General features: G+C 61.8%; 49 protein-coding genes, 2 tRNA genes and 1 pseudogene. 30 read left to right on the forward strand and 22 right to left on the reverse strand.

The annotated features are described in order from the left end of the window. The 5 genes from C9427_RS06050 to ccoS all read left to right on the forward strand — a co-directional run. Nucleotides 1-441: c-type cytochrome (locus C9427_RS06050; protein WP_146172509.1), on the forward strand; the 441-nt coding region annotated here is incomplete at its 5' end. A 203-nt stretch (nucleotides 442-644) separates the two neighbouring features. Continuing rightward, nucleotides 645-2,210: a cytochrome c oxidase accessory protein CcoG gene (gene ccoG / locus C9427_RS06055; RefSeq protein ID WP_107648238.1), complete on the forward strand. Its 1,566-nt coding sequence runs from the start codon at nucleotides 645-647 to the stop codon at nucleotides 2,208-2,210. Further along, the gene (locus C9427_RS06060; RefSeq protein ID WP_107648239.1) at nucleotides 2,207-2,704 is read left to right on the forward strand and encodes a FixH family protein; all 498 of its coding nucleotides are present in this window, start codon (nucleotides 2,207-2,209) and stop codon (nucleotides 2,702-2,704) included. The genes ccoG and C9427_RS06060 overlap by 4 nt, the downstream gene beginning before the upstream one ends. Then, nucleotides 2,701-4,980 (forward strand): cation-translocating P-type ATPase, encoded by a 2,280-nt coding sequence (locus C9427_RS06065; protein WP_107648240.1) that lies wholly within the window; start codon nucleotides 2,701-2,703, stop codon nucleotides 4,978-4,980. Before C9427_RS06060 ends, C9427_RS06065 begins: the two co-directional genes overlap by 4 nt. Before the next feature lie 2 nt (nucleotides 4,981-4,982). After that, nucleotides 4,983-5,132: a cbb3-type cytochrome oxidase assembly protein CcoS gene (gene ccoS / locus C9427_RS06070; RefSeq protein ID WP_107648241.1), complete on the forward strand. Its 150-nt coding sequence runs from the start codon at nucleotides 4,983-4,985 to the stop codon at nucleotides 5,130-5,132. A 225-nt stretch (nucleotides 5,133-5,357) separates the two neighbouring features. Here ccoS and C9427_RS06075 read toward each other — a convergent pair. Further along, nucleotides 5,358-5,888: pseudogene (locus C9427_RS06075) on the reverse strand (tyrosine-type recombinase/integrase); the annotation flags it as partial. A 10-nt stretch (nucleotides 5,889-5,898) separates the two neighbouring features. Beyond that, entirely contained in the window at nucleotides 5,899-7,086 is a 1,188-nt protein-coding gene (locus C9427_RS34700; RefSeq protein WP_107648242.1) for a Fic family protein, read from the reverse strand. A 588-nt stretch (nucleotides 7,087-7,674) separates the two neighbouring features. On the opposite strand from C9427_RS34700, the gene C9427_RS06085 reads away from it, so the two are divergent. Then, nucleotides 7,675-7,932 carry a hypothetical protein gene (locus C9427_RS06085; protein WP_107648243.1) on the forward strand — a complete coding sequence of 86 codons (258 nt, stop codon included), beginning with the start codon at nucleotides 7,675-7,677 and terminating at the stop codon, nucleotides 7,930-7,932. 176 nt (nucleotides 7,933-8,108) lie between these two features. Here the strand turns inward: C9427_RS06085 and C9427_RS06090 are convergent, their stop codons facing one another. Continuing rightward, a complete protein-coding gene (locus C9427_RS06090; RefSeq protein WP_107648244.1) occupies nucleotides 8,109-8,816 on the reverse strand; it encodes a hypothetical protein in 708 nt (235 codons plus the stop codon). A 610-nt stretch (nucleotides 8,817-9,426) separates the two neighbouring features. Between C9427_RS06090 and C9427_RS06095 the strand changes: the two genes are divergently transcribed. Both C9427_RS06095 and C9427_RS06100 read left to right on the forward strand, forming a co-directional pair. Then, entirely contained in the window at nucleotides 9,427-10,473 is a 1,047-nt protein-coding gene (locus C9427_RS06095; RefSeq protein ID WP_107648245.1) for a nucleoid-associated protein, read from the forward strand. Beyond that, nucleotides 10,470-11,456, forward strand: a complete 987-nt coding sequence (locus C9427_RS06100; protein WP_107648246.1) for a GTP pyrophosphokinase — start codon at nucleotides 10,470-10,472, stop codon at nucleotides 11,454-11,456. Before C9427_RS06095 ends, C9427_RS06100 begins: the two co-directional genes overlap by 4 nt. Nucleotides 11,457-11,964: 508 nt before the next feature. On the opposite strand, the gene C9427_RS06105 is transcribed toward C9427_RS06100, so the two are convergent. The 11 genes from C9427_RS06105 to C9427_RS06155 form a co-directional block, all read right to left on the reverse strand. Beyond that, complete coding sequence (locus tag C9427_RS06105; RefSeq protein ID WP_107648276.1) at nucleotides 11,965-13,275, reverse strand: tyrosine-type recombinase/integrase; 1,311 nt, start codon at nucleotides 13,273-13,275, stop codon at nucleotides 11,965-11,967. 212 nt (nucleotides 13,276-13,487) lie between these two features. Next, nucleotides 13,488-13,563 (reverse strand) — tRNA-Phe (locus C9427_RS06110). Nucleotides 13,564-13,790: 227 nt separating this feature from the next. After that, nucleotides 13,791-13,982: a DNA gyrase inhibitor YacG gene (yacG, locus tag C9427_RS06115; RefSeq protein ID WP_107648247.1), complete on the reverse strand. Its 192-nt coding sequence runs from the start codon at nucleotides 13,980-13,982 to the stop codon at nucleotides 13,791-13,793. A 62-nt stretch (nucleotides 13,983-14,044) separates the two neighbouring features. Continuing rightward, nucleotides 14,045-14,671, reverse strand: a complete 627-nt coding sequence (locus C9427_RS06120; RefSeq protein ID WP_107648248.1) for a Maf-like protein — start codon at nucleotides 14,669-14,671, stop codon at nucleotides 14,045-14,047. A gap of 90 nt (nucleotides 14,672-14,761) precedes the next feature. Next, nucleotides 14,762-14,980 (reverse strand): translation initiation factor IF-1, encoded by a 219-nt coding sequence (gene infA, locus C9427_RS06125; RefSeq protein WP_006329283.1) that lies wholly within the window; start codon nucleotides 14,978-14,980, stop codon nucleotides 14,762-14,764. A gap of 195 nt (nucleotides 14,981-15,175) precedes the next feature. Further along, nucleotides 15,176-15,586, reverse strand: coding sequence for an arsenate-mycothiol transferase ArsC (locus tag C9427_RS06130; protein ID WP_208636349.1), 411 nt, complete (start codon nucleotides 15,584-15,586; stop codon nucleotides 15,176-15,178). 48 nt (nucleotides 15,587-15,634) lie between these two features. Further along, entirely contained in the window at nucleotides 15,635-16,120 is a 486-nt protein-coding gene (locus C9427_RS06135) for a UPF0262 family protein (protein WP_107648250.1), read from the reverse strand. A 6-nt stretch (nucleotides 16,121-16,126) separates the two neighbouring features. After that, nucleotides 16,127-17,419 carry a histidinol dehydrogenase gene (gene hisD / locus C9427_RS06140; protein WP_107648251.1) on the reverse strand — a complete coding sequence of 431 codons (1,293 nt, stop codon included), beginning with the start codon at nucleotides 17,417-17,419 and terminating at the stop codon, nucleotides 16,127-16,129. Between the two features lie 10 nt (nucleotides 17,420-17,429). After that, nucleotides 17,430-17,861, reverse strand: coding sequence for a DUF2948 family protein (locus C9427_RS06145; RefSeq protein WP_107648252.1), 432 nt, complete (start codon nucleotides 17,859-17,861; stop codon nucleotides 17,430-17,432). Between the two features lie 147 nt (nucleotides 17,862-18,008). Then, nucleotides 18,009-19,301 (reverse strand): UDP-N-acetylglucosamine 1-carboxyvinyltransferase, encoded by a 1,293-nt coding sequence (murA, locus tag C9427_RS06150; protein WP_107648253.1) that lies wholly within the window; start codon nucleotides 19,299-19,301, stop codon nucleotides 18,009-18,011. A 163-nt stretch (nucleotides 19,302-19,464) separates the two neighbouring features. Further along, the gene (locus tag C9427_RS06155) at nucleotides 19,465-19,677 is read right to left on the reverse strand and encodes a hypothetical protein (protein ID WP_097572475.1); all 213 of its coding nucleotides are present in this window, start codon (nucleotides 19,675-19,677) and stop codon (nucleotides 19,465-19,467) included. Nucleotides 19,678-19,834: 157 nt separating this feature from the next. Between C9427_RS06155 and C9427_RS06160 the strand changes: the two genes are divergently transcribed. Next, nucleotides 19,835-19,909 (forward strand) — tRNA-Thr (locus C9427_RS06160). 167 nt (nucleotides 19,910-20,076) lie between these two features. Here C9427_RS06160 and C9427_RS06165 read toward each other — a convergent pair. Next, nucleotides 20,077-21,273 (reverse strand): ROK family transcriptional regulator, encoded by a 1,197-nt coding sequence (locus tag C9427_RS06165; protein ID WP_245436994.1) that lies wholly within the window; start codon nucleotides 21,271-21,273, stop codon nucleotides 20,077-20,079. 314 nt (nucleotides 21,274-21,587) lie between these two features. Here C9427_RS06165 and C9427_RS34705 point away from each other — a divergent pair, with 314 nt between their 5' ends. The 5 genes from C9427_RS34705 to C9427_RS06185 all read left to right on the forward strand — a co-directional run bounded on the left by C9427_RS34705 (nucleotide 21,588) and on the right by C9427_RS06185 (nucleotide 27,010). Beyond that, entirely contained in the window at nucleotides 21,588-22,331 is a 744-nt protein-coding gene (locus tag C9427_RS34705) for an ATP-binding cassette domain-containing protein (protein WP_245436995.1), read from the forward strand. Then, the gene (locus C9427_RS06170) at nucleotides 22,288-24,099 is read left to right on the forward strand and encodes an ABC transporter permease subunit (RefSeq protein ID WP_245436996.1); all 1,812 of its coding nucleotides are present in this window, start codon (nucleotides 22,288-22,290) and stop codon (nucleotides 24,097-24,099) included. Before C9427_RS34705 ends, C9427_RS06170 begins: the two co-directional genes overlap by 44 nt. Beyond that, nucleotides 24,096-25,085, forward strand: a complete 990-nt coding sequence (locus C9427_RS06175) for an ABC transporter permease (RefSeq protein ID WP_107648255.1) — start codon at nucleotides 24,096-24,098, stop codon at nucleotides 25,083-25,085. The genes C9427_RS06170 and C9427_RS06175 overlap by 4 nt, the downstream gene beginning before the upstream one ends. Nucleotides 25,086-25,131: 46 nt before the next feature. After that, nucleotides 25,132-26,133, forward strand: coding sequence for a rhamnose ABC transporter substrate-binding protein (locus tag C9427_RS06180; protein WP_107648256.1), 1,002 nt, complete (start codon nucleotides 25,132-25,134; stop codon nucleotides 26,131-26,133). 82 nt (nucleotides 26,134-26,215) lie between these two features. Then, nucleotides 26,216-27,010, forward strand: coding sequence for a glutamine amidotransferase (locus C9427_RS06185; RefSeq protein ID WP_107648257.1), 795 nt, complete (start codon nucleotides 26,216-26,218; stop codon nucleotides 27,008-27,010). A gap of 97 nt (nucleotides 27,011-27,107) precedes the next feature. On the opposite strand, the gene C9427_RS35310 is transcribed toward C9427_RS06185, so the two are convergent. Together C9427_RS35310 and C9427_RS06195 are read right to left on the reverse strand one after the other, a co-directional pair. After that, nucleotides 27,108-27,341, reverse strand: a complete 234-nt coding sequence (locus tag C9427_RS35310) for a four-carbon acid sugar kinase family protein (protein WP_342587236.1) — start codon at nucleotides 27,339-27,341, stop codon at nucleotides 27,108-27,110. A gap of 132 nt (nucleotides 27,342-27,473) precedes the next feature. Further along, the gene (locus C9427_RS06195) at nucleotides 27,474-28,226 is read right to left on the reverse strand and encodes an FCD domain-containing protein (RefSeq protein WP_107648258.1); all 753 of its coding nucleotides are present in this window, start codon (nucleotides 28,224-28,226) and stop codon (nucleotides 27,474-27,476) included. Between the two features lie 202 nt (nucleotides 28,227-28,428). Between C9427_RS06195 and C9427_RS06200 the strand changes: the two genes are divergently transcribed. From C9427_RS06200 to C9427_RS06260, 13 genes are all read left to right on the forward strand, one after another. Further along, nucleotides 28,429-29,364 carry a ketopantoate reductase family protein gene (locus C9427_RS06200; protein WP_107648259.1) on the forward strand — a complete coding sequence of 312 codons (936 nt, stop codon included), beginning with the start codon at nucleotides 28,429-28,431 and terminating at the stop codon, nucleotides 29,362-29,364. 6 nt (nucleotides 29,365-29,370) lie between these two features. Continuing rightward, nucleotides 29,371-30,903: a sugar ABC transporter ATP-binding protein gene (locus C9427_RS06205; RefSeq protein WP_107648260.1), complete on the forward strand. Its 1,533-nt coding sequence runs from the start codon at nucleotides 29,371-29,373 to the stop codon at nucleotides 30,901-30,903. Then, nucleotides 30,903-31,919: an ABC transporter permease gene (locus tag C9427_RS06210; protein WP_245436997.1), complete on the forward strand. Its 1,017-nt coding sequence runs from the start codon at nucleotides 30,903-30,905 to the stop codon at nucleotides 31,917-31,919. The genes C9427_RS06205 and C9427_RS06210 overlap by 1 nt, the downstream gene beginning before the upstream one ends. A gap of 101 nt (nucleotides 31,920-32,020) precedes the next feature. Beyond that, on the forward strand, nucleotides 32,021-33,040 hold the full coding sequence (locus tag C9427_RS06215) for a substrate-binding domain-containing protein (protein WP_107648262.1): 1,020 nt from the start codon (nucleotides 32,021-32,023) through the stop codon (nucleotides 33,038-33,040). A gap of 123 nt (nucleotides 33,041-33,163) precedes the next feature. Continuing rightward, nucleotides 33,164-33,982 carry an MBL fold metallo-hydrolase gene (locus C9427_RS06220; protein ID WP_107648263.1) on the forward strand — a complete coding sequence of 273 codons (819 nt, stop codon included), beginning with the start codon at nucleotides 33,164-33,166 and terminating at the stop codon, nucleotides 33,980-33,982. 3 nt (nucleotides 33,983-33,985) lie between these two features. Next, entirely contained in the window at nucleotides 33,986-35,002 is a 1,017-nt protein-coding gene (locus C9427_RS06225) for a zinc-binding alcohol dehydrogenase family protein (RefSeq protein ID WP_107648264.1), read from the forward strand. Continuing rightward, a complete protein-coding gene (locus tag C9427_RS06230) occupies nucleotides 35,003-35,857 on the forward strand; it encodes a fumarylacetoacetate hydrolase family protein (protein WP_107648265.1) in 855 nt (284 codons plus the stop codon). It begins immediately after the preceding gene. A gap of 3 nt (nucleotides 35,858-35,860) precedes the next feature. Next, nucleotides 35,861-36,937 (forward strand): Gfo/Idh/MocA family protein, encoded by a 1,077-nt coding sequence (locus C9427_RS06235; protein WP_107648266.1) that lies wholly within the window; start codon nucleotides 35,861-35,863, stop codon nucleotides 36,935-36,937. Further along, entirely contained in the window at nucleotides 36,934-37,308 is a 375-nt protein-coding gene (locus tag C9427_RS06240) for a putative quinol monooxygenase (protein ID WP_107648267.1), read from the forward strand. Before C9427_RS06235 ends, C9427_RS06240 begins: the two co-directional genes overlap by 4 nt. After that, nucleotides 37,305-39,161 carry a D-apionate lactonase family protein gene (locus C9427_RS06245; protein WP_107648268.1) on the forward strand — a complete coding sequence of 619 codons (1,857 nt, stop codon included), beginning with the start codon at nucleotides 37,305-37,307 and terminating at the stop codon, nucleotides 39,159-39,161. The genes C9427_RS06240 and C9427_RS06245 overlap by 4 nt, the downstream gene beginning before the upstream one ends. 343 nt (nucleotides 39,162-39,504) lie before the next feature. After that, a complete protein-coding gene (locus C9427_RS06250) occupies nucleotides 39,505-40,899 on the forward strand; it encodes a multicopper oxidase family protein (RefSeq protein ID WP_107648277.1) in 1,395 nt (464 codons plus the stop codon). A 174-nt stretch (nucleotides 40,900-41,073) separates the two neighbouring features. Then, the gene (locus tag C9427_RS06255) at nucleotides 41,074-42,408 is read left to right on the forward strand and encodes an NAD(P)H-dependent oxidoreductase (RefSeq protein ID WP_107648269.1); all 1,335 of its coding nucleotides are present in this window, start codon (nucleotides 41,074-41,076) and stop codon (nucleotides 42,406-42,408) included. A 112-nt stretch (nucleotides 42,409-42,520) separates the two neighbouring features. Beyond that, entirely contained in the window at nucleotides 42,521-42,970 is a 450-nt protein-coding gene (locus tag C9427_RS06260; protein WP_107648278.1) for a universal stress protein, read from the forward strand. A gap of 69 nt (nucleotides 42,971-43,039) precedes the next feature. On the opposite strand, the gene proC is transcribed toward C9427_RS06260, so the two are convergent. From proC to C9427_RS06275, 3 genes are all read right to left on the reverse strand, one after another. Beyond that, complete coding sequence (proC, locus tag C9427_RS06265; protein WP_107648279.1) at nucleotides 43,040-43,855, reverse strand: pyrroline-5-carboxylate reductase; 816 nt, start codon at nucleotides 43,853-43,855, stop codon at nucleotides 43,040-43,042. A gap of 109 nt (nucleotides 43,856-43,964) precedes the next feature. After that, nucleotides 43,965-45,284 carry an O-antigen ligase family protein gene (locus C9427_RS06270; RefSeq protein WP_107648270.1) on the reverse strand — a complete coding sequence of 440 codons (1,320 nt, stop codon included), beginning with the start codon at nucleotides 45,282-45,284 and terminating at the stop codon, nucleotides 43,965-43,967. Next, the gene (locus C9427_RS06275) at nucleotides 45,253-46,251 is read right to left on the reverse strand and encodes a glycosyltransferase family 2 protein (RefSeq protein ID WP_107648271.1); all 999 of its coding nucleotides are present in this window, start codon (nucleotides 46,249-46,251) and stop codon (nucleotides 45,253-45,255) included. The genes C9427_RS06270 and C9427_RS06275 overlap by 32 nt, the downstream gene beginning before the upstream one ends. A gap of 173 nt (nucleotides 46,252-46,424) precedes the next feature. Between C9427_RS06275 and C9427_RS06280 the strand changes: the two genes are divergently transcribed. The 3 genes from C9427_RS06280 to C9427_RS06290 are packed head-to-tail and all read left to right on the forward strand — an operon-like array spanning nucleotide 46,425 to nucleotide 49,320. Continuing rightward, nucleotides 46,425-47,597 (forward strand): glycosyltransferase, encoded by a 1,173-nt coding sequence (locus C9427_RS06280; RefSeq protein WP_107648272.1) that lies wholly within the window; start codon nucleotides 46,425-46,427, stop codon nucleotides 47,595-47,597. Continuing rightward, nucleotides 47,594-48,400 carry a WecB/TagA/CpsF family glycosyltransferase gene (locus C9427_RS06285; RefSeq protein WP_107648273.1) on the forward strand — a complete coding sequence of 269 codons (807 nt, stop codon included), beginning with the start codon at nucleotides 47,594-47,596 and terminating at the stop codon, nucleotides 48,398-48,400. Before C9427_RS06280 ends, C9427_RS06285 begins: the two co-directional genes overlap by 4 nt. Beyond that, a complete protein-coding gene (locus tag C9427_RS06290; RefSeq protein WP_107648274.1) occupies nucleotides 48,397-49,320 on the forward strand; it encodes a DUF6492 family protein in 924 nt (307 codons plus the stop codon). Before C9427_RS06285 ends, C9427_RS06290 begins: the two co-directional genes overlap by 4 nt. Before the next feature lie 195 nt (nucleotides 49,321-49,515). On the opposite strand, the gene C9427_RS06295 is transcribed toward C9427_RS06290, so the two are convergent. Continuing rightward, nucleotides 49,516-50,496: an MBL fold metallo-hydrolase gene (locus C9427_RS06295; protein WP_107648275.1), complete on the reverse strand. Its 981-nt coding sequence runs from the start codon at nucleotides 50,494-50,496 to the stop codon at nucleotides 49,516-49,518. A gap of 18 nt (nucleotides 50,497-50,514) precedes the next feature. Next, nucleotides 50,515-50,781 (reverse strand): hypothetical protein (locus C9427_RS34410; protein ID WP_208636350.1); only part of this gene is annotated, 267 nt, incomplete at its 5' end.

Consider the following 50,781-nt stretch of genomic DNA (forward strand, 5'->3'; position numbering starts at 1 on the left):
GACTGGCTGTGGGGCGGCACGACCGAGCAGATCCAGCAAACGATCGCGCACGGCATCCGTTTCGCATCCGACCCGGATACTTGGCAGTCGGAAATGCCCCCCTTCGGCGATATCATCACGCCCGAACAGATCGCACAGGTCGGCGCCTATGTCGCCAGCCTCTCGGGCAAGGTCCAGGATGCAAGTCTTATCGAGCCCGGCGCCAAGGTATTCGCGGAAAACTGCGTCGCCTGTCATGGCGATAATGCGAAAGGCAACAAAGAGCTCGGCGCGCCCAATCTGACCGATGCGATCTGGCTCTACGCACCCGGCGAGACAGCCATCGCCGTCCAAGTCCGCGCGCCGAAGCACGGTGTCATGCCGGCCTGGATCGGGCGTCTCGGCGAGACCAAGGTTAAGGAACTTGCGGTTTATGTCCATTCGCTTGGCGGCGGAGAATAGGAACGGAAGCCTATTCTCGGCCCTCCCCGCCAAGCGACGGGGCCCGGCACGAGTCGGGCCCCGACACCATTCCGGCATGCGGCGATTGACCTGCAACAAGGCGGCGCGGCCCACACGGCGAAGCGGGCTCACTGCAGACCGGACGTCTGTCGAAGCAGACAAGTCCGTCGCACAACGATGTCATAGGCCGCGCGCGAGTGGAGATGCACGTGCTGGATAAAACGCAGATGGAGCGGCTCGAGGCAAAAGCGGTCAACTCCGCCAAGACACGACAGCCGCTCTATGCTCCGCGCAAGAAAATCTTCCCTAAACGCGCCTCGGGCAGCTTTCGCCGCTTCAAATGGCTGGTGATGGCGATCACGCTGGGCATCTATTATCTGATGCCCTGGTCGCGCTGGGATCGAGGTCCGTTTGCTCCTGATCAGGCCGTGCTGATCGATCTTGCCAACCGCCGTTTCTACGTCTTCTTCATCGAGATATGGCCGCAGGAATTCTACTATGTCGCCGGTCTTCTGGTCATGGCCGGCGTTGGACTCTTCCTGATCACGTCCACCGTCGGCCGCGCCTGGTGCGGCTATACCTGCCCGCAGACGGTATGGGTCGATCTTTTCCTGGTTGTCGAGCGGGCGATCGAAGGCGATCGCAACGCTCGCATGAAGCTCGACGCCGGCCGCTGGACCGCGCGCAAACTGGTGCTGCGTGTGTCGAAACACGCCATCTGGCTGGTCATAGCGGCAGCTACCGGCGGCGCCTGGATCCTCTATTTCGCCGATGCGCCGACGCTGATCGGCGACGTATTCAACGGCACCGCCGCTTCGGTCGCCTACGTCACCATCGCGGTGCTGACGGCGACCACCTACACGTTCGGCGGGCTGATGCGCGAGCAAGTCTGCACCTACATGTGCCCGTGGCCGCGCATCCAGGCTGCCATGCTCGACGAGAATTCGCTCACTGTGACCTACAATGACTGGCGTGGCGAACCTCGTTCGCGGCACGCCAAGAAGGTCCAGGCTGCGGGGCAGCCGGTCGGTGACTGCGTCGACTGCAATGCCTGTGTCGCAGTCTGCCCGATGGGGATCGACATTCGCGACGGCCAGCAACTCGAATGCATCACTTGCGCGCTGTGCCTTGATGCCTGCGACGGCGTCATGAACAAGCTCGGCAAGGAGCGCGGGCTGATCTCCTATGCGACGCTGTCCGACTACAACGCCAACATGGCGGTGGCGACCGCAGGCGGCTCCGGTCCCGTGAACCCTTCACTCGTCAGAACGGCCGACAGCACATTCTCCGCCAGGTTGGCGCATTTCCATCTTCTCAAGATCTTCCGGCCGAGGACCTTCTTCTACATGGGCGCGTGGACGGCGGTCGGGCTTGCCTTGATCTATTCGCTGCTGACGCGCGATCGACTCGAGATCAACGTCCTGCACGACCGCAATCCGCAATTCGTGACCCTGTCCGACGGCTCGATCCGCAACGGTTACACCGTCAAGCTGCTTAACATGATCCCCGAGCCAAGGACTATCGTCGTCACCATGCAGGGCTTACAGGGAGCCGAAATGAGCGTCGTCGGCAGTGATCTGCCGGCAGCTCGCTTCTTCGCCATCGCGGTCGAACCCGACCGGCTGAACATGCTGAAGGTCTTCGTGCGCCAGCCAGCGGGTGAGGTTCGGCACGCTGCACAAACCTTCAAGTTCCGCGTCGAGGACAGAGCGAGCTTCGAATCGGACGAATACACCGCCGCCTTCAACGCCCCGGAGATGGCCAGATGAGCACCAATACGCAAAAGACGGGTGAGTTCACCGGCAGGCACATGCTGCTCACCATTCTCGGCTTTTTCGGCGTGATCATCGCGGTCAATCTCACGATGGCGACACTCGCCAGCACGAGCTGGACCGGCCTTGTCGTCGAGAACACCTATGTGGCCAGCCAGCAATTCAACCGAAAGGCCGAGGAAGGGCGCGCGCAGGCGGCACTCGGCTGGACCGGCAAACTGACGATCGCTCGGGGTGAGGTCCGCTACAGCCTCACCGATGCCGGCGGCAAGCCGGTTCCCCTGCATGGCGTCAAGGTGTTGTTTCGCCATCCGGCCTACGAGTCCCAGGACAAGTCGGTCACGCTCGCCCTCGCCGCGGGCCAGGAATTCGCCGCCCAGCACATGCCGAAGGACGGCGTCTGGATCGTCGAGGTGTACGCCGATGCCGGTCCCGCAAAGCCCTATCGCGACGTCCGCAGGATCATGATTTCGCAAGGAGCGCTGCAATGAGCTGTTGTGCGCCTGGCGCGGAACTGGCGCTGGAACTGGGCAGCGCCACATCGGTTCTGCCATCCAGCCAGGAGATCAGGCTGGCAAGCCGATCGCTCGGCGGTGGTCTTAACCAGACTGACCTTTCGGTCCCAACGGTTCACTGCGCAGCCTGCATACAGACGATCGAGACGGCGCTGGCAAAACTCGACAATGTCGAAGGCGCGCGTGTCAACCTGTCGACGAAGCGGGTCGCGATTCGGTGGCGTGGCAACGAGGTGCCCCCTTTTGTCGCCGCGCTTGGCAGGCTGGGCTACGAGGCGCATTTGTTCGCCCCCGAGGTCGATGAGAAGGACAAGACGCTTGCGGAGCTGATCCGCGCCGTCGCCGTTGCCGGCTTCGCGGCCGGTAACATCATGTTGCTGTCGGTCTCGGTCTGGTCCGGCGCCGAAGGTGCTACCCGCGACCTGTTCCATTGGGTCTCGGCGCTGATCGCCATCCCGGCGCTGGCCTTCGCCGGCGGCATCTTCTTCCGCTCGGCCTGGAATGCACTGCGCCACGGCCGCATGAATATGGACGTGCCGATCGCGGTCGGGGTGTCGCTTGCCTATGCCATGAGCCTCTTTGAAACGATCAACCATGGCGAACATGCCTATTTCGACGCCTCGGTTTCGTTGCTTTTCTTCCTGTTGATCGGCCGCACGCTGGATCACGTAATGCGGGAGCGTGCCCGCACCGCGGTGAAAAGCCTGTCACAGCTGGCCGCGCGTGGCGCCATGGTGCTGCGCCGCGACGGCGCACGAGACTATTTGCCGGTTGGCGAGATCGAACCCGGCATGCAACTGCTGATAGCAGCCGGAGAAAGAATCCCGGTTGACGGCAAGATCATCCAGGGGGCGTCGGATCTCGACTTCTCGCTGGTCTCTGGCGAGAGCACGCCGAAAAACGTGGCGTCGGGCGAAGTCGTTCAGGCTGGCGTGCTCAACCTTACTGGCCCGCTGACGATCGAGGCGACAGCCGCCGCGAACGATTCGTTCCTGGCGGAAATGGTTCGGTTGATGGAGGCCGCCGAGGGGGGGCGTGCGCATTATCGCCGCATCGCCGATCGCGTCTCCGCACTCTATGCGCCGGTGGTTCATCTCACCGCCTTCGTGACATTCCTGGGCTGGGTGGCGGCGACCGGCGACTGGCATCGCGCGATGACGATCGCCATTGCTGTTCTCATCATCACATGCCCGTGCGCGCTCGGTCTTGCGGTGCCGATCGTCCAGGTGGTCGCCGCGCGGCGCCTGTTCGAGAACGGCATTATGGTCAAGGACGGCTCGGCTATGGAGCGCCTGGCGACGATCGATACCGCGGTGTTCGACAAGACCGGAACGCTCACGCTCGGCCAGCCCCGGCTGGTCAATGCGGGCTCAATCGATCCAATCATGCTGGCAATCGCCGCAGACCTGGCCACGCATTCGCGTCATCCATTTTCGAAGGCCATAGCCGGCTTTGCCGCTACTGGCGGGCGACACAAATTCGATGCCGTCACCGAGCACCCGGGATTTGGAATCGAAGCCACGGATGCCGGAAGCACCTGGCGGCTGGGTCGACGCGGATGGGCCGGGTGGAAGGCTCGAACCGGTGGTGAAGGCAAACATGGCTACGGCGGAACGGTCCTGACGAAAAACGGGATGATTGTCGCTTCCTTCGCTTTCGAGGATGCGTTGCGGGCCGATGCCGGGAGCGTCATGGCGCAATTGAACGATGCAGGCGTCTCGGTCGAAATGCTGTCGGGCGATACCGCGGACGTCTGTGGCGATGTCGCAAGAATATTGGCCATCGACCGTTTTGTTCCGGCGCTGCTGCCGTCCGGTAAGGTTGAGCGGATCGAAGTGCTGACCAAGGCCGGCCACAAGGTCCTGATGGTGGGCGACGGGCTCAACGACACGCCAGCGCTGGGCGCGGCGCACGTCTCGATCGCTCCCGCGACCGCCGCCGATATTGGCCGCAACGCGGCCGATTTCGTGTTCCTGCGTGAAAGCCTTTCGGCCGTACCCCTTGCGCTGGACGTCTCGCGGAAGGCAGGGCGGCTGATCCGCCAGAACATAGCCATCGCGATCATCTACAACGCCGTTGCCGTGCCGATCGCCATCTTCGGCAACGTCACGCCGTTGATCGCGGCGGTCGCGATGTCCGCCTCATCGCTGCTGGTGATCGGAAACGGGCTGCGGCTGCAGGGCTTTAGGCTCGCCGAGCTGACGAGGGCTTCTTCGGCAACGCATTCCGGCATTCACCCATCAGCGCGGTGATCATGACGATACTCGTCTACCTCATGCCAGTCGCCCTACTTCTTGGCGCACTGGGGCTGACTGGCTTTCTGTGGGCGTTGAAGAGTGGCCAATATGAGGATCTTGACGGAGCCGCTGAGCGCATCCTCCGGGACGACAAGCCGGAACGCTGAGCCAGACCGCTGTTCCTGACGCTGTGCTGACGCCGGCCGTCAGCCGACTCGGAATAACGATTGAAGCTCCACAACCAGTTAAGCCGCTTGACGTAGATTTGTGAAAAGCCCCTGTCCCTCGAAGGACTGCGTCGCCGGTTCCGCCCCAACATAGACGCGGCCAATGTCATAACGTACGCAAAGCTGATGTTCATGTTCACGATAGGTGCGGACACGGGGTTGCAGTTACACTTGTTTGGGTTCAACTGCAGGTTTCGTGCACCCAATTTCGTCCAGATAATCGGCCCACCACTGCATCATACTGACGCGCTTTCCCAGTGCTCTGCCCTGGCGTAAGCGCGCCGAACGTCGTTCTTTTCAACGCGCCGAACGTCGTTCTTTTCAATATGGGTCAGCTGTCTCTCTTGCGTCTGGATGCCACTTGCCGCATTCATTCAACAGAGTTGATGCCGTTGCTCGGAAACCGTGAGCCGTTGCTTCTTTCTTGGTGTAACCCATGCGACGCAGGGCGGCGTTAAGTGTATTGTCGGAAATCGGACGAGAACCCGATCGCACACTTGGAAACAGCAGCGCCTCGCTGCCGGAAATGTCTCTGAGATCGGTCAAGATTTTGATGACCTGCCTCGAAAGTGCAACGCGGTGCGGCCGCCGCATTTTCATGCGTGCTTCCGGGATGGTCCACACCGAACCTTTGAAGTCGAACTCTTCCTATCCGGCGGCTCGCAACTCGCCGGGGCGGGGAAACAGTAGGCGCAGTTATGCCACGCTAAGTTTCCGGAAATAGCTTAGGAAACAGTTCGTCCAACGTGTCGACTGGGAAGCGTAGCGATACCGGTCCTTTAGGGGTATCGGACGCAAGCAGGCCAAGCTCGAGCACCTCGGTAAACACGCGGCGGGCCGTACGTTCCGGCAAGCCAGCGATACGTGAGGCCTCACCGCGATCGAACTCGCCGCGCAGAAGCGCCTCCTCGAGCAGCCGGAAAGCTTCGGGCTTCAGGTCGTAGCGTTGAACGAACCGCTGCAGGCGCCGGGCTAGTTGGTTCAAATCGAACAGGCTCGACATGAAACTGACCTGGTCGATACATACGCGTAGAAACCATAAGGTAAAATCCGCCAGCGCCCGCATAGAAAGATTACCGCGGCCGTCGCGATCGCCTTGGCGTGGCATGTCGGCGTGATCCATCATGCGTTTATAGTCGCCGCGGCTTTCCAGACCGCGCGCCAGGCCTCGGGAAATCGACCACAGCCCGTGCGCGGCGATTCCTGCCTCATGGGCCATGGCGTGACTCATCAAGCGGCTGACGCGTCCATTGCCGTCTGGGAAGGGGTGAATGTAATTGAACCGATGATGCGCGGCCGGAATCGCCAATATCCTAGCCGCTTTGCCGGTACGTTGGAAGCGGTACCGGCTAGCGAAATGCTCCATGAACGCTTCGACGCGATCGCTTGACGGCGGCTGGTGGCGGCCGATAGTGACATCATGTTCGGGCTGTGATCGCCACCGACCCGGAACCATCAAGAATTCTCTGTCTGCGCCGCGAATGCGCAACATCGCCTCATCGGCGTCACGGTAGAATTCCGCATGCAGCCAGCGCAAAAAATCAAGCGAAGCCGGTTCTGGGAGCTGACCCTCTGCGGCCAGGCGATCGATTTCCCCCTGCAGTCGAACATGGGCCGCGGCTTCCACCTGCAGGTTGCGTCGTTCCTGGTCTTTGTCGAATTCGCCGGCGAGGGCGCGTTCGATGTCGCGCGGGCGTGTGTTGTGGCCCTCGATCAGGTTGCTGTAATAGGTGTTCATGATGCGCACGAGATCCGCCACGTTCGCGGCCGTGCGCGGATGCAGCTTGGCGCCGAGAACCGCCGAGCTTGCTGACAGCTCAGCCAGCGCGTCGGAGATAGGCTCCGCAACGTCTTCCAGGCGCGCCGGCTCGATGCGCTGTACGGTCTCTTCCATGATTGGCCGATGTTAGATCGCGCTAAGTACGTATATGTCAACAGAAATTTTAGCTGAGCGCCCATAACTGGCCGATCATTTGGCCGATGTTAGGCGCTACCTCGGCTTCACCGAGACGGTTGATCGACGACGCCAATGCCGATGCCGATGATGGCCGATATTCGCTATGCTTAGCGCATTGATAGCATGTACAAATTTGCGATCGGTAGGTCGATTTGGCCGATCGCTTGGCCGAACTTCGTCGGTCGCGCTGACTAGAATATACGACCAGGAAAATACAGGCGACTCCAAATGATTTCTCCAGAGATTGCGGAAGCACGCGACGCTGCGACCCGGCTGCGCGAGGACTCGAACGAGGCAGCCCAATACCGCTGAGCTCTGCGAGAGCGTGTGGAAGCCCGATGCGGGCCGCCAGGTTCTCACGTTTGCGTTTTCTGCATGAGTTTTAAAAAAACAAGTATGGAATTACCACGGTTCCGGTCGTCGGTTACGTCAATGACGGAACCGACGACATAATGATTTCCCACGCCTGGCTGGAGTATGACGGTAAGAAGACCGATGTTAGCCTCGCCGTGACAGCACATCCAGATGTCTCACCCGCAGGACAACTCATTAATCTTCGATCGGGTGGTTAGGCGTGGACACAAGTATTCCTACCATCGCGAGATGACGACGGCTGGGCTGCTTCAGCTGCAGAAAATGCGCATGGTTGGCCAGCAAGCGCTCGTTGATCATAAGATGGAAGAGCACTCGATCATGACGGCCCGGAGCACGCAAACTGACTTGATCCGCCCCTACCTCGACGGCGAGCCGAACGGCTTGACCATGAGAAGATTGTTGCGTTGATCGAATCCTGATCGGTTACCGATAAGGCCAAACTTCCATCTGTGAATCTTTTTACAGGGCGCCGCCTGGTTGTGCGTTCTATAAGCGATTGAGGCATATGCCGCGACAGTCTTGCTGCGCCATGTCATGGCACAGCAAGAACTGTGAAAAAGTAGGATAGTTCTTAGCCCCGGCGCTTACTTCGTCACATCAGCTTGCCACCAAGGAGATGCGTGAATGTCGAGGGGAGATGCCAAGCAGCGCGGGCAGTGAAAAAGGTTCGCGGCAACCTCAACCCCGGTAGACGACTGGTCGCAATGCAAGCAAAACCAGATGTCGCTTACCTCATGACCTAGGGGGTGTTCGGCACGGCCGGAGCTGTCTGGCACGGTTGAGCGACGAGGCCAGTCTGAGGCGATTCGCGCGTGAACCAGCTTGCGCCAACCCGAAGCTATTTCGAGCGCGGCATTTCGGAAGTTTGTGTGGTCAATCGGGTTCGCTTTGAGCCTGCGATCTGTTACTCGAAAACGAGCAGGAGCTAAGGGGGCCTCGGGCAAGGTCACCTCCCAACCTCGTCCCCACATGCGAACATCGTCCGAATGCGTGCTCACCCGATAACTGTGCCCCTGCAGTTCGCCCTCGAACTTGTCAGGGCCAAGCACGCTCCAGGGATCAGTATCTATGGAAATCAGCGGATTTTCGGCAAGCACCAGCGCCCGAGCGATAGCCAGATCCGCCTCAGACGGACGCCATCCCTTCCTTTCTGCATTGGTCAGGGCGTTCCAATGCGGGTAGCCCAATGCCTGCGCAATCACTTCCAGCGCGCCTATGTGTTTTATTCGTCTGGCGCGGGCAATGTTTCGCGCAGCGGTCTTCAGTTCTTTCAGTTGATCGCTATTGCTCATGATCCATTCCTATCGTGGTAACGGATCCAACATGTGCCCACTGCTGACAGACCCGTCCCAGGAGGGAATGGTTGGTTTAATCTCAGCGACAGCGCACTGCGAGGCTTTGCATGGTGGGCACACTGGCCTGTGCGGGAGGCCATCACCAAATTGCCTTCAGCCACAAAAAACGTCAAGTCATTTACCGAGGCTTGGAACGGCCGAATGAGCCAGGTCTGCCTCGCGTCACATACTCGGCATAGCGTCAATCGTTCAAGGCCCCGAAAGCAGGCGGTCGGGGCAACGGCAGTCGAACTGTGACAGACGAGGGCGGCCACCGAATCTTAGACGAATGAGATGGTCGTTCGATCGGCGATCATGGAGACCTCAAGCGTCCCGACACCGCTCTTTTCCTGCCCCATGTTATGATCCCTTGAAACGAAGCGCGGCCGTGTAGCGGCCGCCCTTCGCACCCCTGCCTAAGATTCCCTCGCACTGTTCCTACGTCGGGCCTTGTGTTCTTGTTTTGTTCTGCTAGCCTTCCTTAACCCGCTCAGAATAATATTCTTGAATATTTTCGAAGGGGGATCGAGTTTTGCTTGTAGAGAATCTTTCTATCGGCCGAGTCGTTATGCATGAGGTATTCCAGAGGAAAGACGGGCCCAATGTAGTGCCGCCATCCTACGGCAAGGATCTCGAAATACTGGATGCCAAGGCTCTCAGTCATTTTGGGATGCGTATCACCGACGCGCTCTCCGCACAGTCCAAGAGCATAGAGATGCAGATAGTGAAGACCAATGACGCGAGCGTGGTCGGGACTGCTCGACGTCTCGTTCTCGCAACCGACACCGATTTCCCCAGCATCTCCAATCACATGGCCGATGCCCTCGCTGACGCACAGAAATCACGAGGGATTCCCGGTGGAATGCTTCTAGTCTTCGATGGGAAAGTCGGTGGCGACGGAAAGCCCTTCTTAGGGGTGATTAAAGCGGAGATGCAGTCCGGCTTTCAACGCCGACTGGCTGCGACAAAAGTTGTGACCGAATTCCTCGAGAACATCTTCCTGACGCCAGCCACGAGACTTTACAAGCTTGCTCTGTTCATCTCTGAAGATGCCGCTGTCACGGCGAGCACAAATTGGCGATGCTTCGTATTTGACAGCAATATCACCGCCGCCCGCCGAGAGAACGCGGCCGTATATTTCTACGACGGCTTTCTTGGCTGCGCCTTTCCTGAGAGCGGGAAATACGAAACCGCGAAGTTCTTCGACCTCACGAAGGAATTCGTTCGCACCTCGGTAAATGACCGAGATCTCCGAAGGGACCTGGGCGACGCGCTGTTCGCCTTCGTCAAGGTAGATCAGGCACCCACGTTCACCTCGCAACAGTTCGGCGACACGTATCTGCCACCCGAATTGCGCGACCCGTTTAACAAGTTCCTCGAAGCCAAGAAATTCCCGACCAATAGAGCCGTGGTTCGGGACATCAGCGAGATGGGTGGAAGGTTGCGGCGCCGGAAGTACAAGTTCGGTCCAGACATCGAGTTCTCTGCGTCCCCGGACGCGATACGGAACGGCACCGTGACAATCGAGGATGTGCCGGCAGGCGATGTTTCCGAAGGCGAGGCTGCAAGCTGGACCAGGATCACGGTCCGCAGACCAGTCACCGAACAGCTATGACGACCGAGTTCGAGATCCTGCGGCGCTGGGAGGCGGAGCAGCAATACTACGATGCCTGGGGCAGGTTCATCATCCACGCGGTCATCGACGGGCTCTCGACCCAAGTGAAGGCGCCGGACCTGTTCTTGCGCCTTCCGGTTAAGCATAGGCTGAAGGAGAGCAAGTCGCTTATCCAGAAGGCTCTCTATCGCGGCAAGGGCTATGCAAGCCCGTATGACGACATCGAGGACAAGGTGGGCATCCGCTTCGTCGTGCTCACCTCCGACGAAATACCCATCGTCGAGAAGGCGATCACCGAATTCGGCGACAGATACTGGTTCTGGGAAAAGGCCCGGGACTTCGCTGAAGAGCGAGCCCGCAAGCCTTGGGAGTTCGGGTACCAGTCGGTCCACTACGTGGTTCGGGCAAAAGCGGGGGTCGTCTTCGAGGGCGCCCCTATGCCGCTGGACATTCCGTGCGAGATCCAGGTCCGTACGCTGCTGCAGCATGCCTTCAGCGAAGTTACCCACGACACAATCTACAAACCGAGCGTCAAATCGACGCCTGAGATGATGCGGGCTGCGGCAAAGGCGATGGCGTTGATCGAAGCGACTGACGACTACTTCCGCCAAGTCGGCAACCTCATCGACGCATCGGTCAAGAGCGTCAAGGCTCTGATCGACGCCTTGTCCGTGTACTACCGAGACAAGATCGGCGTGGACGCGACTGTCACCACTCTCGACGGTGAGTTGATCGACGCGTACCTCCCACTGGCCGGCGAGAGCTCAATTGAAGACATCCTCCTTTGGCTGAACACCAAGGATTTCATCATGGAGCGCATCAAGGGCCGGCGAGAGGCCCAGACCCTGTTCGCCTTGCCCTCGATTTTGTTGCTCTACTTCGTGGTGGGCAATTTTCCGAGCATCGCCACCTCGCCAGGTTTACTGACCGATGAGGAACTCGGGCCGATATACTCCGACCTTGGCTTGGCCCTTCCGCAGTAGGCCACAAAGCAGTCCAAGGCGTCGACGCTCAAGTCAAGAGAGGTTGGCCTTGAGAAAAAATCGTCGCTCAGAAGGGAACCTGCGCTGGAGCAGCGGCTGATCAGTCGCCCATTTCCCGCTGAGAGACGCTCACCGAAGGAGTTGTGTCGACAGAAGTTCGCCAAGCGTGACGTTGACGGGCGGCCACTATCTTGGTTCTCGAATTTGACGGCGAGTAACCACAATGAGGTCGCCACCAGAACGGCAGCTTATCGCAAATCCTAGCCGAAGCCCGCCAGGCCGGTAACGGCCCTAAACCAGCCACGTTCGTCACGGGTTAATCGACCCTTCTTGTGGGACGACGAGACACCGCAGAGGGAATACTAGTCCTCCTCCTGGTCCTTAGGTTCGCCGGACCACAGGAGAGAATACGAAGGAAATGTGTGGCCAACTTATTGATTTCCTGTGGAAAACGATGACTCTCCGAGATGCAACATTGGTCGCCCAGTTTCGGTGTTTTCGACGGGGTTCAGTGTGATTTTCGAAGGTTGGAGGTTCGTCTCGTCGTTTGGCGAACCGTCGCTGTTGGCTTCCAAACTAGACCCTCGCGAGGATGTATGGACAGCAGGCTTGCCTCGTGTCCCTCGATTGAGATCACCCGCGAGTTTTTGCTCTCGAGTTCATCCAGATAATCGGCCCACCATTGCATCATTCTGACGCGCTCTTCCCAGTGCTCTGCCCGGGCGTAGGCGCGCCGAACGTCGTTGTTCTCAATGTGGGCCAGCTGCCGCTCTACGGCGTCCGGGTGCCACTTGCCGCATTCGTTTAGCAGAGTTGATGCCGTTGCTCGAAAACCGTGCGCGGTAGCTTCTTCCTTGCGGTAGCCCATACGGCGCAGGGCGGCGTTGAGCGTGTTGTCAGAAATCGGACGCGAACCCGATCGAACACTGGGAAACAGCAGTGCTCCACCACCAGAGATTTCTCGAAGTGAGGTCAGGACGCTGACGGCCTGTCTGGAAAGAGGTACGCGGTGCGGCCGTCGCATCTTCATGCGTCCTTCAGGGATGCTCCACACCGAGTTTTCGAAATCGAACTCGTCCCATCCGGCCGCGCGCAGCTCGCCGGGGCGGGGAAACAGCAGGGCCATCAGCTTCAGAGCGGCACGGGTTGTCGGCTGTCCGTCAAATGCATTAATCGCCCGCAGCAAGCCTCCCAAGGCCTTAGGATCGGTAACCGCGGCACGGGGCGTGACCGTCGGACCGACGAGTGCGCCCCTCAGGGCGATCGTCGGATCTACATCGGCGCGTGCGGTTGCGATTGCATATCGAAACACGCTGCCGATGGTGGAGCGCATTCGCCTTGCCGATTCGTATCGACCGCGAACCTCCACGCTGCGGAGAGCGGCAAGAATTGTGGCCGGATCGATCTCCCGAACGCTTTTGTCCCCAAACGTTGGATAGGCAAAGTCGAGCAGCCATTTGACCTTGGTGATGGTACGGTCGGCCCGTCCCTCCTTCTTCAGCTTGTCGACATAGTCCTCCGCGATTGAGCGAAAGGTGTCCTCCGCCGAAGCCTTTTGCGACTTACGCTCCTGTGCGGGGTCGATGCCACGTAGGAGGAGACGTTTGGCGGTATCGCGCGCCTCGCGTGCCTCAGCGAGGGAGATGAGGGGATAGCTGCCCAACGCCAGAAGCTTCTGCTTGCCGCCAAAACGATAGGCGAGGCGCCATAGGCGAGATCCGGTAGGCTGCACCCAAAGCTGGAGCCCGCCACCGTCAGACAATTTCACGAGCTTGGAAGCGGGTCGGGCATTACGGCATTTTACGTCGGAAAGAGCCATTTTCGGGACCTCCATTTGGCTGCATCGATACCATCAGGATCTCCAATACCAGCGAAAATACCAGCCCCCCGCCTCGTTGGACCAACTGCGCCGAAATTCCACGAAACCCGACCATCCGCCCTTTGCGCACCGAAATCAGTAAGGATTTCAGCTAGTTGCGGAGACAGAAGCGTAGAGGCTTCGGCGAAAGAGACTGTCGGGAGAAGAGGGGATGGTGCCCAGAGGCGGATTCGAACCACCGACACGCGGATTTTCAGTCCGCTGCTCTACCAACTGAGCTATCTGGGCCTGTTCCGGTTAACGAAAACTCGCGCTCCGGATTTCTTGAAGGCGCCGTCGGCGCCCCTTGAAAGCGCGTGGGTTATAGCACGGGAATCCGGCCTGTCCAGCGCCTAGACGTTGATTTCAGGCGGGAAAGATCAGCCGCCCACCAGACCATGATCCCGAAAAGTGGAATCCGATTTTCGGATGAGATCGTGGCCGAACACAGGCACTGCAAACCTCCCTAAACAGCCTCATTTCTCGCCGTCGGTGTCTTCCTCGTCGTCGCGAGCCGAAATGACATAAGCGCCCTTGAGCCAGCGGTTGAGGTCGATGTCCTTGCAGCGCTTCGAGCAGAACGGATAGGTTTCGCGCGCCGACGACTTGCCGCATTCCGGGCAGGGGCGCTTGGGGCGCAGCGGCGTCACCTTTTCGTCAGGGCTCATAGTCGCCTCGAATTCATGGTCGCCTCGAACTCACTGCCCCCAACCTCATGCCCACCTCCAACTCACGGCCGGGCCGACATCCAGTTGGCGTGCACCTTGAACCCTTCGCCGCTGAGCAGCGCCACCGTCTCGTAGAGCGGCAGGCCGACGACATTGGTGTAGGAGCCGACGAGCTTGACGACGAAAGAACCGGCCAGGCCCTGAACAGCATAGCCGCCCGCCTTGCCGCGCCATTCGCCCGAGGCGACATAGGCGTTGATCTCATCGCGCGGCAGCCGCTTGAAGCGCACCCTGGTCTCGACCAGCCGCTGGCGCACTTTGCCGGCCGGCGTGATCAGGCAGATGCCGGAATAGACCCGGTGCGAACGGCCCGACAACAGCCCGAGGCAGTTGGAGGCGTCGTCGAGCGTTTCGGCCTTGGGCAGGATGCGCCGGCCGACAGCGACCACCGTGTCGGCGGCCAGCACGAAACCGGGCGCATAGTCCGCTTCGGTGCTGAGCGAGGCCAGCGCCTTCTCGGCCTTTTCCTTCGACAGGCGCTTGGCCAGCGAACGTGGATGCTCGGCGCGCAGCGGTGTCTCGTCGACATCGGCCGGCAGCACACGGTCCGGCTCGATGCCGGCTTGCTGCAAGAGTTCGATCCGGCGCGGTGAACCCGAAGCAAGCACCAGCTTCTGCAAAATGCTCATCGTTAATCCGGCCGGGCTCTATCTCTTCGTTTGAGCATGGGATTTGTCCGAAAACCGCTGCGCACTTTTCGGTCCGATGCTCCGACGATCTTACTTGAAACGGTAGGTGATGCGGCCCTTGGTCAGGTCGTAGGGCGTCATCTCGACCAGGACCTTGTCGCCGGTCAGCACGCGGATGCGGTTCTTGCGCATGCGGCCGGCCGTGTGGGCGATGATTTCGTGTTCGTTTTCAAGCTTCACCCTGAACATCGCGTTGGGCAACAATTCCGTGACGATACCCGGAAACTCGAGGACTTCTTCCTTCGGCATTCGATACCTTTGCTTGGATGGCAGTTCCAGCGCCTAGAGCATGATGCCGAAAAGTGTGAAGCGGTTTTCGGACGACATCATGCTCTACTTCTTTAGAGGCGGATTCAAATTTCAGGTCGAACAGACCTGAAATCATCCGACTCTAGCCGGAATTTGGGCGGAACCTATATGATAATCGCCCGCTTGTGAACATGCTTAATCCGTGGCGTTTTTGACCTCGGTATTGAGAAAACGGCTGGATATCCGCGCCTTCAGGCGCTCGCGCACGTCGCGATAGGCGGCCATGACCTGCTCGCGCGTGCCGCCGGCATTTGTCGGGTCCGGCGTCGGCCAGTATTCGACGTCGACGGCGAGCGAGCGGGTGAGTTCGAGCGCGGCGTGATGCGCTTCCGGCGCCAGCGTGACGATCAGGTCGAAATAGTCGTCCTCGAGATCGTCCAGGGTCCTGGGGTGACGCTCGCCCAGCGACAGGCCGTCCTCGGCAAGCACGGCGTCGACGAACGGGTCGCGCTCGCCGGCGCGCACGCCGGCCGAGGCAACGAAGATCGTGGCCGGAAGCGCCCGGCGCGCCAGCAACTCGGCCATCGGCGAGCGTACGGCGTTCATGCCGCACACGAACAGGATCGAGCGGGGCGCGGGGCCGGCGGCCAGGGTCTAACCCCGCCAGTGCAGCACGCAGACCAGCGTGAACAGCCGGCGCGCCGTGTCGAAGTCGATGTCGATCTTGCCGGCAAGCCGGTCCATCAGCGTCTGCGAGCCTTCATTGTGCAGGCCGCGCCGGCCCATGTCGATCGCCTCGATATGGCTGGGCGTCGAGGAGCGGATGGCGTCGTAGTAGCTTTCGCAGATCAGGTAGTAGTCCTTGACGATGCGCCGGAACGGCGTCAGCGACAGGATGTGGGTGACCACCTTGGTGCCGTCCTCGCGCGTCACCGCGAAGACCAGGCGGGACTCGGCCAGCGACAGCTTCAGCCGGTAGGGCCCGGCGCCGTCGTCATTGACCGGCCGGAAGCTGTTCTCCTCGATCAGGTCGAAGATCGCCACCGCCCGCTCATGCTCGACATCGGGCGTCGAGCGGCCGATCGATTCGTCGAGTTCGACATCGATCAGCCTGGCACTGGTTCGATCGTAGTCCGACATCGCAGCCTACATGTTCAGCCGGATAGTGACGGAGCGGCCATGCGCATCGAGCCCTTCCGCCTTGGCCAGGGCGATGGCTGCGGGCGCCAGCAGCCGCAACTGCTCCGGCCCGAGCTTCAGGATCGAGGTGCGCTTGACGAAATCGAGCACCGAAAGCCCCGACGAGAAGCGCGCCGAGCGCGCCGTCGGCAGCACGTGGTTGGAGCCGCCGACATAGTCGCCGATGGCTTCCGGCGTGTGGCGGCCGAGAAAGACGGCGCCGGCGTTGCGCATGCGCAAAAGGAAGCCCTCGGCATCGTCAATTGCCAACTCGACATGTTCGGCCGCGATGCGGTCGACCAGCGGCAGCGCCGCCTCGATCGAAGGCACCAGGATCACCGCGCCGAAATCGCGCCAACTCGCTGCCGCCGTCTCGCCGCGCGACAGGCTCTGCAACTGGCGCTTGACGGCCTGTTCGACTGCTACGCCGAAGGCTGGATCGTCGGTGATCAGGATCGACTGCGCCGACACGTCATGCTCGGCCTGGGCGAGCAGGTCGGCGGCGATCCAGTCCGGATTGTTGCTGCCGTCGGCCACGACCAGCACTTCCGAAGGTCCGGCGATCATGTCGATGCCAACGGTGCCGAACACCTGGCGCTTGGCCGCCGCGACATAGGCGTTGCCGGGGCCGACGATCTTAGCGACGGGCTTGATCGTCTCGGTGCCATAGGCAAGTGCCGCGATCGCCTGTGCGCCGCCGACCCGGTAGATCTCGGAAACCCCGGCCAGATCGGCCGCGACCAACACCAGTGGTGGCACGGCGCCGCCGGAGGCGGGCACGGCAATGGCGATGCGCTCGACGCCGGCGACCCTGGCCGGAACGGCATTCATCAGCACAGAGCTTGGATAACTCGCCGTGCCGCCCGGCACGTAGAGCCCGACCGCCTCGATCGCCGTCCAGCGCGCGCCGAGCTCGACGCCGGCGGCGTCGGTATAGCGGTCATCCTTCGGCCTCTGCCGTTCGTGATAGGCACGGATGCGGTCGCGGGCGAATTCGAGCGCCCTGATCGTATCCGGATCGGCGCCGTCATAGGCGCGGGCGATCTCGTCTTTGGAGACCGCGATGCCGAGGCTTTTCAGGTCGGCCTGGTCGAATGTCCTGGTGTAGTCGATCAACGCCGCGTCGCCCTCGGTCCGCACCCTGGCGATGATCTGGCGCACCACGGCCTCGACATCGGCGGAAACCTCCCGCTTGGTCAACAGGAAGGCGGCGAAACGCGGCTCGAAATCGGCGTCGGACTGGCGAAGCGTAATGGCCATCTTGTGCTTCTCAGGCTCTGTGGATGGGACGCGACGTCGCTTCCCAGGCGCCGCCAATGTCGGCGAGCCGCGCCTCGATGCACTCGACATCGAGCATGATCGCGCCACCGCCAGAAAAGATCAGCTCGACAATGCCGGCGGGCTTGCTGATCTCGATGAAGCTGATCGCCAGCAGCGACAGCACCTCGCCTGGCTTGTCGCGGGCGATGCCGCTGGTCTTGGCGCCGAGCACCCTGTCGAAATGCAGCACGGCCTGCCGCCGCTCATTGTGCTGGCGAAACAGGCCGGATTTCGCCTCCCAGACGAAGCGGTTCATGGTCAGCACGAAACGCTTGGCCACCGGCAGGTATTCCAGGTCGCCGATCTTCATCACGGCGTCCTGGACATGAGCCGAGACAATGCTCAGATCCTGATCGTCGAGTGCGACAAGCTTGAGAGCCATGCGGATTTCACACCTGAAGGTTGATTATTCAGCCTTCTGTTAGGCGGTCTTTCCAGTCCGTGCAACCGCACCACGGATCCTGCCCAAGCCAATCGCTTCAGCGCCGAGATCGATACTGGCCTCAGGCCCTGGAATCCCGCCGATTGCCTATCCCGAAATCCGCTCGATCACCGCGCCGCAGCCGGACAGCTTCTCTTCCAGCCGCTCGAAGCCACGGTCGAGGTGGTAGACACGGTTGACCGTGGTCTCGCCTTCGGCCGCCAGACCCGCAATGACCAGCGAGACGGAGGCGCGAAGATCGGTCGCCATGACGGGCGCGCCCTTCAGCTTGGAAACGCCGTCGACGATTGCCGTCTGGCCGGACAGCGTGATGTGGGCGCCGAGCCGGGCGAGCTCCTGGACGTGCATGAAGCGATTTTCGAAGATCGTCTCGGTGATGCGCGACCTGCCCTTGGCCATGGTCATCAGGCCCATGAACTGCGCCTGCAGATCGGTCGGGAAGGCCGGGAAGGGCGCGGTCGTCACGTCGACAGGCGAAATGCCGGCGCCGTTGCGCCTCACACGGATGCCGGAATTAGTCTGCGTGATCTCGGCACCGGTCTGCGAAATCACATCGAGCGCGGTCTGCAACAGTTCGGGCCGCGTGCCTTCGAGCACGACGTCGCCGCCGGTCATCGCCACCGCCATCGCATAGGTGCCGGTCTCGATGCGGTCGGGAATGACGCGGACGCGGGCGCCCGACAGCGCCTCGACGCCGTCGATGGTGATGGTTGGCGTGCCGGCGCCGGAAATCCTGGCGCCCATGGCGTTGAGGCATTCGGCGAGGTTGACGATCTCGGGCTCGCAAGCGGCGTTTTCCAGCACCGTCTCGCCCTTGGCGAGCGACGCCGCCATCATCAGCACATGGGTGGCGCCGACCGAGACTTTCGGAAACACATAGCGGTTGCCGACCAGACGGCCGTGTTTGGTCTTGGCGATGACATAGCCGGTGTCGACGTCGATATCGGCGCCCAGCACCTGCAGGCCTTCCAGGAACAGGTCGACCGGGCGCGTGCCGATGGCGCAGCCGCCGGGCAGCGAAACCTTGGCTTCGCCCATGCGGGCAAGCAGCGGGCCGATCACCCAGAAGGACGCGCGCATCTTCGAAACCAGCTCGTAAGGGGCTGTCGTGTCGACGATGTTGCGGGCCGAGAAATTGATGGTGCGCGAATAGCCTTCCTGCTGCTTCTCGCGGCGGCCATTGACTGAATAATCGACACCATGGTTGCCGAGGATGCGGATCAACTGCTCGACATCGGCCAGATGCGGCACGTTTTCGAGCGTCAGCGTGTCGTCGGTGAGCAGCGAGGCGATCATCAGCGGCAGCGCTGCGTTTTTCGCGCCCGAGATCGGGATGCTTCCGGCAAGCTTGTTGCCGCCGACGATTCTGATGCGATCCATGGAAGAGATATCCCCTCGGCCAAAAGCCGGTTTTCAATCGGTTAAGTCTGTCCTGTCTAGACCATTTGGCCCGTCTAGACCCCGGAGCCCGTCTAGACCATTGGCCGGCTCGGTTCAAGAAGTAGGATTTCCTGGCAACCGGGCCAAGTCTGTTGATATTAAGTCAATCCTTTTGCATTTCCCTTAACGGGTCGAGCCCGTCCGGCCGCTGATCGGCTCCGCCAGTGCGTCGCGAACGCGTCTGCGCCTTGCGCTTCTGCAGATTGGCGCGCAATTGCTCGGCCAGTCGGTCCTTGCGGTCCGTGCCGCCCTTTTTGGACGAACCGTCGTTTTTTGGTGGACCGCCCTTGTCAGGTGGATTTGTCGTCTCGTTCATGGTTCCGTCCCGGCTGGCGATTAGCCAACGCCATCAGGCATAGCCAACATTGTGGCGCCGCCATGTCCTGGAAAGCCTTCCGGAGCCGGCTTCCACACATCATCGCGCTTGGCCTTGCGCTTGCCTGTTCGATATGGCAGAAGCCCCGCCATCGGCGGCTGCGGTAGCTCAGTGGTAGAGCACTCCCTTGGTAAGGGAGAGGTCGAGAGTTCAATCCTCTCTCGCAGCACCATCTTATCCCCTTGAAAGTATTGAAGTCGTTGACTTGCAACGGTTTTTGTCCATTCTGACGTTACAACTGCCGTAACAAATCGGATGGAATTGGTGACTGGTCGCGTTCGAAATCTCCTGAATCGGAACGGCCAGCTTTCGCACAAGATCGCTGAGCATCTTGTTTGTTTACCTTTGGCTGGCAAGCCTCGAAAGGCTATCCAGCAACATTGTTCTGTCCTTGCCGATCATCAGCACGCCGCTGTCGGGAGCTAGCAGTGCCGAGAACGGCAACATGGCCGCGCCGATCGGCGAGGCCTCGGGGCCGAATTGTCCCGATACGATTTCCGGCGCGACAATGCCGATGGCGCTGGTCCGGTTGAACTGGGTCTGCACCCTTGCCAGCAGTTCGTGATGGATAGGCCGCGGCAGGATGCTGTCGAGAACGATCGCCTCGATGTCGATGACGGAGGTGATGGCGATGATCGCCTCGACCAGAGCGCTGGCGCAATCGTCGATCCATTCGAACAAAGGCACGCGCGCCCCCGGCGGCAGGGGATCCAGTTCCCGCACCCGATTGATCTCGATGCCGCGCGACTTGAGATGATTGACCAGCACATAGATCGATGCGCGATGTAGCAGGCTCTGGTAGCGGGCCGGCTTGGCTGCCACCGAATCGAGGCTTGAAGGCGAGACCGGCAACGGGCCGAGCGCAGCGCTGTTGCCGTGCGGACCGGTATGGACCTTGCCGCCTTGCACCAGCCCACCGCCGACGAACGTGTCAATCGAGATATGCATGAAGTCGCGGAACCGAGCGCCGGCCCCCTGGATGAGTTCGGCCAGCGCTGCCGATGACGCGTCGTTCTCGACGAACACCTGAGTTTTCGGCCTTGTGGCGAAGAAGGTTGAAAGGTCGATTGCTTCCCAGCGGTTGCCGAGGTCGTCGGGAAAGCCGAGCTCTTCGCTCCAGCCTCCCAGGAAATAGGGCGAAGCGATGCCTAAGCCGACAAGGCTGGCCCCGCCAAGCCCTGCGACCACCTTGTCGAAATTGGCAAGCGCCATATTTCCGGCCCTGAGCACCAGATCGGGATCCGGAAACCGGTATTCGTGCGACTCGCGGGCCCGGACCTCGCCGGCGAAGTCTACTAACACGGCTTCCAGCGCACGTCGGCCGATCTTGATGCCGACGCTGTAGATCCGCTCCGGCGTGAGCCTGTAAAGTGTGGAAGGAGATCCGCGCTGCCCGAACCTTTTTCCCACTTGCTTTACGAAACCAGAGGATTCCAGCCCGTCGACAATGGTTGCGACAGCGGCCGGCGTCAGATTTGCGGCGCGCGCAAGGTCAGACTTGGAAGCCTCCTTCAGTCGGCGTATTGCATCGAGCACGAAACGCTCATTGTAATGCCGAACCTTGACAGAATTACTGCCTTTTCCAGACAAACTGGCGTCTCCGATCAGTTTTTCACCGAGCCAGCCTAGCCGCCTACAACTTTGAAGCTGCTGCGATCGAGGCATTCCGACCGCGCTTATGCGCGACACGACAGTGCCTGCAGGGCTAATGGAAGTCAATTTTCCTGTTGCGGTCAAGCTTCATTTAATATAGCAAATTGAAAAAACAACAGTGATTAGGCAATGACTAGGGAGGAGAGGTGCTGCACTCTGGCGCACATGGAGTAGCCGCTGCCGCGGCGACGAGAAACGTGGCCGTCCCGGTTGCCCTGGTTCAGGCGACAAAGGCCTTCGGAGGCACGATCGCCCTCAAGGACGCCTCCTTCGAATTGCGCTCCGGAGAGGTTCTGGCGCTGCTTGGCGAAAACGGCGCCGGCAAGAGCACCTGCGTCAAGCTGTTGGCCGGCGTGCATTCTCCCACCAGCGGCCATGTCGAAGTCGACGGCAAGCCTGTGGTCTTCCATTCGCCGCACGATGCCCAGGCTGCCAGCATCGCGGTCATGCATCAGCATCCCGGCCTGTTTCCGGATCTTTCGGTGGCGGAAAACATCTATCTCGGGCACATGCCGCGTGACCGCTTCGGTGGCATCGACAATTCCGCAATGCTTGCCGGCGCCCGCAAGGTGTTGGCAATGGTCGGCCTCAACGTACGGGCCGCAACGCGGTTAGGCGCGCTGCGCACCTCCGAGCAGCAATTGGTGGAAATCGCTCGCGCCCTGTCGCTCGACGCGCGTGTGCTCATCATGGACGAGCCCACGGCGGCGTTGTCGCAGCGCGAGGTCGAACGGCTGTTCACCGTCGTCGCCGATCTCAGGCAGCACGGCGTGGCGATGATGTTCGTCGGTCACCGCATGGACGAGATCTTCCGTATTGCCGACCGCATCGCGGTGCTGCGCGACGGGCGTCTCATCGGCGTCAAGCCCAAGGCCGATCTGGGCCGCGCGGCCGCCAATGATGGTCGGGCGCGAGGTGAGCGACCTTTATCCGGAACGTGACCACGCCACCGGCGCGCTGGTGCTGGAGGCGAGGGGGCTTTCGCGCGCCGGCGGCTTCGCCGACATCGACCTCAAGCTGCATGCTGGAGAGGTGCTCGGGCTGGGCGGCCTGGTTGGCAGCGGGCGGACCGAGATAGCGCGCGTGCTGTTCGGCATCGACCAGCCGGACGCCGGCGAAATTCTGATCGACGGCGAGGCTGTGCGCTTCGCATCGGCACGCGATGCCATGGGTGCGCGCATCGCCTATGTCTCCGAAGACCGCATGGGCCAGAGCTTGGTGATGGATTTCTCCATCCTAGACAATGCCGTGCTGCCAATACTCGACATGGCGGCGCCCTCCGGCCTCTACAGCACGGACCGCGCCATCGACCTGGTTGCGGACTGGCTGAAGCGCATGAAGCTGCGCTTCTCTGGTTACGGGCAGCCGGTCAAGGAATTGTCCGGCGGCAACCAGCAGAAGGTGGTGCTGGCCAAATGGCTGCGCACCGAACCGCGTGTCCTCATCCTCGACGAGCCGACGCAAGGCATAGATGTCGGCACCAAGGCGGAAGTGCACGCGATGATCGCCGATCTTGCCGCGCAGGGCATGGCGATCCTCTTGATCTCCTCTGAAATGCCTGAGTTGATCGGCATGTGCGACCGCATCGTTGTCCTTCGCGAAGGCCGCCAGACGGCCGAATTCGCGCGCGGCGAAGCTACCCAGGAAAAAGTGCTGGAGGCGGCGACGAAGACGGACGAACGCGTCGACCCGGCAGCGCAGGCTGCGCGTGTCTCTCTCTCGGACGAGAAAAAAGGACCGTTCGATTTCCTGAAGCGGCGAGAGTTCGGGCTGCTCGCCGCGATATTGGCGGTCGCCATTCCCGTCACCATTATGAACCCGCGCATGGTGAGCGCGGCAAACCTGACCGCCGTGTCGATGGATGCTGCCTTGCTGGTTGTTGCGGCACTCGCGCAGATGCTGGTGCTGATCACCCGCAACATCGACCTTTCGATCGCTGCGGTGATAGGTCTTTCAGCCTATATGGCGGCCAGCATGGTTCAGGCCTATCCTGGACTCGACATCGGCATCGGCCTTGCGACCGCATGCGCGGTCGGCGTTGTCGCTGGCCTGATCAACGGCCTTGTCGTCACCAGGGGAAAGATCCCGGCCATCGTCGTCACCCTGGCGTCGATGTCGATCTTTCGCGGCTTCAATTCGATCTGGGCGGCGGGCGACCAGATCAGCGCCGACGAGGTCACGCAGGCCTGGCTCGACATGACCGGTCTGAAAATCGCCGGCGTGCCGCTGATCGTCGTCATCGCCATTGTCATCCTGTGCGCCGGCTACGTGTTGCTTTATCGCACGGCCATTGGGCGCGAGCTGTTTGCCACCGGCTCCAACCCTGACGGTGCGCGCCTCATCGGCATCCCCGTCGATCGGCGCATCCTTCTGGCCTTTGGCATGGCCGGCCTGCTCGGCGGTCTGTGCGGGGCGCTCTGGGCATCCCGCTACGCCACCATCGATGCTCGTGTCGCGCTCGGCTTCGAACTCACCGTGATCGCTTCGGCGGTGGTTGGCGGCGTCGCCATCCGCGGTGGTTCGGGCACGCTGCTCGGCATCATCCTTGGCGCGCTCACTTTGCTGGTCATCAAGAACGGGCTGACGCTGGTGCGCGTCGACCCGCTGTGGCTGCAAGGAGTCTACGGCCTGGTGATCCTGGTCGCCATCGGCATCGACACCTTCATCGTGCGGCGCGCGGAGCAGGCAAGACAGGCGGGGGCGAGATGAGGAAGTTCCTTCGTTCGATCGACTTCTGGGATCTGCTGCTGGCGATCTCCTGTCTGGCCATATTCCTCTATGCGGCGGTCTTCGTGCCGAATTTCGTCTCCGGCTTCAATCTTTCGCAACTGGCCGCGAGCGCCTCGGAAAAGGCGTTGCTGATTCTGCCGATGACGCTGCTCATCATCACCCGCGAGATCGACCTGTCGATCGCCTCGATGTTGGCGCTGACATCCGTGGTCTTTGGCCTGTTCGTCCAGGCCGGTGTGCCGACGCTGGCGGCGATCCCGCTGACGCTCGTCGCCGGCGGGCTGCTCGGCGCCTTCAATGGCTATCTGGTCTCGGGCCTGGGGCTGCAGTCGCTGGTGGTGACGCTCGGCACCATGGCTCTCTATCGAGGTGTAGGCTACATTCTGCTCGGCACCGGTTCAGTCAACATCCTGCCGCCTGCGGTCGTCGATTTCGGCATCAACAACCTGCCGGGCACGCAGATACCGTGGACCATCGTGCCCTTCCTTGTGTTGGCGCCGGTGTTTGCCGTCATCCTGCAGAAGACGCCGACCGGCAAGCGCATCTACGCGCTCGGTGGCAGCCCCGAAGTGGCACGCTATTCCGGCATAGACACGCGCCGCATGGTGCTGAACCTGTTCGTCGTCTCCGGCGTCGTCGCGGCAATCGCCGGCATCGTCTATACCGCGCGCCTTTCCAACGCCCGCGCCAACAATGCGCTCGGCATGGAGCTCGATGTCATCACCATAGTGCTTCTCGGCGGCGTCAGCGTCTTTGGTGGCAAGGGTCGCTTGACCGGCGTCATGCTGGCGCTGGTCCTGATTGCCGTCATCCGCAATGTGCTGGCACTGAATCAGATCGGCGGCGACGCACAGGGCATGATCATCGGCCTGCTTCTGATCGGTTCGCTGCTGGTCGGCAATTACTGGCGCTCCGCACAGGAGCGGCTTTCGAGATCGCGCGCCTTGCGCGAAACCAAGGGGTGATCTCGGGCCCCTTTCTTCAAGCCCGAATTTTGATGGAGGAGTAACAATGAAAGCGTTTAGATTAGCCCTGCTCGCATCCGCGGTTCTGCTCGCACCAACCTCGCTGGCTCTAAGCCAGGAATGCGCCAAGGAGCCCGTAACGGTCGGCTTCCTGCCCAAGCTCGACACGGATCCCTACTTCAAGGTGGCTTTTGGAGGGGCCGAAGAGGCGGCGAAGGAAATTGGCGGCACCGCTACCCAGGTCGCCCCATCGCAGGCGACGGCGGAGGCACAGATCGAATTCATCAACAGCCTCGTGTCTCAGAAGGTCGGGGTCATCGCAATTGCCGGCAACGACGCCAATGCTGTAGCGCCTGCGCTGAAGCGTGCTGTCCAGCAGGGTGTCCGGGTGATCTCGTATGACTCCGATGTGGCGGCCGACGCCCGCGCGGTATTCGTGAATCAAGTTAAGGGCGACAGTCTCGCCGAAATGATGCTGGAAAGTGCATTCAATCTCAGCGGCGGTGAAGGCGAATTCGCGATCCTGTCGTCTACGCCCACGGCCACCAACCAAAACGCCTGGATCGACTTCATGAAGGCGAAAATGGCGGCCGAGCCGAAGTTCTCCAAGATGAAGTTGGTGCAGGTCGCTTATGGCGAAGAAAGCGAGCAGATCAACCAGCAGCAGGCACTTGCGCTGGTGCAGGCGTTTCCGGATCTCAAGGTGATCATCGTTCCAGCAGGCATAGGTCTTCCGGCGGCAGCGCGTGCGCTCGAGGAGGCGGGCATGATCGGCAAGGTCAAGCTGACCGGCCTGGCACCGGCCACTCTGATCTCGAAATACATCAAGGACGGCGCTGCTCAGGATATCTGGTGGAACGTTACCGATCTTGGTTATCTTACCTATCAAACTGCCCAGGCGCTTGCGCAATGCAAGATCACCGGCAAGGAAGGTGAGAAGTTCACGGCGGGCAGGCTCGGCGAATACACCATCGGAGCCGGTGGCGAACTGATCCTGGGACCGGCCAAGATCGTCACCCCCGAAAATCTGGCTGAGTTCAAGTTCTGAACCGCAAGTCTCGAATACCGGCGGGCGCCGGGTCCATCCGGCGCCCTTCTTTCAACTCTCGATAGGCAATGCGGGGGCGGCAATGAAAATATTGCTTGCAGGCGAAACCTTCGCGGCGATGACTACGGTTGCCGTCGGTGGCGATGTGCTGACCAGTGCGACGTCGACAAATGGCGCAACCGCCTTCAACGCCGCCCTCGCCGCCGAGGGCATCTCGGTGACACAGATCGGCGGCGACCGCTGTGCGGCCGAATTCCCCTTCGACCTCGATGCGCTTGCCCAGTATCAGGCGGTGGTGATCTCTGATGTCGGCGCGCTGACCTTGCTGGTCACGCCGGATGCCCGCGCCGGTCGCGCCGGCGTCAACCGTCTCGAGCTGCTCAAGGCCTACGTCCAAGGAGGCGGTGGGCTGATGCTGGCAGGAGGCTATATGGGTTTTCAGGGCATGTTCGGGACGGCACGATTCTACGACACCCCGGTCGAAGACGTGTTGCCCGTGCGCTGTCTGCCGTTTTGTGATGGCATGGAGGTGCCGGAGGGTCTGCAGGCCTCCATCCTGCAAGCTGCCCATCCGATCTTTGTCGGCGTAGAGGAGCCATTGCCCCTGATTCTTGGCATGAACAAGCTGGATTTCAGAGGCGACGGGTCATCCCTGCTGCTTGCGACCTGTCATCATCGCGGCACGGACTGGCCGCTCCTTGCCGTTCGCAACCATGGCCGCGGCCGCACGGTCGCTTGGGCGACCGACATCGGTCCGCATTGGCTCTCGCAGGATTTTCTCGGGTGGCCGCTCTACGGCAAGCTGATGGCGAACATGGTGCGGTGGCTCGCCGGCAAGGACGAGAAGGCTCTGATCAGTCCTCCTGGGCCCGCATGACCCCATGCAAGAGCAAACACAGACCTTCACTCTTGTCGACGTTGTTCCAACTCTGCGACCACCCGTTCATCCTGTCGCCGCACACGTAGCCGCTTTGTCAGGAACACCAGGTTTGCCGTTTCCTCCAACTCCTCCGCGGAGAGGTGTCCATCGTAGAGCATGCGACCGTTGACGGGAAAGGTCCGATATTGCCTTCAGGCGTCGAATCGAAGGTCGAGCAATACTTGAACACGATCTGCTCCGCGCCGTTGGCAACCAGACAGCGGCAGGCTGTCAGCGATTGAGACACGGGATCATGGGCCGCAACAGAGCGCGTTTTGAGTGCGATCACCGCAGCATCGATGCTTCCATCCGCCAGTTTTCAATCGGCGTGCCGACATACTGGACAGCCCGCGGGCCTGCTTTGGCGAGCGTGTTGGTGATGTCACCGGAACCGTGAAATCGTCACCGATGATGCCGATCTTCATTTGTCGCGATCGCTCATCTCACGATCCCCAGTCTCATGATCACTTGCCCGCTGGCGCCAGAACATCGTCGTCAACTGGTCGAGATGCGCGCGCATCGCCTGTTCGGCGCGGTCGGGGTCGCGCGCGACAATGCCGTCATAGATGGCGCGGTGCGCCTCGTAGGCGGTCTGTTCCTGGCCGTCGGCGGCCAGCGTGACGATGCGCTGTTCCTTCAGCCATTCCGAAATCTGGTCGTGAAGCGCGACGAAAACGAGATTGCGGGCGATGCGTGCCAGCTCGAAGTGGAAAGCGATATCCGTGCTGGTAAAGCGGTCGCGGTCGCCGATCGCCAGGCGGTTGGCTTCGAGCGCCTCGCTTAGCGATTCAAGGTCGGAAGGTGTCGCAGTGCGGGCCGCCTCGCGGGCGAGGCCGACTTCGAAAAACATGCGGGCGCCCTGAAAGGAGCGCTGCCCTTCCTCGGTCGACAGCATCTGCCTGACGGCAGGCGCCATGCCGGTGAAGATGTGGCTGGCGGTCGGCATCAGCACCTTGGCGCGGGCGCCATTGGTGAGTTCGACAAGGCCGGCCTTCTGCAATGCGATCAGCGCCTCTCGGATGGCCGGGCGCCCGACGCCGAAGCGCGACTGCAAGTCGCGTTCGGGCGGCAATTGGTCCCCGGGCTTCAGTTTGCCTGAGAGGATCTGCCCTTCGAGGTGCGTGGCAACGTGCTCGAAGAGCTTCTTTCGTTCTATGACTAGCGGGTCGACCATAGACCTTTCATACCATCATGCTTGACAACCATGCAACAGCTTGCAATGCTGAAATCACAAGATTGGAACGCGGGAACAGATGGTTGAGCTCCTGGAGCATTGACCGTGCCGGTTTGGGGCGTGCTCCAAAGCCTGCAAATCAACACGCTTGGGGACGATGATGGCGGTGGCGAACGGTTGCGGCCGCCAAGGGAGGAAATGCATGAAAATCGCCATTCTGGGCGGCGGCGGAGCCATGGGCGGGATATTCGGGGGCTATCTGGCCCGCGCCGGCAACGACGTGACTTTGATCGACGTCTCCAAGGCGGCGGTGACGGCAATCAACGACAACGGGCTGACCATCGAGGAGAAGGATGGTTCGCAGCCGGTGATCAGGGTGCCGGCAAGCGATGATCCGGCGAGCGTCGGCCCGGTCGATCTCATCATCAATTTCGTCAAATGTTATCACACCGAGGCCGCCGTGCGCGCCGCCGCACCGATGATCGCCGGTGACACGGCCGTGCTCAGCCTGCAGAACGGCTGGGGCAACGCGCCCCGCATCGCCTCGATCGTCGGCGAAGACCGCGTGCTGGTCGGGCTCACCTATCATGGCGGTACGTTGCTGGCGCCGGGCCGCGTCAAGCATCCGGGATCCGGCATGACCTATATCGGCGAACTCACCGGCAAGCCGACCGAGCGCCTCGGCAAGGTGATCGAGGCGTTCCGCGCGGCTGAGATCGAAACGACGCGCTCAGACAGGATCCTGGACGAAGTCTGGAAAAAACTGGCGCTGAATGCCTGCACGCTGCCGGTCGCCGGATTGCTGCATTTCATGTCGCACGAGCTTGTCGCCTTCGACGGTACCAAGAGCCTGATGGCCGCTATCCTTGTAGAGGTCGTGGCGGTGGCGAAGGCGCAAGGCATCGCGCTCGATTATGATGAGCGCTGGGCCGCCATCACCGGGCTGCTGGAGAAGGCGGTCGGCGGCAAGGCGTCGATGCTGCAGGATGTCGAGGCCAGGCGGCAGACCGAGATCGAGGTGATCAACGGAGCGATCGTCGACGCGGGCAAGCGCACCGGTGTGGCAACGCCCGTCAACGAAACCATGGTCTGGATGATCCAGGCCAAGCAGGCCCACTATCTCCAGGCCAAGGCATAACGGGCCATGGCGCCGCGGCTCGAAATCAACGGCCTTTCCAAGTTCTTCCCCGGCGTGCGGGCGCTGGACGATGTCTCGATGAATGTCGAGGCCGGTGAAATCCGCGCCCTGCTCGGCGAAAACGGTGCCGGCAAGTCGACCCTCGGCAAGATCGTCGCCGGCGTCTATTCGCGGGATCAAGGCACGGTGCTGGTCGACGGCGCCGAGATCGGCACGCTGGACGAAAAAGCCGCCGGCGATCTCGGCATCGGCATCGTGCATCAGGAAGGCTCGCTGGTGCCGCAGCTTTCGGTCGCCGAGAACATCTTCGCCGGCCGCCAGCCGACGCAATGGCTTGGCCAGGTCAACGTCCGCGCCATGCGCGAGCAGGCAAAAGCGTTGATCGCGCAGCTTGGCGTCGCCATCGATCCGGCGCTGAAAGTGTCGGCGCTGTCGCCTGCGCAGGCCCAGATCGTCGAAATCGCCAAGGCGCTATCACGAGACCTCCGGATCCTCATCCTCGACGAGCCGACGGCGGCGCTGACCCTTACCGAAACCGAAAAACTGTTCGACGTGGTGCGCCGCCTGGCCGGCAACGGCGTTTCGGTGATCTATGTTTCGCATCGGCTCGCCGAGATATTCGCGCTTTGCCATTCTGTAACAGTGCTCAAGGACGGCAGGCTCGCCGGGACGCGCAAGGTCGCCGAGACATCGACCGACGAACTGATCCGCCTGATGGTCGGACGCGACGTGCATTTCTCGCGCTCCCCCGCGGGGCGGAAAATCGGTGACGTCGTGCTCCAGGCCCAGAACGTCGATGCGCCGCCTTTGGTGCGCTCGGCGTCGATCACCGTTCGGGCCGGCGAGATCGTCTGCCTTGCCGGTCTCATCGGGTCGGGCCGCAGTGAGTTCTGCGAGGCGATCTTCGGTGCCCGCCGCCGGCACGGCGGCTCGGTTCGGATCGGCGGCACGGCGATCGATCCGAAAGGCCCATGGGACGGCAAGCATGCCGGCATCGGCATGGTGCCGGAAGACCGCAAGGCGGCCGGCCTGTTCCTCGGCATGGACATCGTCAACAATGTCGCCGCGACGGTTCTGTCCAGGGTCTCGTCGGGTGCGAATTTTTCCAACCGCAAGGCAGAGGCCCTGGCCAGGAATTTCGTCGACGAACTGCGCATCGCGACGCCGAGCGTTCACCAGATCGTCGGCAATCTCTCCGGCGGCAATCAGCAGAAAGTGCTGCTCGCCAAATGGCTGGCGATGGAGCCGCGCCTTCTGATCGTCGACGAGCCGACACGCGGCGTCGATGTCGGCGCGCGCTCCGAGATCTACCGGCTGCTCAGGGCGCTCGCTGACAAGGGCGTCGCCCTGCTCGTCGTGTCCTCGGACCTGCCGGAGGTGCTGGCGCTTGCCGACCGCATCGTCGTGATGGCGGAAGGCCGGACGGTCGGCGAACTGCCGGGCGACGGGGCGAGCGAAGAACAGGTGCTGCGGCTGGCCACAAGATACACGGCCTCGGTGGCCGAGGTTCGCAACCAGGCTGATATGGCAGAGGCATGATGGCGATGCAGATCACGCAACCCCTGGCAGAAACTGCCGAGCGCCGGCGAGAGAACCTCCTGGTGCGCATCGTGCGGCGCCTTGCCGATTCCAGGGAACTGACGCTCTTCGTGCTCGTCGTCGCGCTGGCGCTGGCGATGAGCATTGTCTACCCGAACAATTTCCCGACCGCCTCCAACATGCGGGCCGTGCTGCTCAACCTGGCGCCGGTGGGGATGCTCGTCTGCGGCATGATGCTGCTGATGATCGGCGGCACGTTCGACCTGTCGGTCGGCTCGACGCTGGCCTTCTCCGGCGTCTGGGCCGGCGTCGTGGCAGGCTGGTGGGGCTGGCCGGCAGAGAGCGCGGTCCTTGTCGGCATCCTGGTCGGCGCATTGTGCGGCCTGGTCAACGGCTTGATCGTGACGCGCATCGGCATCAACGCGCTGATCGCCACTCTCGGCACGCTCACCATCTATCGCAGCCTGACCTATGTCACCGCCGGCACCGGCGTCACCCCGATCAGCGATGCTTTCGCTGCCTATGGCCGTGCCGCCGACCCGCTATTCAGGATCCAGTCGCCGTTCTGGGCAATGCTGGTGCTGGTGCTCGTTGGCGGCTGGCTGGTAGCGCGGACGCGCTTCTTCCGGCAGTTCTATTTCATCGGCGGCAATCCGCGCGCCGCCCAGCTTTCGGGCATCCGCGTCGATCGGCTGATCCTGATCGGCTTCGTCATCATGGGGGCGCTGGCGGGCCTCGCCGGCGTGCTGGGCGCGGCTCGTCTCAACAGCGCCGTCGTCAATGCCGGCGTCGGCATCGAGCTCAAGGTCATCACCGCCACGGTGCTCGGCGGCGCGAGCCTGAAGGGCGGCGAGGGCACGATCCTTGGCGGCATTCTCGGCGTGCTGTTCATCGCGCTGATCGAGAACGCCATGATCATCAACGCAATCGGCGTGTTCTGGCAAGGGCTGGTGGTGGGCCTGGTCCTGCTGTTTGCCGTCTCGCTCGATCGTTTCAAGACCAGCGGCCGCGCCTGATCTCAGGCGGGGGCGGGAGGAGGCGTCCGGACAACCGGACGGCATGCAGGAGACTGGATTTCAGAAGACTGGAACGACAAAAACATCAGGAGGAAACGGGCATGAAATCGATAGTGAAAGCGATACTCTCCGGCGCAGCGCTTGCCGCCACGGCATTGCTGCAGACTTTTCCGGTTAGCGCGCAGGAATCATCCTTCGGGCCGGCCGATGCCAAGGAGACCTATTACTGGATCTCCAACAAGGCCAATTTGCCGCTGTTCGTGCAATATGACTATGTCGGCATGAAGCGGATCGCCGAGGAGCTCGGCGTCAAGGTGATCGTCGCCGGACCGACCGATTTCGACGTGCCGGGCTTCATCTCCGCCGTCGACCAGGTCTGCGCGCAAAAGCCAAGCGGCGTCTCGGTGGTCGGCGGCTGGGATCCGTCGCTGACCGAATCGGTCAAGAAATGCATGGAACAGGGCGTGCCGACCGTGGTCGATGACGGCGACCTGCCGGACTCCGGCCGCCTTGCCTATATCGGCACGAACTGGACGCAGGTCGGCGTCGCCCAGGCCAAGAAGCTGATGGAAATGCTGCCGAATGGCGGCAAGCTCGCGTCGATGTCGATCATCAACGCCGGCAATATGCGCGAGGCAGTGGCTGGCTTCAAAGCCTATATCGAGGCCAATGGCGGCGGCAAATACACCATCGTCGCCAATGAGGACGATGGCGGCGACGCGCAGAAGGCGGCGCAGGTGACCGCGGCGATCCTGGCAGCCAATCCCGATATTGCCGGTCTTGCAGGCTTCGATTCCGAATCCGGCGCCGGCATCGTCACCGCGCTGCGTGAAGCCGGCAAGAATCCCGGCGACATCAAGGTGACCGCGATGGAGCAGACGCCCGATTTCTTCAAGTCGGCCAAGGAGGGCTGGGTCGACGGCATCGTCGTGCAGAACCGCGAGCTGTTCATCTATTACGCGGTCAAGCTGCTGCACGACTATAACCACAACACGCTGAAGTCGGCCGGTCTCACCTCGAAGGATGGCGGCCGCCCGATCCCGGATTCGCTCGACACCGGCGTCATCCTGATCACCAAGGACAATGTCGACAAGGTGCTGACCGCGCTGAATGTAAAATAGGCCGCACCATGCCGGAGCCCTGGTTCAAGGCTCAGTCTTGATTCCAAGGTCCAGGCAGCCTCCGGCGGCGCACTCTCCCTCGCCGCCGGATGGCCAATCACACAAAATGGCCAAGGACATAAAATGGCACGTCACCCCACCACCCGCATACGCTTCCACGGCGTGGCCGCTTACGAGATCCTGACGCGCGACGGCTTGCGCATCCTGTGCGATCCGTTCCTCGACCAGAATCCGGGCGCGGCGACCAGGTCGACCGAATTCGATCACGTCGATCTCGTCATCGTCAGCCACGCCGCCTTCGATCATCTCGGCGACACCGACAATATAGCGCAGAAATATGGCTGCCCGGTCGTTTGCGGCGGCGAGGTGAAGGCCTGGCTGATGGATCGCGGCATTCCGGCCAACCAGATCCGCGCTACGACCTGGGGCATTCGCGTCAAGGTGGCCGGAATCGAAATCCAGCCGCTCGAATGCCACCACTGGTCGCAGATCAGGCTGAAGGACAATTCCTTCATTTCCGGCGTGCCGATGGCCTTCATCGTCTATGCCGACGACAATTTGCGCTTCTACCACTACGGCGATACCGCGATCTTCTCGGACCTCAAGCTGCAGGCCGAGCTCTATAAGCCCAATGTTGGTTGTATCGGCATCGCCAATCCGCAGGAGATCCTGCATCTCAACCCAATGCCTGGCGAAATGCTGACCGGCGAGATGAGCCCCTACGAGGGCGTTCTCGCCACGCAGTGGCTTGGCCTCGAGACCGTGCTGCCCTGCCACTACATCAAGCTCGACGGCGACAAGGACGTCGCCGAATATATGGAGCACCACCGGCAGGCCAGGGCGCGCGGCGAGGCGATCGCCGACCCCTATCTGCTGCGCGCCGGCGACTGGATCGAATTCGACGGCGACGGCAAGGTCGTGCGCCCGGCCAAGGCGGCCTGATCGATGCGTGCAGCGATCTTCGACGCGCCGTTTTCGATCCGCATGGCCGACGCGCCGAAGCCGGAGCCGCAGCCGGGAGAGGTGTTGGTCCGCGTCAAGGCTGCCGGGCTTTGCGCCGGCGACCTCTACATCTACACCGGCAAGAACCCCTATGTGAGCTATCCCCGGATCGGCTGCCACGAGATATCTGGAGTGGTCGAAGCTTATGGTCCCGGCAGCAGTGGACCGCCGATCGGCACCCGCGTCGTTGTCGACCCGTTCATCGGCTGCGGCCGCTGTTATCCCTGCAGGGTCGGCAAGCGCAATTGCTGCGCCAATCTGGCCATTGTCGGCGTCCATCGCGAGGGTGGCTTCGCCGATTTCGTGACGGCGCCGGCCGGAAATCTCAATGTCGTGCCGGATGGGCTGACCGACTTCGAGGCAGCATTCGCAGAGCCGGTGGCAATAGGCGTGCAGGGCTGCCGCCGCGGCATGGTCAGCGCGCAGGACACGATACTGGTGCTCGGCGCCGGGCCGATCGGACTGGCCATCGTCGAAGTGGCGCGCGCGCATGGCGCAAAGGTCTACGCCACGGACTTGTCAGCAGAGCGCTTGACCACCGCGGCCGACCTCGGCGCGATACCAGTCGCCGGCGGAGCCGGTCTGGTCGAACGCGCCATGGAGCTTACCAATGGGGAAGGCATGCCGGTGGTCATGGAGGCGACGGGCGCTGCGCCGGCGATGGAGCAAACGATCGATCTCGTCGCGGCCGGCGGACGCATCGTCATTCTCGGCCTGGTCAAGAAGGGCCAGGGCATCACCTTCCCCGGCCTCGACTTCACCCGCAAGGAAGTGACGATCCTTGGTTCGCGCGCCTCGGTCGACTGTTTTCCCGAGGCGCTTGAACTGCTCGCCTCCGGCAAGATCCACTATCCGAAGATTGCAAGTTCCTTCGCGCTCGGCGAAGCACCCGGCGTCTTCCAGAAGCTCGCCGCCAATCCAATGGCTTTGCACAAGGCCGTATTCGTTTCGGAGGACTAGATGAAGCTCGTTACCTTCTCCCACCCCAAGGGAGGTCATGATCATCACGCCGGCGTGCTCGACGGCGACCAAATCGCCTGCCTGACCGAGGCCGGCCTTGCGCAGAGCGTCATGGAGGTCGTGCTCGGCGGCAAAGAGATGCTTGGCCGCATCCGCGCTGGCTTGGCCAAGGCGCCGCGCTACGCGCTCGCCGATGTGAGGCTGGAAGCCCCGATCCGGCCGGGCAAGGTGCTGTGCTCCGGCATCAACTACAAGGGCCATGCCGAGGAGAACCCGAACGCGAAAATGCCGACCGAGCCGTTCTTCTTCACCAAACTGCCGACCTCGGTGGTCGGACCCGACGAGCCGGTCGAAAAGCCTGATAGAACCGAGCAGATGGATTACGAGGTGGAGTTCTCGGCCGTCATCGGCCAGAGGCTGCACAAAGCGGATGAGGCAGACGTTATGTCGGCGATCTTCGGCTACACGCTGCTCAACGACATTTCGGCTCGCGACGTGCAGTTCAAGGACAACCAGATCACCATCGGCAAGAATTTTGCCGGCTTCGCACCGATCGGCCCTTGCATCGTCACATCAGATGCGATGCCGCATCCCGACAATGTTTCGCTGAAGACGCGGCTGAACGGCACGACGCTGCAGGACGGCAGCACCTCGGACTGGCTGTTTTCACTGCCGTTGCTGATATCCTTCCTGTCGCAATACATCCCGCTCGAACCCGGCGACATTGTATCGACGGGAACGCCGGCCGGCGTCGGCATCTTCCAGAAGCCGCCGATCTTCATGAAGGCCGGCGATGTCGTCGAGATCGAAGCCGAGGGCATTGGCATTCTCAGAACGCCGATCGTTGCGGGATAGAAAATGGCGAGGGGGATACGCATCGGGGTCATCGGCTGCGGCTTCTACGCACAGAACCACCTGCATGCGTGGAAAGACCTTGTCGGCGAAGGCGCCGTGCTTGCCGCGGTCTGTGATGTCGATCCAGGCAAGGCACAAGCAGCCGGTCGAACTTTCGGCGTTACTTCCTACACGGACGCCGCAACCATGCTCGCGAACGAGCGGCTCGATGCCGTCGACATCGTAACCCGCCACGACACGCACCGGGCGCTTTGCGAGTTGGCGATAGGCAAAGGCGTCGCCGCCATAGTGCAAAAGCCCTTTGCTCCAACCTGGGAGGATTGCGTCGCCATCGTCGACGCAGCCGAAAAGGCTGGGGTGTGGCTGGCGGTGCATGAAAATTTCCGCTTCCAGACGCCAATGCGGCATGTGCGCCGCGTCATTGACAGTGGCGCCATCGGCACGCCGAGTTGGGCCCGGATAATGTTTCGCACCGGCTTCGATGTTTATCGCACGCAACCCTATTTCTATGACGAGGAACGTTTGGCGATCGCCGATGTGGGCATCCACGTGCTCGACCTCGCACGTTTCTTCCTGGGCGAAGTCGAACGCATCTCCTGTGAAACGCAGCGCCGCAATCCCAAGGTGCGGGCCGAGGACACAGCCACGATGCTTCTGCGCCATCGCAGCGGTGCCGTCAGCGTCGTCGAGTGCACATATGAGGCGAGACGCGACCCCGATCCGTTCCCCGAAACGCTGGTGGAGATCGAAGGCGACAATGGGTCGATCATCGTTCTTCCGGGCTCGCGCATGCGGGTTACCAGCAATGGAGCAACGACCGAGGAAGACATTGGCTCTCCGCTGCGCTCATGGACCAGCGATCGCTGGCATGTCACCCAGGAGGGCGCGTTCGTTGCCTGCCGCCATTTTCTCGGCTGTCTCCGGCGGGGCGTGTCCGCCGAGACCTCGGGAAGTGACAATCTCAGGACATACGCACTGGTTGACGCCGCATACCGCGCGGCAGAAGAACACCGGGCGATTGTTCCGGCGCAGCGGAAGGCAAGCGCCGCCGCTGTCTCAAGTGACCGGAGGGCGCAATGACATCGGGTCCGGATAAGGCGTCGAAACGAGCAAAGGAAGGCTTGGGCGCCACTGCCTTTGCGATCACCGTTGCGTTCGAATTGCTTGAAGGGGCATTCTCAGAATTCCATCGGCTGGTCGCCGAGAACGCAGCTCTTTCCGTAAAGCTGGAGCCGGACTGCCTGCGCTTCGATGTGCTGACACCAGCGGATGCGGCAAGTCCAAGGCAGGTCTTCCTCTATGAAATCTATAAGGATCGCGCGGCCTTCGATCTCCATCTTGGCTCGGAGCATTTCCGCCAGTTCGATCAACGCTCGCGCGAACTCGTGATCAGCAAGACTGTGCTCGCCTATTCCGTGCAGGAGAACGCCAAGATCAGGGAACCGATGTGAGCGGGCAAGCCGCCACCCTCGACCTGTTCGGTACCGACGAGCCGGTTGCCGAGCGCCGGACGCTCACCGCCGGACCGCTGACCGCGATCCTCGAAGACGGCAATCTGCGTACGATCTCCTTCGCCGGCGTCGAAGTGGTGCGCGCGATAAACTACCTGGCGCGCGATGCCTCATGGGGAACCTACAAGGCCGAGCTCACGAACCTTACGATAGAGCAAGACCAGGGGGCGTTCGAGGTCGCCTATGAAGGGCTCTGCGCCGGGCCGCAGGGCAGCTTCTCCTATCGGATGAAAATAACAGGCAAAGCGTCCGGCGCGCTGACTTTGGAGGCGGAAGGGGTGGCGCTCAGCGACTTCCCGACCAATCGCACCGGTTTCGTCGTGCTCCACCCCTCGGACGCCGCGGGCGGACGGCTGATTATCCGACATAGCGACGGGCGGATCGAGGAGACGGTCTTTCCCGATGCGATCAGCCCCGACCAGCCGGCCTTCGACATCAACGCACTGACGCATGAGCCGGCACCCGGCATCATCTGCACCGTCGCCATGGAAGGCGATGCCTTCGAGATGGAAGACCAGCGCAACTGGACCGACGCTTCGTTCAAGACCTATGTCCGTCCGCTGTCGAAGCCGCGGCCCTATGTCATCGCCAAGCGAGCAAAAGACATCCAGCGCATCACGGTTTCCATCGAGGCCAAGGGCTTGATGAGCCGGCCTGAAATCGCCGGAACCGCCACCCTGACGCTTGGCCGGCCAATCGGGCGGATGCCGTCCATGGCCTTGTTCCTCGATCCGGACGATCTGCCATCGGCGCTGGCTGGCGCGGCGCTGCTCGGTGCCGCGCAGGATGTCATCATTCGTTTCGACAGCGCACGCGGCCATGACGCGGATGTGTTGCGCAAGGCCGCCAGCCTTGCCGCCGCGACAGGCGCGCGCCTCGCGATCGAGGTAATCCTGGACGCCATCGATCCCGGCATTGAAGCGAAGGCCGTTGCCGACACGATCCGATCGTCGGAAATCGAACCTGGCGCCGTGCTGGTTTCGCCACGACGCGAGTTCAAGACACGATCCTCGAATTCGGTGCCTCCGGGCGAACGGCCGATCAGCGATCTGGTGACCGCGCTCCGGGCGAGCGGGATCGCCGCCGCCATCGGCGCCGGCACGCCGTCGCTGTTCACCGAGTTCAATCGCAATCCGCCGACGGGCGAGGCCGATTTCGTCTTCTTCGGCAACGCCGCCGTCGTGCACGCGGCCGACGATTTGTCGGTCATGGAGACGCTGAGCGTCTATCCCTCCGTCATCGCCACGGCGCGACGCCTGTGCCCGGGAAAGCCGATCTGGCTCGGACCCTGCACGATCGGCATGCGCCACAATCCCTACGGACAGAGCGTGGCTCCAAATCCTGCCCGTGTGCGAATGCCCGCTGCAGGCGAGGACCCCCGGCACGGCGCGTTATTCGGAGCGGCCTTTGCTATCGGCGTCGCGGCACAGGTTTCTGCAGCGGGCGTCGATCATCTTGCAATCGCGTCCCCGACTGGTTGGTTCGGCTTGCTCGGTCCGACGGGAACTCGTCGTCCTATCCAGGCGGTGCACGCTGAACTGGCGGCAGCAGCTGGAGCTGAGCGTTATCAGATTTCGGTCGACCACGCAGGCGTAGCCGCGATCGGATATCGTCTTGGGGACGATATCCGTGTCCTTGTTGCAAATCTGACGCCGTCAGCCGTGAACCTCTCACTTCCATCAGGCGCACGGCCAGTTGCCATTATCGGCGAGACTGCCAACCGGATGACGACTGCTTCTCACGATAAACCCACCTTGGGACCATATCGGTCAATGGTTCTTCAATGCCAGTGATCAGGGGTGATGCCTATCGGATAGACCGGAACCATTTTCGTTCATTGGGAAACGATTCTCTGGTCATTTTGCCGGTAGTCACAATGTTACAAAAAGGTTGCTAAGCAATTGAGATTATTCATGTAAGAGAGGATTCAACCCTCTTTCGCAGCACCAGCCAAATCTCAAAACCTCAGTACGCCGACTGCACCCAAGCCACTGACCACCCCCGCAAGCAAATGTCATCTGGTCGCAATGGCATCATCGAGATGCGATGTGCCAATATCGGCATTGGCCCTGGTTGCCCGCTCACGATACAAGGCGGCGATTCCCACGGCAGTTGTCTTTCACGCTGGAGCCCATCATGACCGTACTCACACGCCGCGGGCTTTTGAAAACTGCGGCGATTGCCGGAGCGAGTGGGATCGGGCTCTCCACTATGGGCAAGTTTGCCGGCTGGGCCGCGGCCAAGCCCGAGCCGGTGATGCTGCAGACAGCCAGGATCCAGGCGAAGCTGATGGATGTCGGCCAGACCAGGGATGTGCTGACTTATGGCAACGCAGGGATGCCTCCAGTGCTCAGGATGAAAAAAGGCGAGCCCTTCGCCGCGCGCCTCGTCAACGCCATCGACGACCCGACGACGATCCACTGGCACGGCGTTCGCGTTCCAAACAAGATGGATGGCGTCCCATTTCTGGTCCAGCCCTATGTCTATACCGGCGATCATTTCGATTACGCCTTCACCCCGCCCGACGCCGGCACGTTCTGGTATCATCCGCATTGCAATACGCTGACCCAGATGGGCCACGGCCTGACAGGCGTGATCGTGGTCGAGAATCCGGGCGATCCCAAATTCGATTCCGAGGTCGTGATAAATCTGCGCGACTGGCGGCTCGGCGACGACGGTCAGTTCATCGACCAGTTCCGGCCGCGCGATGCCGCGAAAACCGGCACCTACGGCACGGTGCGCACCGCCAATTGGCAGGATCAGCCGCAGTATGACGCGCCGGCCGGAGGGCTGGTGCGGCTCAGGGCCGCCATCACCGACGTCACGCGGATTTATGCCTTTCTGGTCGAGGGCGGCGAGGCGGCAGTCATAGCGCTTGACGGCAATCCCGTGCCGCAGCGCTTTGCACCCGATGCCTTGCTGCTTGGACCTGGCCAGCGCATCGAACTCGCCATACGCATGCCCGAAGAAGAAGGGGCAATCGTGAGCCTGCGGGACGTCAGGGGCACCAAACCCAAGGTGCTGGCGACATTGCATGCGGTTGGAAGCTCTCTCAAACGGGACCTTCGCGACCTTGCCCCCCTGGAGGTCAATGCGGTGCAAGAGGTGGACCTCACCGCGGCCAGGCATATTTCACTGGCGCTCAGCGCCACGGCGGAAAACATCCCGAGCGACAGCATCTGCGGTTCGCTCGGCTACAGCTTCTGGGCCATCAACAAGGTGCCGTGGTCAGGCGATACGCCGGATCCAACCGCGCCATTGGCAGAATTGAAGCTCGGCGGAAGCTATGTCATCGACATGGAAAACCTGACGCCGCAATCCCATCCGATGCATTTGCATGGCATGAGCTTCAAGGTGCTGTCGTCCTCGACGCGTCAGGTTCAGCCGATGATTTCCGACACCTATCTTATCCAGCCCAACGAGAAGGTTCAGCTCGGTTTCATGGCCGACAATCCCGGCGACTGGCTGCTGCACTGCCATATCATCGAGCACCAGAAATCGGGAATGACGAGCTATTTCAGAGTGGTTTGAAGCCTCGCCCGGCCAGCAGCATTGGCTTCAAGGACTCAAGGGGTTGGATGGGGCGAGCTGTTTGGGCATTTCATTGATCGGCGAGAAATTGCCGCCATCAGCCTGTTTTGTTGGCAAACAGGGACCATTCCCTGCTATTGCCGCCTGCAAATCAAAAAGCATGGACGCCTGCGCATGACCAATGTCGCCCTGACGGGACTTGCCCGTGATCTCGCCAAGCGCGCCGGTGAAGGCCGCCCGGTGCGCATCGGCGTCATCGGCTCGGGCGAAATGGGCACCGATCTGGTGACCCAAGGCATGCTGATGCCGGGCATTTCGATCTCGGCCATTTCGACGCGGCGCCCGCACACCGCCCGCGAGGCAATCCGCATCGCCTATGGCGACGAGGCGATGGCCGTCGAAGCGGACACCACTTCGAAAGTCAGCGAGGCGATCGAGAGCGGCAAAATCGCCATCACCTCGAACGAGATGCTGGTCACCAATCCGCTGATCGACGTCGTCATCGACGCTACGGGAAAACCTGGCGTCGCCGCCGATTTCGACCTGAAGGCCATGGAGCACGGCAAGCATCTGGTGATGATGAATGTCGAGGCCGACGTCACCATCGGCTGCTATTTGAAGCAGCAGGCCGACCGGCTCGGTGTCGTCTATTCGGTCGGCGCCGGCGACGAGCCGTCGAGTTGCATGGAACTGATCGAGTTCGCCGCGGCACTCGGCTACACCATTGTCTCGGCCGGCAAGGGCAAGAACAATCCGCTCAACCACGACGCCGTGCCCGACGATTATCGTGAGGAAGCGCTGCGCCGCAACATGAACCCGCGCATGCTGGTCGAGTTCGTCGACGGCTCGAAAACCATGGTCGAAATGTGCGCCATCGCCAACGCCACCGGGCTGGTGCCCGACATCGCCGGCATGCACGGCCCCAAGGCCGACCGCGATGAACTGGCCAAGGTGCTCATCCCGCGCGCCGATGGCGGCATCCTGTCGAGGAAGGGCGTCGTCGACTACACGATCGGCAAGGGCGTGGCGCCCGGCGTCTTCGTCATCGTCGAGGCGACGCATCCGCGCATCATCGAGCGCATGGACGACCTGCATATCGGCCACGGCCCCTATTACAGTTTCTTCCGGCCGTATCATTTGACCTCGCTGGAAGTGCCGCTGACCGCCGCCCGCATAGCGCTCTATGGCAAGGCGGACATGGTGCCGCTGCCGAGACCGGTTGCCGAGGTCTGCGCCGTGGCCAAGCGCGATCTCGCCACCGGAGAGACGTTCGATGCGATCGGCGAGACCTGCTACCGCTCCTGGACCATGACCGTCGAAGAAGCCCGCGCCAATCGCGCTGTGCCCGTTGGCCTGCTCGAAGGCGGCAAGGTGCTGAAACCGGTCAGGAAGGGCGAATTGCTGACGGCGGATAATGCCGCGTCCGACAGGACGACCAGGCTGTTCGCGTTGCGCCGGCTGCAGGATGAAATGCTGTACGGCACGGGAGCAACGTCGGCCAACTCTTAGCATCCCTGCTGGCTCCTCCGCTCACCGCCTATTGCTTCTCAGTTTTGGCTCGCCGTGGCTATTGCCTCCGCTTCCTGCTGGAGAGTAAATGCCTTCGACAATGGAGAGCATAATGTACAGGCATATTCTCATTCCGACGGATGGCTCGGAACTCGCTCAAAAGGGCGTGGAGCAAGGTCTTGATTTGGCCAAAGCCCTGGGCGTCAGGACTACTGCCGTCATCGCTACCGACGCCTACCCGCTGGCGGGGCTGGCGATCGGTGCTGGCTGGGTACCTTCAGCGGAGGAAATGCACGATTTCGATGCTGCGCAGAAGCAGTTCGCTGATCAGATCTTCTCGAAGATAATAGAATCTGCCGGCGCCAGAGGCGTCGCTGTCGAAACAATCCAGGTCCCAAACTCACGAGCCGCCAGTGCCATCTTGCAGGTCGCCGCAGAGAAGGCCTGCGATCTCATCGTAATGGCGTCACATGGGCGTCGCGGCGTCGAGCGGGTTTTACTTGGTAGCCAGACAGCCGAGGTGTTGGCGCACTCGCCCATCGCGGTGCTTGTCGTGAAATAGGGGATACCGGCGGGCGCAGTGCCCGATCGTTCAATGTGGCCGCCGGAAAGCAACATGGAATCCGGTCGGCTACTTCCCCAGTTCGATCGACCTAAGCCGCGCCGCTTCCACTGCTTCGGTAAGCAGATTTGCCAGCCGCTCCTCGCCCATCAGCACCGCAAGTGCTGCGGCCGTGGTGCCGTTCGGGCTGGTCACCTGCTGGCGCAGCACGCCCGGCTCCTCGCCGCTTTCGGCGGCGAGCGAGGCGGCGCCATGGACCGTCTGCATGGCAAGCAGCCTGGCGGTTGCCGACGGCAGCCCGGCTTTTTCGGCGGCCACGGTCAGTGCCTCAATGAAATGGAAGACGTAGGCCGGGCCGGATCCGGACACGGCCGTCACGGCATCCATCAGGCTTTCGTCGTCGATGTCGGCCACCTCGCCGCTCGCCGAAAGCAGGTCGGCGACGAAACGCTTTGTATCGTCGGCAACAAGCCTGTTGGAAAACACCACCATCATGCCCTTGCCGATCGCAGCAGGCGTGTTGGGCATGCAGCGGATGATCGGCGCGCGATTGCCCAATATCGCCTCGAAAGTGGCGACCGGGGTTCCGGCGGCGATACTGACGAAGGTGGTGCGGCCGTCGTCAAAACGCTTGTAGGCGGCGGTCACATCGCGGATCACTTGCGGTTTCACGGCAATGACGACAAGCGCCGGCACTGCATCCGCCGGAATGCCGCCGGCGTCCGCCGCCGCGCCGCAGCCCAGCGCTTCGGCGCGCTTGCGCAATTCGGCATTGGGTTCGACCACGAAAACCGCCGCCGGTGCCAGCTTGCCGGATTTCAGCCAGCCAGACAGCATGGCGTAGCCCATATTGCCGCAGCCGGCGAGAACAAGCCTGATCGTCATGGAAACCCTCCGCTGGATAATGATCCCGGAAACCGGATCCGGTTCCTGAAAGGAGCGGCTCTCCATAGACGCTCGCGACGATGCGGGAAAGCCCTTCGATTGGGGCGAATCAGGACTGGTGACGAACCGCGAGCGGCCGCAGCGACACTTGCCTGAGCCCCAGCACGCCAAAGACGAAAAACATCCACACCGGGTCGGCGCGATGGAAGAAGAAGCTTTCGAGGAAGGCGTTCAAGGCGGTGAACAGCACCACCATCATGAAGAAGTCGCCGAGATAGATGTTCTCCTTGCGCAAGGGAATGCGCATGTAGTCGCGCAGCGGCGCGATCAGGAAAGTGTAGACCGCCACGCACAGCGCAGGAATGCCCATCAGCACGGCGATGTCGAGATAGCCGTTATGGCCGTGCACGATGGTTCTGATATCCCAGGGCCGGTCGAAGGGTTGGTCCTGGTTCAGGAGCAGCGGCGTGCCCCAGAAGCTCTCATAGCCATAACCGGTCCATGGCCGCTTCGCCAGCATGTCGCCGGCGAACTCCCACAGCGTCGTGCGTCCGGTAAAGGTCAGGTCCGGGAAGTAGATCGACGCCAGATGTTTCACCGGCGGCAGGAAGACGATGCCGAGCGTGCCCACCGCCGTGGCGATGATCGCAAGACCAAACAGGATCGGTGTGCCGAGCCGCATGCCGATGAGGCTCGGCAACACGACGATCAGGATTGAAAAAGGCACCAGTCCGGCGGTCGTCTTCGAACCCGTGTGGAACATGAAGAACATCGCCGCGCAAAAGATTGCTGTGCCCCACAGCCGCTGCCCGCGCCGGTAGAGATACAGGCCGGCGAAGCTGAAGCAGGCCATGATCGGCCCTGCGATGTTCTTGTGGGTGAAGACGCCGCGCCACAGGCCTGCATGTTCGGGCTCCTGCGAATCGGCGGTGTGCAGGGCCTCGTGCGGAAAGACGATGAGTCCGATGTAGGAGAGCCCCATGACGACGACGATGGTGAAGATGATGACTTTCGAGAAGGCGTCGGCATCGCGCGGAAGCGCCAGGATCGTCGCCATCGTCAAGATGCCGATCAGCGTGAAGAAGGCGGCGCGCATCGCCGATGGCGGGTCGGTCGCCATCACCACCGACAGCATGAAGAAACCCAGCATCAACAGCCAGGACGGGCTGAGCAGCGAACGCACCACGCGTGGGTCCGCGAATGCCATCAGCGAGAAGATCGAGATCGCGCCAAGCGAGCCGAAGCCGAGCTGGTTGACGATGTCGCCGCCGTTGCCGGTCAATTCGGCGCCGGCCGGCTGGAACGGCCGGAACGATACCAGGATGACGGTGAACAGCAGCGCGGCGATCGCCGTGGCGACGCCGTCGCGCGTGAAGGCAGCGCTGAGCGGCGCGCGATCAGTTCTTCTCAGGCTGCCGGTACTGCTCATTGGCATATCCGAATTCGGCAAGCACGCGGCCGAGCGCTACCTGGACGGGATAAAAGGCAATCGCCAACGATCCCGTCTGCGCTAGCATGACGGCGCCGCGAAACGGCGAGGCGGCAAGCAGCGCCAGGCTCTTCAGGAAGACCTTGGTGCCGGCGAACGGCGTGCCCGCCCGCTTCTTCTTCTCGACCAGTGTCGAGATGACGCCGTTGCGCAGGCTGCGGGCGCGGATCCAGTCGGCCTCGACGCGCCGGGCCGGAACGGTTTCATGCACTTGTCCCTCGGCGCACCAGCCGAGCACGAAACCCTTGTGCGCAGCACGGCTCAGGAAATCGGAATCGCCGCCGCCCATGAAGTTGAACTTCAGGTCGAGGAAGGGCGGGCCCATAGCGGTGAGCACGTTGCGGCCCACCAGGAGATTGCCCGACGAGTAGAGCGCGGGCACACGCCCGGTTTCCCGGTAGGGTGGCGCAAAGACCGGATGCGTAGCCCATCTCGCATGGGCCGCCTCGGCAAAGTCAGGTATTTGCGGGCCGCCGACAATGTCGGCTCGAAGCGTCTCGGCCGCCTTGCACATGCGCTCCAGCCACTGCGGATCGGCGATCTCGTCGTCGTCGATGACGAGGAGGTGCCTGAAAGCAGGGAAATGCAGGATCGCCGTCTGCCAGCCGGCATTGTAGGCGCTGCAATTGCCACGCTCATGCGCGACGATCACCATGCCTGGTATCTCGCCGCGCTCAAACAGCGGCAGCGCCGCCTTGGCGCCCGCGCGAACCTCGGCCTCGTTTTCCATGACGATTACGGCGAAGCGTCTGCCGGTTTCCTGGGCCTTGAGCGATGCCAGCGTCGCCAGCAACTGCCGCGGCCGCTTGAAGGTCGGCAGCGTGACGACGGCCTCGACGGCCTCCGCGGCAAGCTTCGGAGACCGCCCCGCGATCGATACCGAACCGTCCGATGGCGAAGGGATCATCCGTGTCCAGCCCAGAAGGTGAGTTTGGCCCTCGATAGCATCGCGATGATAACGTTTCGTTAATCACCTTTCGTGGAAGGGCGGGCAAAACCTGTGAGCTTCAACCCTCGATTGTTGCCGTTTAATCAACGCTTCACCGCGCTTTGCTAGCTGCATCGGACAGGATAGGTGAGATGCATCTGCTGTTCGCCACATCGATCGTGCCCGACGGTGCTCTTGCCTCGGGCTATGAGATCGCCACCGCTGTCATCATCGCTGCTTTGCGGCGCGCCGGCGCGCGCGTCACGGTGATCGGCTTCACCTGGCCGGGCAAGCCGGTGAGCGATCCGCAAAACACCATTGTGCTCGGCGCCGTCGATGTCCGCACCGAAAGTGCGTCGTCGCTGCGGAAGCTCGCCTGGGTTGCAAGGGCGATGCTTTCCGGCCTCACTTTCGCGTCGGTCAAGTTGCGTGTCGTTTCCGACAGCGAGGTCCGCGCCGCCATAGAGCGCGCCGGCCCCTTCGACGGCTACGTCCTGAATTCGGTGCAGTTCGCCGGCGCCTTCGAAAGGCTGTTCGACGATCGGCCGTCGATCTTCGTCGCCCACAATGTCGAGCATCGTTCGGCGCAGGAGAACGCCGCGGCCGCTGGCGGTCTTTTCCAGCGTCTGTTGTTTCGCCGCGAGGCGAAGCTGCTCGAGGCAGTCGAAGAACGGCTCTGCCGCCGTGCGCGCTTCGTCTTCACCCTGGCCGAGGAAGATCGCGCGGCACTCGGCGTAGCTTCCGACGACCGCTCGGCAGTGCTGCCTCTGGTGACGTTCAGTGAGGCGCCGAAGCAAAGGAACCCGCGCCGCATCGACTGCGACGCGGCGCTGATCGGCACCTGGACCTGGCAGCCGAATCGCATCGGCCTAGACTGGTTCCTGGAAAAAGTCGTGCCGCATCTCAGGCGGAATTTTCGCATCAGGATCGCCGGCAACGTGCCCTCGGGCGTTGGCTCGAAACATCCGGGCGTCGAATTCGTCGGACGTGTGCCCGACGCGCAGGCTTTCGTGCGCGCCGCCGCCGTCATCCCGCTGATCAGCACGTCCGGCAGCGGCGTCCAGCTCAAGACCATCGAGACCTTCGAGCTCGGCCTGCCATCCGTTGCCACCAGCCATTCGTTGCGCGGCATCGGCCACCGTCCGGACAATTGCGTCGTCACCGATGATCCGCTTGCCTTTGCCGCCGCGCTCGAAGCTGCGGCCGCCGATGTCAGGGATGTCGATGGCAGCGCCTTCCATCGCCGGCAGGTGAAAGCGCTCGATGCCGCGATCAGGTTTGGCCTGGAGAAGCTCAACCCCGTCAGGCAGGAGGCGTTTGCGTGAACATGCATGCTGCCCAGGCCGCCTTTGGGGTCGACAGTCTGAAGACGATCCTGGGCATATCGGTCCTCGCCATCCGTTGGGACGACGCGATCGCCCTGCTGACACGGCTGATCGCGGAGCGGCGCTTCACCAAGATAAGTTTTCTCAATGCCCATAACGCCAACATCGCCAGTGTGGATCCGGTCTTCGCCGAAGCGTTGGACGATTTCTTGATCCTGCCCGATGGCGTCGGCGTCGACATGGCGGCGAAACTGCTCTACGGCGCGCCGTTTCCCGACAATCTCAACGGCACCGATTTCGTCCCGGCCTTCCTGCGGGCATCGACCAGGCCGCTCACCGTCGGGCTGCTCGGCGCAACGCGCGTCAACGCCGAGGCTGCATCGACCAGACTGGCCGCATTGGCGGTGCAGCACCGTTTCGTCGTCATTCACGACGGCTATTTCCCGCCAGCCGAAGAGCCTGAAATCATCGATCGTATCGCTCGATTGCGGCCGGACGTGCTGCTCGTCGCCATGGGCGTGCCGCGTCAGGAATTGTGGATCGCCCGCCACATCGATGCGCGTCACTGCACATTGCCGATCGCCGTCGGCGCGCTGCTCGATTTCCTGAGCGGCACGGTGCCGCGGGCGCCGCTTTGGATGCGCCGGCTCAGGCTCGAATGGCTGTTTCGGCTGTGGATCGAACCGGGCCGTCTCTGGCGCCGCTACGTCGTCGGCAATCCTGTGTTCCTGTTGCGCGTCATGCGTCAGAAATTGTTTGGCAAGCCTGAACCTGCTGGAGCGGGTCCCGGAGCAGGCCATTGAACAGCCGGTTCGTGCCCAGCGCCGACATAGCGCACGATTCCCTTCGCCAGACGCCGGCGGCGGCGGTCGTGACGGCCAGCTACGCGCCGGACTTCGAACGTTGCCGCCTGTTGTGCGAAACCCTCGACAGCCACGTCTCCGGCGTGGCGCATCACTACATCCTTGTCGAGCATCGCGACGTGGCGTTGTTTCGCCAGCTGGAGAACAGCCGCCGCACCATTGTCGACGAGCGGGATCTCCTGCCGCACTGGCTGCGCGCGTTCGATGATCCGCTCAGCCTGTTTCGCCGGCGCATCTGGCTCAGCTTGAAGACGATGCCGCTGCGGGGCTGGCATGTGCAGCAGCTTCGCCGCATCGCGATAGCGGCGCATGCGCGCGAAGACGTGCTGATCTTCTGCGATTCCGACGTGGCCTTCCTCAAGCCTTTCGACACAAGTGCCTTCTGGCGCGACGGCAAGGTGCGCCTGTTCCGCCGCGACGAGGTGCTTGCCGGCGAAGGCCACGAGGAGCATCGCATCTGGTCGCGCAATGCGGGTCTCACGCTCGGCATCGACGCATCCAGGGTTTCGAGGCACGACTACATTTCGACGCTGATCGCCTGGCGCCGCGAAACCGTGACGGCCATGTGCGCCCGGATCGAGAAGGTCCACGGCCGCAACTGGGTCGAGGTCGTAGGCTCAGCGCGAAAATTCTCCGAATGCATGATCTACGGCCGCTATGTCGACGACGTGCTGGAGGGCGCCGGCCATTTCCACGGTTCGGAGGAGTTCTGCCGCGTCCACTGGACGGGCGAAGCGCTGTCGGACGACGAGTTCCGCCGCTTCGTCGCCGCCATGGCGCCGGAACAGGTGGCCATCGGCATGCAGTCCTTCATCGGCACCGATGTCGGCCGTATCCGCCGGCTGATAGGGCTCGGTTAGTCCCGGGGTCAAAACCCAATCACTCTGGACGACCGGGTTCGATCCAATCTGGACCTTTGTCAGGGTCGTTCTGTGCAACTTAAAATTGCGCAGAACTTACCAGACGAGACACGCAACAGCCGCAATCCCCAAAATCCCTCAGAGGAGCACTCTTCAGTACCTTCCCTATGGCGCCGTGGAATCCCAAATGATTTGTCAAGGAAACACCTGCCCCTTGCTATCCAGGTTTGGCAGATCGTCCAAGGGTTGAGGCGGCAATATCTCGACGCTGTCGCCGATCTCGATAACCATCCTGTCCGCGCCCAACGTGAGCGGCCCGTCGTAGCCTGCGGCACGGGTACGCGCGATGATCTCCTCCAGTCCCTTAGCGCCGTGAAGTTCCTTGGTGACGATATGCGAATAGACGGCCAACTTCGGAGAAGCCCGCGAGAAGACCTCGGCGGCCTGTTCCGGTGTGGTCAGCTTCGCTAACACGCCCTGCATCTCCGGCAACTGACTGAGCCGCTCGCTGAACGCGATGACGTTGTGAATGATCAGATCGGCATTGGTGCCGTGTTTCACGACATTTTCGTTAAGCGTCGTGTCTCCCGACATGACGACGCTGCGTCCGGCGTAGTCTACGCGAAAGCCGTACGCGGGGTTCCCGTCGTGGTGCTCGACAGGAAACGCCGTGACCTTGATGCCGCTGTCGTCGAATACCACTCCGTCATTCAGCGGATGCACGTTGATTTGCAGGTTCTCTATCGGATTGAACTTGTTGACCCTTCTATCAAGGTCATGTGCGAACATCATTCGCATGCCCTCAACCATCTGTTCGCTGTCCTCTGGTCCCCACAACTCGAATCCGTGATCTCGGCCGAGGAGAAACCAAGGAGTCATCCAAAGGTCGGGCAAACCTTCGATGTGATCATTGTGAAGGTGTGTGATGAAAATATGAGTGATGTCCTTCGGATTGATGCGACTTTCGTACAGGCGCTGGTTTGTCCCCCGGCCAACGTCGAACAGAAGCTTTTGGCCGCCGGCCTCAACAAGCGTTGAAATGCCGAGCCTATCGGGGAAATATTCCGGGCCACCTGTGCCGAGCAACGTCACCTTCAAACGGCCATCCTGGGAATAAGCCGGGGTAATGGCGAGCGACACGAAAAGCGCGACGAGATACAGGCCGAAGCGTTTCATCAGTTTCTCCCATAGAGTCTACTGCTTGCGGGCGTCCAAACAGCTCACTAGGGAACAACCTTCTGTCCCGCGTCTACGCCGAAGATCATGAAGGTCTTTCAAGCAAAAGCGGCAACCATTTGGCTCGGATCCGACTCCGGCGATTTCGGAGATGTAGTGTAGTCCGCCAATCGGACGCGAAGGGATGATTTTTAGGTTGCCTTCCTCTCCACCCATCTCAGCGATCGGCAGCGGCCAGCTGATCGAGTTTGACCCTAGATCGCCTTCGCCGGTCTGCGCATCGCA

It is taken from the genome of Mesorhizobium helmanticense (genome assembly GCF_003034915.1).
In the GTDB taxonomy this organism is placed as follows: Bacteria; Pseudomonadota; Alphaproteobacteria; order Rhizobiales; family Rhizobiaceae; genus Mesorhizobium; species Mesorhizobium helmanticense.

Excerpts from the sequence above, each read along its gene's own strand:
- ccoG (WP_107648238.1), top strand. The coding sequence starts at position 645 with ATGCACGTGCTGGATAAAACGCAGATGGAGCGGCTCGAGGCAAAAGCG.
- C9427_RS06060 (WP_107648239.1), top strand. The coding sequence starts at position 2,207 with ATGAGCACCAATACGCAAAAGACGGGTGAGTTCACCGGCAGGCACATG.
- C9427_RS06065 (WP_107648240.1), top strand. The coding sequence starts at position 2,701 with ATGAGCTGTTGTGCGCCTGGCGCGGAACTGGCGCTGGAACTGGGCAGC.
- ccoS (WP_107648241.1), top strand. The coding sequence starts at position 4,983 with ATGACGATACTCGTCTACCTCATGCCAGTCGCCCTACTTCTTGGCGCA.
- C9427_RS34700 (WP_107648242.1), bottom strand. The coding sequence starts at position 7,086 with ATGGAAGAGACCGTACAGCGCATCGAGCCGGCGCGCCTGGAAGACGTT.
- C9427_RS06085 (WP_107648243.1), top strand. The coding sequence starts at position 7,675 with ATGTCTCACCCGCAGGACAACTCATTAATCTTCGATCGGGTGGTTAGG.
- C9427_RS06090 (WP_107648244.1), bottom strand. The coding sequence starts at position 8,816 with ATGAGCAATAGCGATCAACTGAAAGAACTGAAGACCGCTGCGCGAAAC.
- C9427_RS06095 (WP_107648245.1), top strand. The coding sequence starts at position 9,427 with ATGCATGAGGTATTCCAGAGGAAAGACGGGCCCAATGTAGTGCCGCCA.
- C9427_RS06100 (WP_107648246.1), top strand. The coding sequence starts at position 10,470 with ATGACGACCGAGTTCGAGATCCTGCGGCGCTGGGAGGCGGAGCAGCAA.
- C9427_RS06105 (WP_107648276.1), bottom strand. The coding sequence starts at position 13,275 with ATGGCTCTTTCCGACGTAAAATGCCGTAATGCCCGACCCGCTTCCAAG.
- yacG (WP_107648247.1), bottom strand. The coding sequence starts at position 13,982 with ATGAGCCCTGACGAAAAGGTGACGCCGCTGCGCCCCAAGCGCCCCTGC.
- C9427_RS06120 (WP_107648248.1), bottom strand. The coding sequence starts at position 14,671 with ATGAGCATTTTGCAGAAGCTGGTGCTTGCTTCGGGTTCACCGCGCCGG.
- infA (WP_006329283.1), bottom strand. The coding sequence starts at position 14,980 with ATGCCGAAGGAAGAAGTCCTCGAGTTTCCGGGTATCGTCACGGAATTG.
- C9427_RS06130 (WP_208636349.1), bottom strand. The coding sequence starts at position 15,586 with ATGAACGCCGTACGCTCGCCGATGGCCGAGTTGCTGGCGCGCCGGGCG.
- C9427_RS06135 (WP_107648250.1), bottom strand. The coding sequence starts at position 16,120 with ATGTCGGACTACGATCGAACCAGTGCCAGGCTGATCGATGTCGAACTC.
- hisD (WP_107648251.1), bottom strand. The coding sequence starts at position 17,419 with ATGGCCATTACGCTTCGCCAGTCCGACGCCGATTTCGAGCCGCGTTTC.
- C9427_RS06145 (WP_107648252.1), bottom strand. The coding sequence starts at position 17,861 with ATGGCTCTCAAGCTTGTCGCACTCGACGATCAGGATCTGAGCATTGTC.
- murA (WP_107648253.1), bottom strand. The coding sequence starts at position 19,301 with ATGGATCGCATCAGAATCGTCGGCGGCAACAAGCTTGCCGGAAGCATC.
- C9427_RS06155 (WP_097572475.1), bottom strand. The coding sequence starts at position 19,677 with ATGAACGAGACGACAAATCCACCTGACAAGGGCGGTCCACCAAAAAAC.
- C9427_RS06170 (WP_245436996.1), top strand. The coding sequence starts at position 22,288 with ATGATGGTCGGGCGCGAGGTGAGCGACCTTTATCCGGAACGTGACCAC.
- C9427_RS06175 (WP_107648255.1), top strand. The coding sequence starts at position 24,096 with ATGAGGAAGTTCCTTCGTTCGATCGACTTCTGGGATCTGCTGCTGGCG.
- C9427_RS06180 (WP_107648256.1), top strand. The coding sequence starts at position 25,132 with ATGAAAGCGTTTAGATTAGCCCTGCTCGCATCCGCGGTTCTGCTCGCA.
- C9427_RS06185 (WP_107648257.1), top strand. The coding sequence starts at position 26,216 with ATGAAAATATTGCTTGCAGGCGAAACCTTCGCGGCGATGACTACGGTT.
- C9427_RS06195 (WP_107648258.1), bottom strand. The coding sequence starts at position 28,226 with ATGGTCGACCCGCTAGTCATAGAACGAAAGAAGCTCTTCGAGCACGTT.
- C9427_RS06200 (WP_107648259.1), top strand. The coding sequence starts at position 28,429 with ATGAAAATCGCCATTCTGGGCGGCGGCGGAGCCATGGGCGGGATATTC.
- C9427_RS06205 (WP_107648260.1), top strand. The coding sequence starts at position 29,371 with ATGGCGCCGCGGCTCGAAATCAACGGCCTTTCCAAGTTCTTCCCCGGC.
- C9427_RS06210 (WP_245436997.1), top strand. The coding sequence starts at position 30,903 with ATGGCGATGCAGATCACGCAACCCCTGGCAGAAACTGCCGAGCGCCGG.
- C9427_RS06215 (WP_107648262.1), top strand. The coding sequence starts at position 32,021 with ATGAAATCGATAGTGAAAGCGATACTCTCCGGCGCAGCGCTTGCCGCC.
- C9427_RS06220 (WP_107648263.1), top strand. The coding sequence starts at position 33,164 with ATGGCACGTCACCCCACCACCCGCATACGCTTCCACGGCGTGGCCGCT.
- C9427_RS06225 (WP_107648264.1), top strand. The coding sequence starts at position 33,986 with ATGCGTGCAGCGATCTTCGACGCGCCGTTTTCGATCCGCATGGCCGAC.
- C9427_RS06230 (WP_107648265.1), top strand. The coding sequence starts at position 35,003 with ATGAAGCTCGTTACCTTCTCCCACCCCAAGGGAGGTCATGATCATCAC.
- C9427_RS06235 (WP_107648266.1), top strand. The coding sequence starts at position 35,861 with ATGGCGAGGGGGATACGCATCGGGGTCATCGGCTGCGGCTTCTACGCA.
- C9427_RS06240 (WP_107648267.1), top strand. The coding sequence starts at position 36,934 with ATGACATCGGGTCCGGATAAGGCGTCGAAACGAGCAAAGGAAGGCTTG.
- C9427_RS06250 (WP_107648277.1), top strand. The coding sequence starts at position 39,505 with ATGACCGTACTCACACGCCGCGGGCTTTTGAAAACTGCGGCGATTGCC.
- C9427_RS06255 (WP_107648269.1), top strand. The coding sequence starts at position 41,074 with ATGACCAATGTCGCCCTGACGGGACTTGCCCGTGATCTCGCCAAGCGC.
- C9427_RS06260 (WP_107648278.1), top strand. The coding sequence starts at position 42,521 with ATGTACAGGCATATTCTCATTCCGACGGATGGCTCGGAACTCGCTCAA.
- proC (WP_107648279.1), bottom strand. The coding sequence starts at position 43,855 with ATGACGATCAGGCTTGTTCTCGCCGGCTGCGGCAATATGGGCTACGCC.
- C9427_RS06270 (WP_107648270.1), bottom strand. The coding sequence starts at position 45,284 with ATGAGCAGTACCGGCAGCCTGAGAAGAACTGATCGCGCGCCGCTCAGC.
- C9427_RS06275 (WP_107648271.1), bottom strand. The coding sequence starts at position 46,251 with ATGATCCCTTCGCCATCGGACGGTTCGGTATCGATCGCGGGGCGGTCT.
- C9427_RS06280 (WP_107648272.1), top strand. The coding sequence starts at position 46,425 with ATGCATCTGCTGTTCGCCACATCGATCGTGCCCGACGGTGCTCTTGCC.
- C9427_RS06295 (WP_107648275.1), bottom strand. The coding sequence starts at position 50,496 with ATGAAACGCTTCGGCCTGTATCTCGTCGCGCTTTTCGTGTCGCTCGCC.